This is a genomic window from Chitinimonas naiadis (assembly GCF_054780835.1).
Genome location: NZ_BAAGVO010000006.1, coordinates 170499 through 226859, shown reverse-complemented (window position 1 = coordinate 226859; position 56361 = coordinate 170499). Strand labels below are relative to the sequence as shown.

Genomic DNA, 56361 nt, shown 5'->3' with positions numbered 1-56361 from the left:
ACTGCCTGCGTAGACCGCACGTTTCATTGTGGGGCATTCCTGTACCTGGGGCCGCCCATTCTAGTGCACTGCACCCAACAAAGCATGCCCTGTCGCAGCGGCCTGAATGCTGCACTGCATTTCACCACTTTTCCCCGACAGAACAGCAGCTTGCCAATGGCATGGGCAAATCAGCAACACCCCGACTGCATTAGATCACGGTTATATTGAAAGGCCGATTTTGGCAAGGCACACTCGGTCCATTAGCAGCAGACACAATAAACAGAAATATTCAGGGAGTTGCAAATGCAAGGGATCAAGAGGGGCCTACTACTGGGATTCTGCCTGCTGGCCACCTGGGCGCAGGCAGCCATCGTGATTGGCCAGACAGCACCGCTGACCGGTGTGGCCAGCGAATACGGCCGCAACATGACGCAAGGCGCACAAGCCTATTTTAACTGGTTGAACAAACAAGGCGGCATCAACGGTGAGCAGGTCAAGTACGTGCTGTACGACGACGGCTTCGAATTTGGCCGGGCACTCAGCAACTCCAAGAAACTGATCAACGAAGACAACGCGCTGGCCCTGATGGGCTACTTCAGCGCCGATGCCGCGGCTTCCGTCATCAGCCGCCGGTGGCTCGACGGTGGCGGCATACCCCTGGTGGGCGTCACCAGCAGCTCCAATACCGTCCGCGAGCCCGGCTCGCGCTTCCTGTTCAATACCCGCGCCAGCCAGCGCGAGGAAGTCAGCAAGCTGCTGGCCCAGATGAAGCGCCTCGGCATTACCCGCATCGGCGTGTTCTACCAGGACGATGTCTTTGGTCAGGACGGCCTGCGCGCCGCCCAGGACGAAGCCAAGTCGGCCGGCATCACCATCGCCGCCAGCGCAAGCTACCCGTCCAACACCGTCCGGGTTCAACCCGCGGCGCAAAAGCTGGCCGATGCCAACGTCTCCGCGGTCCTGATGGTATCGATCACCAAACCGTCTGGCGCCTTCATCAAGGAATTCCGCAAGCTCAACACCAGCGCCGGCCTGTACCACGTCTCCACCGTCGACTTCGACGAGCTGGTCAAGGACATCGGCCCCAACATGGTCCACGGCCTGGCGATCGCCCAGGTTTATCCCTACCCCTGGGACAGCCAGAACAAACTGATCAAGGAATTCCAGAGTGTCGTCAGCGGCTTTGCCTCGAGCCCGACCCCGCTGGGCTATGCCGCCCTGGAAGGCTTCATCACCGCCAAGCTCCTGTCCGACGCCATCAGCAAGGCTGGCGCCAACCCCAGTCGCGCCAAGCTGTATGAAATCCTGGAGAACATGGGCGAGGTGAACTACAGCGGCTTCCGCGTGGCGTACGGCCCAGGCCAGCGCGGCGGTTCGCACTTTGTCGAGCTGACCATCGTCAACCAGAAGGGCGAACTGTCCCGATAAGCACCCGCTGCATGGGTACCGAATCGCGCAGGGCAAAGAAAAAGCCGCTCAACCGAGCGGCTTTTTTACGTCCCGATCCGGCCTCCTGATCAGACGTTGATCTCTTCCACCCGGTGGCAGGCAACTTCACGACCGTCAACCGGACGCAGCACCGGCACTTCCTGCTTGCAACGCTCCACGGCATACGGGCAGCGCTTGTGGAAGGTACAACCACTCGGCGGGTTCAGCGGGCTGGGCAACTCGCCAGTGATCTTGATCTTGATGCGACGGTCCTCCTCGCGAATCGCCGGCGTCGCGCTCATCAAGGCCTGGGTATAAGGGTGCAGGGGCTTAGCATAGATGACCGACTTCTCGCCATACTCCACAGCCGCACCGAGGTACATCACCAGCAGGTCGTCCGCCACGTGCTCCACGACGCTGAGGTTGTGCGAGACAAACACATAGCCGGTCTCGAACTCATCCTGCAGATCCATGAACAGATTGAGAATCTGCGCCTGGATCGACACATCCAGCGCCGACACCGGCTCGTCCGCCACCACGATCTTCGGGTTCAGGATCATCGCGCGGGCGATGGCGATACGTTGCCGCTGGCCGCCGGAGAACATGTGCGGATAGCGCCGCACATGCTCGGGACGCAGACCCACCTTGGCGACGATGGCCTCGATCTTCTCGCGTCGCTCTGCACCGCTCAGCGTCGTATTGATATAGAGCGGTTCATCCAGCGTGGCGGTAATGGTCTTGCGCGGGTTCAGCGAGGCATAGGGGTTCTGAAACACCATCTGCACCTTGGAGCGCATCGCCTTGACCGTCGCGGCATCCGCCCGGGCCACATCCACGCCCTCGATGCTCAGCACACCGGAGGTGGCAGGTTCGATCATGGTCAGCTGACGCGCCAGGGTCGACTTGCCACAGCCCGACTCCCCGACGACCGCCAAGGTCTGCTTGGGCCGCAGCGAGAACGAAACACCGTTCAGCGCCTTCACCACCGCATGACCTTTGAGGAAGCCCTTGCTGACCTCGTAATAGCGGGTCAGGTCTTTTGCGACCAGCAATTCATTAGCCATGAGTCGGGCTTCCTTCGGCATTCAAGGGGGTAAAGCAACGCACGCCATCAAGCAGGGCCGGGCGCTCGGCAAGGCACTTGTCCTGGGCGTAGCGGCAGCGTGGCGACAACAGGCAACCACGCGGCCGGTCGTAGTGGCCCGGCACGATACCCGGCAGCGCGGACAGGCGGCTCGCGCCCTTGCTGTGCTCGGGAATCGCGGCCAGCAAGGCCTGCGTATAGGGATGGCGCGGCGCGCGGAAAAGGTCCGCCACCGGCGACTGCTCGACCACCTGGCCGGCATACATCACGCAGATGCGCTTGGCCATCTCGGCAATCACGGCCAGGTCATGGGTGATCATGATCAGGCCCATGTTGTGCTCCTGCTGCAGGCGGGCCAGCAGGTCCATGATCTGGGCCTGGATGGTGACATCGAGCGCGGTGGTCGGCTCGTCAGCAATCAGCAGCTTGGGATTGCATGCGATCGCCACGGCGATCATAACGCGCTGGTTCATGCCGCCCGACAACTGGTGCGGGTAGGCATTCAACCGGTTCTTCGCATCCGGAATCTCGACCAGCTCCAGCAGCTCCAGTGCGCGCTTCTCCAGCGCAGCACCTCGCAGCCCCAGATGGACCTTGAGCGACTCCTTGATCTGGAACCCGACGGTATAGGACGGATTCAGGCTGGTCAGCGCATCCTGGAAGATCATCGAGATGTCTTTGCCGACGATCTTGCGGCGCTGGCTGGGCGACAGCTTCAAGAGATCATGGCCATCGAACACCAGTTCATCGGCGGTCACCCGGCCGGGTGCATCGATCAAGCCCATCAGCGCCATCATGGTCACCGACTTGCCCGAGCCGGATTCTCCAACGATGCCGACCAGCTCGCCACGGTCGATCTCGAAATCAAGACCGTCGACCGCCGGGAAAGGATGGGCTTGCGAACCGAACTCGACGCGCAGGTTGCGGATTTTCAAAAGACTCATGACCGCTCCTTAGGCTGCACGCTTGAGTTTGGGGTCCAGCGCATCGCGCAGGCCGTCACCCATCAGGTTGATGGACAGCACGGTGATCAGGATGGTCAGGCCCGGCATGGTCACCACCCAGGGTGCACGCTCGATATAGTCACGGGCGGCCGACAGCATCGTGCCCCATTCGGCGGTGGGCGGTTGCACCCCCAGGCCGAGGAAGCCCAGCGCAGCCACTTCGAGAATCGCAGAAGAAAAACCCAGCGTCGCATTCACGATCAGCGGCGCCATGCAGTTCGGCAGCACCGTCAGGAACATCAGGCGCAGCGTACTGGCGCCGGCAACACGGCTGGCGGTGACATATTCCTTGTTGATCTCCGCCATGGCGGCGGCACGGGTAAGGCGGGTGTAGCTAGGCAGGGTGCCGATGGCGATGGCGATCATGGTATTGATCAGGCCGGGGCCAAGGATGGTGATGATGCAGATCGCCAGCAGGATGCCGGGCAAGGCCAGCATGATGTCCATCAGACGCATGATCACCGGGCTAAGGTGCTTCTGGAAGAAAGCCGCCAGCAAACCCAGCACCACGCCGGGGATGAAGGACATCAGCACCGACATGAAGGCGATGAACAGCGAGATCCGCGCGCCATGGATCAGGCGCGAGAGGATGTCGCGCCCCAACTCGTCGGTCCCGAACACATAGGTGGACATGCCGCCTTCACTCCAGGAGGGCGGCGTCAGCATATGGTCGCGGTACTGCTCGATCGGATCGTGCGGCGCAATCCAGCCGGCAAACAAGGCGCAGAAGACGGTGATCAGGAAGATCACCAGCGCCACGGTGGCACCCTTGTTGTGCGAGAAGCTCTGCCAGAACTCCTTCAGCGGCGAGGGATAGCTGGGAACGGTTTCGATGACTTGGGTCTGGGTCGTCATACTGGCCTCATTTCGCCGAACGGATACGTGGGTTGACCACGCCGTACAGCAGGTCAACGAGCAGGTTGACCACGATGAAAATGGTGGCCGAGATAAGGATGCCCGCCTGCACTACCGGGTAGTCACGACGCGAGATCGAATCGACGATCCACTTGCCGATACCCGGCCAGGAATAGATGGTCTCGGTCAGCACAGCACCGCCGAGCAGAGCGCCAACCTGCAGGCCGATCACCGTGATCACCGGGATCAGCGCATTGCGCAGCGCATGCACCACCACCACGCGGGTCGGCGCCAGGCCCTTGGCACGGGCGGTACGGATATAGTCCTCGCGAAGCACTTCAAGCATGGAAGACCGTGTCATCCGGGCAATCACCGCCAAGGGGATGGTCCCCAGTACGATCGCCGGCAGGATCAGGTGCATGGCGGCCGACTTGAAGGCCCCCTCCTCGCCCGACAGCCAGCTGTCGATCAACAGGAAACCGGTCTTCTGGGCAATGTCGAACTCGATGTCGATCCGGCCAGAAACCGGCGTCCACCCGAGCTTGACAGAGAAGAACATGATCAGGATCAGGCCCCACCAGAAAATAGGCATGGAGAAGCCCGTCATGGCCGCCCCCATCACCGAGTGATCGAATACCGACCCTCGCTTGAGACCGGCAATCATGCCGGCAGGCAGGCCGAACAGCACTGCGAACAGCAAGGCGCAGAGCGCCAGTTCGATGGTGGCGGGGAACAGTGTCAGGAATTCCTTGGTGACCGGCTCGCGGGTCACCAGGGAAATGCCCAGATCGCCATGGGCCAGATCATTCAGGTAGCGGAAATACTGGATGTGCAGCGGCTGGTCGAGCCCTAGCCGATGCATGGCTGCAGCATGCATGACCGGGTCCAGCTTACGCTCCCCGACCATGACTTCGATCGGGTCGCCAGGGATAAGGCGGATCAGGGCGAAAGCGACCAGTGTGATACCGATGAAGGTCGGAATGACCGTCGCCAGTTTCCTCAGAAAGAAGGAAAACATGTACTTACCTCCGGGCGGTCATGTAAAGACCATGATCGGGGGGTGGAAAAGCGCGCGATGTTACGCGCGTGTCAGTTGAGCGGCAATCGCCAGTCACGGCGCCGGCATTTTCGCTGTGGTATGCAACACAGCAAGCTGATATACCCATCCTGCCGCAGTTGGCGGCACCGCTACCACCAGATGGGCTCCGGTCTGAGCGACACGCCAAAACGCTGCTCGACGTCAGCCTGTACCGCCCGCATCAAGGCGGCCACATCGTTCGCATTCGCCTCGCCATGGTTCACCAGCACCAGTGCCTGCTTTTCATACATGCCCACAGGCCCGAGCTGACGCCCTTTCCAGCCCGCTTGCTCTATCATCCAGCCGGCCGCCAGCTTGGCGCTGCCATCCGCCTGGGGATAGACCGGCAAGCCCGGATGGGCTAGGCGAAGTTGCGCCGCCTGCTCGGCACTTACAATGGGATTGTGAAAGAAGCTGCCGGCATTGCCGATCACCGCCGGGTCGGGCAGCTTGCTGCGGCGCGTCGCCATCACAGCCTCGGCTACCGCCTGCGGCGTCAAGGCCTGGCCATCAAGACGGCTGTGCAGATCGCCATAGTCGAGCCGGGGTTGCCACTGTTTGGGTAGCCGGAACAGCACCTCGGTAATCAGCCAGCGGTCCGCCTCACCTCGCTTGAACACACTGTCCCGATACGCAAAGGCGCATTGTTCAGGCGTAAACACGCACAGCGAACCATCCTCCAGGCTGAGCGCCGACAAGGCATGGAAGTGATCCTTCAGCTCCACGCCGTAGGCGCCGATATTCTGGATCGGCGCAGCACCGACGGTGCCAGGTATCAACGACAGGTTTTCCAGCCCGGGCCAGCCCTGCGCCAGCGTCCATTGCACGAACTCATGCCAGTTCTCGCCCGCCGCCGCGGCCACATACCAGGCGGCTTCATCCTCGCCAAGCAGGGCGCGACCCTGCAGTTCGACCTTGATCACGGTACCGGCGACCTGCCCGGACGGCACCAGGTTGCTGCCGCCCCCCAGGATGCGCAATGGACGGGGCGCCGCCGCAAGGATGGCGGGCAGTTGATCTACCGACGCCAGCCGACACAAATGCTCGGCACGGGCGGCAAGGGCCAGAGTGTGCATGGCGGTCAGATCGACCGATGCCGTACAGTAAGCGGGAAGCGTGGACATGATGGCAATGGAGAAATGGCGCACGCATTATACCTAGCGGACTTCTCGCCCGATCAGTAATCACGGACGACCGGAGCGGATCATTCATGCACAATTCAGTTGTCAGGCTCTAAGGTGACACTACCGTCCGAGCGGCCGCCGGTTTGCATGTAAGATTTCCGGCACTATGATCGACCAAGGCAGGCGGCATATCCGCTAACCTTATCTCTTATCAAGGAGTTGCAGACATGGACAAGAAACAAGCGCTGATCACGGGTGCACTGACCGGCCTGATCGCCATGGGTCTCTCGACCGGCGCACTGGCCGACGACAAGGCCAGCAAGGAAAAATGCTACGGCGTCGCTAAGGCCGGCAAGAACGACTGTGCCGCCGCCAATGGCAGCCATAGCTGCGCCGGCCAGACCAAGACCGACAATGACCCCAATGACTGGAAGTATGTCGCCAAGGGTACCTGCGAGAAGCTGGGTGGCAGCACCAAGGGCGGTGAAAAGAAGTAAGGCCAGCCGCTGACTGCTGGCTGACTCGGGCGGCATAGGCCGCCCGTTTTAATTTGAGCACGAGTGCCATGAGCCCTACCCTACCTGCAGCAGCCGGTCTCGGCCTGCGCCTGCCCCACATCCGGGATGTCATCGAGCGACGACCCGATATCGCCTGGTTTGAAGTGCATCCCGAGAACTATTTTGGCGGCGGTGCCAACCTGGCCGCCCTCAGGGCCGTGCGGGATCACTATCCCTTGAGCCTGCATGGTGTCGGCATGGGGCTGGGTTCCGCTGCGCCGCTGGACCCGGTGCATCTGGCTGCGTTCCGACGCTTGATCGACATGCTGGCGCCAGCAAGCGTATCCGAACACCTGTGCTGGAACCGTACGCCCGAGGCGTGCTTCAACGACCTGCTCCCCTTGCCCTATAGCGAGGCTGCGCTCAACCACATGGCGGATCGGGTCAGCGAAGCGCAGGATGCACTGGGCAGAGAGCTGTTGATCGAAAACCTGTCGTCCTATATCACCTTTGCCGACGACGCCATACCGGAAGGCGAATTCCTGGCCGAACTGGTCAGGCGCACCGGCTGCGGCCTGCTGCTCGATCTCAACAACCTGCACGTCAATGAGCACAATCTCGGACGTGATCCCCACGCGGCCCTGGCCGCCCTGCCCGCGGCCGCCATCGGCGAGATCCATATTGCCGGCTACGAGGAACGGGACGATGGCCTGTGGTTGGATACGCATGGCACAGCCGTGCGCCAGCCGGTCTGGGACTTGCTCGACAGTGCCTTGCAGCGATACGGCCCGCGGCCGATATTGCTGGAACGCGACAATAACCTGCCCGCGCTGGATGAACTGATGAACGAGCTCGATCAGGCAAAGGCCGCCTTGGCCAAAGTGGGGCAAGCATGAGCCTGGACAAGCAACAGCGCCGTTTTGTCCGCGCCCTGCAAGACCCGCAGGAGGCCGCGCAACTGTTTGGTGACCATGCCGCCGGTGCCAGCGCCTACGCCAACAACACCCTGTTCAACCGGGCCGACGCGCTGGCCGAGGCCTATCCCATCGTCCGGCAACTGGTGGGCGACGCCTTTTTTGGCGGCATGGCGCGCGCCTATGCCCGCGTCACCCCGTCCCGATCCGGCAACCTGAACCTGTACGGGGATGGCTACGCCACGTTCATGGAGGGATTTGCGCCGGCCGCCGAACTACCCTACCTGCCCGACTGCGCCCGGCTGGATTGGTTATGCCACTGCGCCTACTACGCCGAAGACCAGGACAGCTTCTCCTTTGAGGCACTGGCTGCCGTTCCGTCCGAGCGGCAGGCCGGCCTGCGGCTGCAGCTGGCCGGCACCGTGGGACTGTTGCGCTCACGCTGGCCGGTCGCCAGCCTGTGGCGCGCGCATCAGCCTATCGAGCTCGACGCCGGCAATGCCTTCCCCTCGCCGGACCAGGGCGGTGAACTGGCCCTGGCATGGCGCGATGGCCGCAACCGGGTTCAGGTCAGGCGGCTACCTGCTGCCGAACACGCCTTCCTGACAGCCTGCCAATTGGGCCTGCCGCTGGCCGAGGCGCTAGAACGTGCGCTGGATGAAGACATGGAATTTGAATTCAGTCTGTCATTACAGCGCTGGGTAAGCGACCAAGTGATCGTCGACTTCAACCTGGATGCACCATCATGAACGCTGCCCTGAACAAAACCATCAAGCTGGGACGCTGCGCCATCCCCCTGCTCGAACAGTGGTTCGCCCCGCTGGCCGATCTGGTGGCCCGGCTCTACGTCGCCAAGGTCTTCTTCAGTTCCGGCCTGACCAAGATCGACGATTGGGACATTACCGTCTCGCTGTTCACCGACGAATACCACGTTCCCCTGCTTCCTCCCGAACTGGCCGCCGTCCTGGGTGCTGGCGGCGAGCTGGTCTTCCCGGTACTGCTGGCGCTCGGCCTTGCCGGCCGGCTCGGCGCACTGGGCCTGACCGGCGTCAACATCATGGCGGTCGTGTCCTACTGGCACGTACTCGGCACGCCCGAGCAGGCCGCCGCGCTGACCCATCACCTGAACTGGGGTCTCCTGCTGGCGCTGCTGCTGGCGCACGGGCCCGGCAAGCTTTCGCTGGACTACTGGATCAAACGCCGCTGGCTCCACCAGGCCGCCTGATAAAAACAAAGCCACCTCGCGGTGGCTATTGGCCCGGCCCGTATTTGGGTGCCAGCGGTACAACCCGTTCGCGGTTGCCCATGTTCCAGCGGGCGCAATACCACTTGGTCTGCTGATTGGTGGTACCCACCAGTACCGACAGGGTATCGCTGACATAGCGCACACCGTCAGCCGTCTGGATCGGCTTGAACACCAGCTTGAACCGGTCCTCCAGCGTCTTCTTGACCGACTCCACCGGCTGAGTGAGCAAGGCACCGACCATCAGTGCCCGGCTGTCATCGATATTGGTAAAGACCTCGATACTCGCCGCACCACCCAGCTGCGCACCCTGCGAACTCCACCAGCGGGCCTCGCCCCAGTCACGAATACTGGCCTGCAGATTCCGGTTGAAATAGTCCTGCCAGAATTCGTTGCTCCACTCGGACCGGCACAGCAGCGCCGCCTCAACCTTGTCGTTGAAATCCGTCGGCAAGGCCTGGGCAGGCAAGGCCAGCAAGGCCAACCCTGTCGCCAGACCAGCCAGCCAGCGGCCCTTAGCCGCTGTTGCGCAGCCCGGCGGCAATGCCGTTGATCGTAAGGTGGATCGCATACAGTACATCCTCGCTCTCATCCCCCTCGCGGAAACGCTTGATCAGGTCCACCTGCAGATGGTTGAGGGGGTCGAGATAGGGTAGCCGATTCTTCAGGCTGCGAGCCAGCAGCGGGTTATCACCCAGCAGGCTGGTGTGGCCGGTGATCGCCAGCACCGCATCCACCGCCCGGCGCCATTCTGTCTTGATACGGCCAAAGATACGCAGGGCGATCTCCGGGTCCTTGACCAGGGTGGCATAGCGACTGGCGATCTGGATATCGCTCTTGGCCAGCACCATTTCCATATTGCTGATGGTGGCGCGGAAGAATGGCCAATCCTGGTACAGCGCGGCCAGCTCTTCGATGGCCGCCTCGCCCTTTTCCTTACGATACTGCTCGATCGCGGTACCAAAGCCATACCAGCCCGGCAGCATCAATCGGCTCTGCGCCCAGGAGAACACCCAGGGAATGGCGCGCAGGTCGCCGATATGGTTGGTCGCCTTGCGGGCCGAAGGACGGCTGCCGATATTGAGCTTGGCAATTTCCGAGATCGGCGTCGCCTCGCGGAAATAGGTGATGAATTCCGGCGTGGCGTAGACCAGGTCACGGTACTCGCGATAGGCAAAGCCGGACAGCTTCTCCATCAGGTCCAGCCGCTCCGCCGTATCGGCCTCCAGCGCCTTGGCGGCGGGGAAGCTGGCGCTGAGGGTAGCGGCCAGCAGGGTCTCCAGATTGCGACGGCCCACCTCGGCATCGGCATACTTGGCCGCGATGATCTCGCCCTGCTCGGTGATACGGATCTGCCCCGCCACGGAGCCCGCCGGCTGGGCCAGGATCGCCTCGTAGCTCGGTCCACCGCCGCGGCCTACCGAACCGCCACGACCATGGAACAGGCGCATCTGCACGTCAGCAGCCTTGAATACCTCGACCAGCTTGACCTCGGCCTTGTACAGCTCCCAGTTGGACGTCAGATAGCCACCATCCTTGTTGCTGTCGGAATAGCCCAGCATGATCTCCTGGACCCCCTGGCGCTCCGCCACCAGTTGCATCCACTGCGGCAGTGCAAACAGGGCGCGAACGATGGCATCGCTGCCACGCAGGTCGGGGATGGTCTCGAACAGCGGGATGATGTTGACGGCCGCACGCGGGACGGGCGACAGCGCGATCAGGCCCACTTCCTTCAGCAGCACCGCCACCTCCAGCAGGTCCGACACGCTCTGGGCATTGGAGATGATGTAGTTCGGCAGTGCCGCCGCACCATACTTGGCATGTATCTGCGCGGCAGTCTGCGCAATCGCCAACTCCTTGGTCGTGTCCTCGCTATAGCTGATATACGGCGTCACCAGCAGCCGCGAGCTGGCCAGTTCGCGCAGCAGCACCTTCTGCCGCGCCACTTCATCCAGCGCCAGGTAGTCCTCCAGCCCGGCGCCGGCAAACAGCTCCGCCACCACCTTTTCATGGGTACCGCTGTGCTGGCGCATATCGAGCGGCGCCAGGTGAAAACCGAATACCTCCACGGCGCGGATCAGGCGACGCAGGCGACCGCTCGCCAGCAAGGCCGAGCCATGATTGCGCAGCGAGGTGGCGATGGTCCGCAGATCGGCGACCAGTTCGCTGGAATAGGCATAGGGTACGGCCCCGGCGTCGGACAGGATGCCGCCACGGAACTTGCCCAGCAGGTGGGCCGTCGCCAGGATGCGCTGACGGATAGCGGCCATCGCCTGACGGTAGGGTTCCTCCGCCCGGCTGACCGGCTGGTCAGGCGAGCCGGCGGCGATCTGGCGTACGGCCTCGCTGACGTCGACCAGCCGAGAGGACAGGCTCAGCTCACCTTCCAGCTTGGTCGCCTCTTCAAAGTAGAAATCGAATGCCACCGCAGCCTGGCGGGCTACCGCGTGCAGGGTCACATCCGGCGTGACGAAGGGATTGCCGTCACGGTCGCCACCAATCCAGCAGCCGACGTGCATGAAGGTGGGCAATTCGACCGGCTCCCCCATCAGGGCACTCAAGCGGTCTTCCAGCTCGATATAGATGCGCGGCAACTGCTTGAGGAAGGTCGAGCGGAAGTAGCTCAGGCCATTCTCGATCTCGTCCTTGACCGACAACTTGAACGCACGGATCTCCCGGGTCTGCCACAGCGTCAGCACCACCCGCTTCAGCGCGATGTCGTTTTCCTCCAGCTCTTCCGGCGTCAGCGCCTGGCGGTCCCGCATGGTCAGCGTCCGTGCGATCGTGTGTTCGCAATCGAGTTGGGTCTTGCGCTGCACTTCAGTCGGGTGGGCCGTCAGTACCGGCGCGATCAGCGTCGCCGCCACCAGGTTCTTGATCGCTTCGGCCGAGATACCGCGCCCGGTCAACTCCTCCAGCGAATGGGCCAGGCTGCCGCGCTGCGGCTTGCTGCCCTGCATGCGGTGATAGCGACGACGACGGTTGTGGTGCAGGTCCTCGGCAATATTCGAAAGATGCGAGAAATAGCTGAAAGCCCTTGCCAGTGCGACCGTATTGTCATGGCTCAGGTTGGCCAGCGTCGCCGCCAGCTCATCCGCGGCGCCGGTATCGGCCTCCCAGACAAAGCGCACGGCCAGCTCGCGGATCGCCTCGATCTGCTTGAGCGTGTCCTCGCCGGTCTCAGTGCGGATCGTGTCGGCCAGCAACTGGGCGAGCAGGTCCAGGTCCTGCTCCAGCGGCAGATCCTTGGCGGCGGCATTGTCATAGAGGGCCATGGCTTGATTCTCGTATCGGGAAAAATGTGCAGTGCGACACCGAGGGTAGCGAACGCTTTGCTCGTAGGGAAATGTAGTATAACTACACAATAGCGGTTTTCCCGCAGCACCGACTTCCTTGCAACAAACCACAAGAAAAAACCGCGCTTGCGCGCGGCTTTCTCCGATCAGGCGATGGCTCAGAAACTGCCGACCACTTTCACGCTGCCGTCCACCGCTCCCTTGTCGATATAGCCGATCCCGGCTGGATTGCCGGCGACAAACTTCTTCACATCACCGCTGCCACCCACCTCCTTCGGTGCTGTGCCCTTGCCGGTGAACTGCATCTTGGCCCAGTGCGCCTTCACCCCGGCCGAGTCCTTCTTCAGCACCTTGCTGTTGAATTCCTCGCGGGTCGGGCCATCGTTCTGATCAACCGGTGTCGCCGCCCCGCCACTAGGGAAGGAGTTAGCCTTGCCGAGGAACAGGTTGGCGATCTGCTCCGGTGACAGGCTGTCGACCCCTGCCTTGGGGTTCACCACGACGGCGATATCCGCTGCCTGCACCGCCCCCATCAAGGAGGCGGCCACTACGAGACTGGATAGTTTCATGGCTGCCTCCCTAGAAGATGAAGTCCACAGCCAGGCTGTAGACATTGACGGACTTCCCGGCGAAGCCAGGTGCCTGATGGGCGAAGAAGTTATCCTTGCCCACCTCGGTCTTCACCCGGTCGAACTGGCCCTTGATATCCATGTTCTTGTACGCATTCCAGCGCAATCCCACACTGGCCGCCTTCTGGTCTGCGCCTGCCTGACCACTGATCGCGGCGGCCCTCAGACCGACCAATTGCGGCGTAGGGGCGAACAGGGATTCCGCTACGCTTCTATGCTTGGTCTTCACCTTGGCGTAGCTGAGATAGGGCGTGAAGTCGCCAAAGCGATAGCCACCGGTCGCATACCAGCCATCGGTATCCTCAACAAAACCCTTGGTACGGCGTTGGGTGAACTCGCTTTGCAACAACAGCTTGCCATCGTCCCAGATGGCACCAACACCAGTGAAACTGGCATCCTTGCCTACACTCTCCAGCTCTCCGGCCGCCGCAGCCCACCCCGGCAAGGGCACGGAGCGCATGGCGGCAAACAAGGCTCGGGTGTCGTTATTCTCCAGTGTCAGTTTGGATTTCAGGTAGCCCGCTCGCAGCAACAGCGAACCGACCTCATACGACACATTCATGCCATACAGATTCTTGCCTTTGCCTTTGGTGTCACCCGCCAGATCGAACTTAGACTGCCCAACATAAGGCTGGAAGGTCAGCGTATTGTCACCGGTAGGTATGCGCCAGATCACATCGGCGCCATCCAACGTGGAAAACGGCACCTGTCCATAGACTTCGGTCGGGGGGCGTACCCATACGTTGGCATAACCGACCTTGCGGAAATCCGAGATCAGGAAGGCTGGCAGGCCCACTCGCCCCGCCCGGACCGACAATGCAGGCGTGATGTCATACTTCGCGAATACCCACTCAGGCTCAGGCCGGTAACGGTTCTGGTCATCCTGCTCGACGAGCAACTGGGCTGTCAGCGAGAAGCTCGGACTAAGCTTGCCGCTAACCTGCAGCCCAAGCTTGGTATCCACATCGAACGACGCCGACTTGTCCGCACCACTGGGCGGCCGGGCGCTGATCCGGTATTGCCCGTCATTCGTATTGGTCTGCACCACACCCACGGTGCCGAAGCCGGAGAAACTGATAGGGGAGTCGTCGGCCCAGGCACCAAGGGAGAGTGCCGCCAGGGTGGCGAAAGAGAGGGGTTTGAGTATTGGCACGTTCACGCTCCGATGATTGATAGGAGTCGGTGCTTATTCGCCCTGCCCCGCCAGTGCACCTTTCTTGGCGGAGCTCGGGCAACGTGCTTGCGCGCTCAATGCAGCATCAGCGCCAGTACCACCAGTAACGCCGCCAACAGGCCGGCGATGGTTGCGAGCCACTCGTTGCGCTGCTTCTGTGTCTCGAGCATTTGCTCCGTTGCCTTTACCAGCTTAGCCTGCCTTTCCGGGTCAGCAAGGCTGGCAAGCGCACGCGGCAAGGCCGGCAAGGCTTCCGCCCAGTAAGGCGCCTCCTGCTTGATCTGCCGCAGCAGGGCCCGCCAGCCTATCTGCTCATTCATCCAGCGCTGCAGAAAGGGTTTGGCGGTGTCCCAGAGGTCCAGCTCAGGGTCGAGCTGGCGGCCGAGCCCCTCGATATTCAATAGGGTTTTTTGCAACAGAACCAGCTGTGGCTGGATTTCGACATTGAAGCGGCGCGAGGTCTCGAACAGTCGCAGCAGGATCTGCCCCAGCGATATCTCGGCCAGCGGCTTGTCGAATATCGGCTCGCACACGGCGCGGATGGCCGACTCCAGCTCCTCCAGCCGCGTGTTCTCCGGCACCCAGCCGGATTCGATATGCGCGCTCGCCACCCGCTTGTAGTCACGATTGAAAAAAGCCAGGAAATTGATCGCGAGGTAGCGCTTGTCATAGTCGGACAAGCTGCCGACGATGCCGAAGTCGAGTGCGATATAACGGTTGTCCGCGGCGACGAAGATGTTGCCCGGATGCATGTCGGCATGGAAAAAACCATCCCGGAACACCTGGGTAAAGAAGATCTCCACCCCAAAACGGCTCAATTTCTTCAGATCGATGCCGCTCTGTACCAACCTGTCGATCTGGGAGATGGGTATCCCGTCCATCCACTCCAGCACCATGACCTCGCGGCTGGTGTAGTCCCAGAATACCTCCGGCACGATCAGCTTGTCGGAATCGAGAAAATTGCGCCGCAGCTGGCTGGCGTTGGCCGCCTCGCGATGCAGGTCGAGCTCATCGTGCAGATACCGGTCGAATTCGGCCACCACTTCGCGCGGCTTGAGCCGCTTGCCGTCGGAAAACAGCTTCTCCACCAGCCAGGCCATGACCTTGAGCAGGGCCAGGTCCGACTCGATCACCGGCAGGATGCCCGGCCGCAGCACCTTGACGGCGACGCGCCGGCCATTGGGCAGCTCGGCATAGTGCACCTGGGCGACCGAGGCCGAGGCGACCGGCTTGGGATCGAAACGCTTGAACAGCTGGTTGGGATGCTTGCCCAGGGCCTGTTCGATCACCGCCTCGGCCAGTTGGCTGTCAAACGGCTTCACCCTGTCCTGCAAGCGCGCCAGCTCGTCCGCAAGGTCCAGCGGGATCAGGTCGCGCCGGGTCGACAGCACCTGGCCGAACTTGATGAAGATCGGCCCGAGCCGCTCCAGCGCACGCCGCAGTCGCACGGCGCGGGGCGTATCGAAACGCCGCCAGAACAACACAGTCCGCAGCAGGGTTTCGAGCCCCTTGACCCGCTCATGACCGAGGATGAACTCATCGAGGCCATAGGCATAGACAACACGGATGATCTTGAAAAGACGTAGCAGGAACATGAGGCCAGTCGAATCGACGCGAAAGCGCGATTATCCCGCGAAAGCAATGATTACGCGCTTGTTCTGCTTACCCTCGCTACGAATCTTCTGCACGACCAACGGACCGATCTCGGCGGTATTGCGGACATGGGTCCCGCCACAGGGCTGCAGATCGGTACCGGCAACCTCGATCAGCCGTACCGAACCACTCCCGCGCGGCGGCACAACCGACATGGTCTTGACGAGGCCGGGATTGGCATCCAGCACGGCATCACTGACCCAACAGGCGCTGACGGCATGACCCGCCAGCACCAGGGCATTGATGCCCGCCTCGATGCGATCCTTGTCGAGGGCCTCCATCTCGACCGCGAAATCGAGCCGGGCCTTGTCGTCCGACACCTGCCCGCCGGTCACCGGCGCCGCCACGACGGCGCACAGGAGATGCAGGGCAGTGTGATAGCGCATATGCGCATAGCGGCGCGCCCAGTCGAGCTGCAACGTCACGCGTTCCCCGACTGCCGGCAGCGCATTCCCCGCCTCGACCAGGTGCAGCACCTGGTCCGGCCCGTCACCCTTGCGGGTATCCAGTATCGATAGCTGACGGCCATCCGCCAGCAGCAGGGTCGCGCGATCACCCGGCTGTCCGCCACCCATGGGGTAGCACACTGTCCGGTCCAGCTCGATGCTGGCCTCCCCGACCCCGGTTACCATCGCCTCGCATTGCTGCAGATAGGCATCATCGCGAAAAAGCAGTTCGGTCATCATGGCTTCCGTTCAAGCACTGTCCAACAGACTATCCAGCAAAAAGGGCGGCTTCGCGGCCGCCCTTCAGATTACAGCAGGACGCGCTCGATACCGCCATTGCGCGCCGTCTCCACATAGTCCGGCATCCAGTTCTCGCCCAGGACATGCTTGGCGATCTCGACCACGATGTAGTCGGCCTCGGTACCCGAGTCCTCGTTGTAGCGACTCAGGCCCTGCAGGCAGCTCGGGCAGGAGGTCAGGATCTTGACCTTATCCTCGCTACCGGCCCGCAAGGCATCCGCCCCCTTGCGCATCTCCTCTTCCTTGCGGAAGCGCACCTGGGTGGAGACATCCGGCCGGGTCGCGGCCAGCGTCCCGCTTTCGCCGCAGCAACGCTCGTTCAGGTCGACCTGCTGGCCCATCAGCTCATTGGCCAGCTTGATCGGCGACATGGTCTTGATCGGCGTGTGGCAGGGATCGTGGTACATGTAGCGAGTACCTTCCACGCCCTGCAGCTTGACGCCCTTCTCCAGCAGGTACTCATGGATATCCAGCAGGCGGCAGCCCGGGAATATCTGCTCGAACTGGTATTTCTGCAGCTGATCCATGCAGGTACCGCACGACACGATCACGGTCTTGATATCAAGGTAGTTGAGCGTATTGGCCAGGCGATGGAACAGCACCCGGTTCTCGGTCGTGATCTGCTCGCCCTTGTCCGCAAAGCCGGACGAGGTTTGCGGATAGCCGCAGCACAGGTAGCCCGGCGGCAGGACCGTCGTGGTACCAACATGCCACAGCATAGCCTGGGTCGCGAGACCGACCTGCGAGAACAGGCGCTCCGAACCGCAACCGGGGAAATAGAACACCGCCTCGCTGTCCTCCGCCGACAGCTTGGGGTTGCGGATCACCGGAATAACCTCGGCGTCTTCCACATCCAGCAGCGCCCGCGCGGTCTTCTTCGGCAGATTGCCCGGCATCTTCTTGTTGATGAAATGGATGATCTGGGTCTTCACCGTCGGCTTGCCCACCGTCGCCGGTGGTGCCGCCGTCTGCGCCTTGGCCGCCACCTTCAGCACATCGTGCCCCAGGCGCTGCAGCTTGTAGCCCACGCCCATCATGCCCGCCCGCAGGGTCTTGATCGTGGCCGGGTCCTTGGCGGTCAGGAAAGCCATGGCCGCCGCCGTACCCGGGTTGAACTTGCGATTGCCGGTCTTGCGCAGGAAGTTGCGCATGGCGATGGTCACGTCGCCGAAGTCGATCTTCACCGGGCAAGGGTTCACACACTTGTGGCAGACGGTGCAGTGATCAGCCACGTCGCCCAGTTCCTCGAAGTGCTTGAAGCTCACGCCACGGCGCGTCTGCTCCTCATACAGGAAGGCCTCGGTCAACAAACCCACGCCGAGGATCTTGTTACGCGGCGAGTAAAGCAGGTTGGCACGCGGCACGTGGGTGGCGCAGACCGGCTTGCACTTGCCGCAACGCAGGCAGTCCTTGACCATGTCCGAAATCTGGCCGAGATCGGACTGCTCCAGAATCAGCGATTCCGCCCCTAGAAGGCCGAAGGATGGCGTATAGGCATTACGCAGGTCCGCACCGGCCAGCAGCTTGCCCTTGTTGAAGCGCCCATGCGGGTCGATCCGTTGCTTATAGGCCCGGAAGGGACCAATTTCGTCCTCGGTCAGGAACTCCAGCTTAGTGATGCCGATGCCGTGCTCACCCGAGATCACGCCATTCAGATGGCGCGCCAGCACCATGATGCGGGCCACCGCCTTGTGCGCGGCCTGCAGCATCTCGTAATCATCCGAGTTGACCGGCAGGTTGGTATGTACATTGCCGTCGCCGGCATGCATGTGCAACGCCACGAACACACGGCCATGCAGGGTCTTCTTGTGGATCGCGCGGATGGCATCGCGGATGGGCGCATCCCGTTCGCCAGAAAATAAGGCGTCCAGCTCGCCCAGCAGTTCGCGCTTCCAGGAAATGCGCAGGGCAAAGTCACGCATGGCGTGGAACACGCTCTGCGGCGGATCGATATCGGTCGCCGGTTCCAGCGGCGCATCCGGATAATGGGCCGTGTACTGCTCGAACGCGTCGTCGAGGTGATGCAGTATCCAGGACCAGCGCGCCCGGATCGCCCGAACCACGGCCAAGGCCGCTTCGCGTCGGTCACCGATCAGCTCTTCATGGCTGACGGCGGTATCGCCGGCGTCCACGATCAGCTTGCCCTGGCTGAAGAAGGTGTCGAGCCGATCCAGCAATTGCAGCTTGTTCTGGGTGCTGAGCTCGATATTGATACGTTCGATGCCGTCCGAGTAGTCACCCAGGCGCGGCAACGGAATCACCACATCCTCGTTGATCTTGAAGGCATTGGTATGGCGGGCGATGGCGGCGGTCTTGCTGCGGTCCAGCCAGAACTTCTTACGCGCCTCGGGGCTGACTGCGATGAAACCCTCGCCATGGCGAGCATTGGCGAAACGAACCACCTGCGAAGCCGCTTCACCTACGGCGTTTTCATCATCCGAAACGATATCGGCCAGCAGCACCATCTTGGGCCGCCCCTTGGACTTGGCCTTGGTGGCATAGCCCACGGCGCGCACATAGCGCCAGTCCAAATGCTCCAGTCCTGCCAGGATGGCGTGCGGATGGGCGTCGAGGTAGTCCTTGATCTCGACAATGGCCGGCGTCGCCTGCGCCACCGTCCCGAAAAACTCCAGGCAGACCGTGCGCACATGCTTGGGCATGCGATGCAGGATAAAGCGCGCCGAGGTGATGATGCCGTCGGTGCCTTCCTTCTGCACGCCGGGCAAGCCGGCCAGGAACTTGTCGGTCACATCCTTGCCCAGTCCGACCTTGCGGAACTGCGGACCAGGGATATCCAGCGTCTGCTCCGAGATCAGCGTCTTGCCATCGGGCTGCAGACGGCGCAGCTTGAAGGTTGCCATTTCGGCATCGTGGATCTTGCTGCGATTGTGGTTGATGCGCTCGACAAACAGCCAGTTGCCGTCCGGATCGACCATTTTCCAGCTCGCCAGGTTGTCCAGTGCCGTTCCCCACAGCACGGCCTTCTTGCCTCCGGCATTCATGGCCACATTGCCGCCAATGCAACTGGCTTCCGCCGAGGTCGGGTCGACCGCAAAGACCAGGCCCTGCTCCTCGGCAGCCTCCATGACCCGCTTGGTCACGACACCGGCCCCGCAGTTGATGGTCGCGACCTTGCCTTCCACACCCGGTAGGTCCAGGTATTCCACACCGTTGTGACGGTCCAGCTTTTCGGTATTGATCACGGCCGACATCGGCGTCAGCGGCACGGCACCGCCGGTATAACCGGTACCACCACCGCGCGGGATGATGGTCAGGTCGAGCTCGATACAGGCCTTCACCAGGCCCGCCATCTCATCCTCATGGTCCGGATTGAGTACCACAAAGGGGTACTCCACCCGCCAGTCGGTCGCATCCGTCACATGGCTGACGCGAGCCAGGCCGTCAAAACAGATATTGTCCTTGCGGGTAATGCCCGCAAGGCGCTTGTAGACCTTGCGGCGCAGCTCAGCCGTCTCGGGAAAGAAACGCTCGAACGCATCCACGGCAGCGGCGGCCTTGGCCAGCAGCTCACCCACCTGGGGATTGTCGCCCCGTCGCTCCTCCACAGCCCGTAGCCTATGGCGCATGGCTTCGGTCAGCGCGGTCAGGCGCTTGGGGTTGTCAAGCAGGTCATCCTGCAGATAGGGGTTGCGCTGTACGACCCAGATATCACCCAGCACCTCGAACAGCATGCGTGCGGAACGGCCGGTCTTGCGTTCTCCGCGCAAGGTATCCAGCACTTCCCAGCTCGACTCGCCCAAAAGACGAATCACGATTTCACGGTCCGAAAACGAGGTGTAGTTATAGGGGATTTCGCGCAGGCGGGGGGCGTCGGCGGCCATCAGGAGGAACCATTTCGGCGGGGATCGGGGGGACTTATTCTAGCCGAAATGTTGCGCCGCATCGAACACTACAGCGAGCGGCCGTTGCGGCAAACGGACAGCAAAACCTTATGAAAAACAGGGTTTTACGGAATTCACATTGACGTAAACGTCAGTCACACACCTGCTTGGGCATGGTCTTGCACATGGGGCTGGGATCACCCGGCGGGCAGACCTCGTTGCGTCGGAGAAAACGGGTCAGCTGCCGGCTCACGCCCTTGCCCTGGACATAGAAGCCAAAGCCATCGGTCAAGGACCAACTGATGCCACCACCGGTGGATTCACTACCCGAACCGCGGAAGCAGGCTCCGCTATTGCTGCTGGCAGCGATCGCCTGCTGCTCCATCGAACGCACCAATTGTTCGTTGGCCAGTTCCTCGGGATCGCTGCGATAGCTGGTCAGCGGCCGGCCGCTGACCATGGGCTCGACCGCCGTCCGGAAGATGGGGGAAACCACCATGGCCGGCACCCGCTCCAGGGTATCGCCATGGTCATCGATGCTCAGATTGAGTGGCTGGCTGGGCTGATAGGCATTCGGCCGCACCCGCTCATCCGGTCCGGCAAGTGCCCCGACACTTGCAAACATACTCATCAGACAGTAACAGACACAACGCATTGCAACCGCACCTGAAGCCTTGGTGAGCGAGACTATAGGACGGTCGTCCTGCTTTGCCAACAGCCCGGCACGACAGGACGACCGCAGGCAAGCCCTCACCCAAGGAACAAGCCGTAGGCAGGGTTCTTGCGCTCATCGGTATAGCGATAGCCCAGTTCGGCCAGGAAGCGCTGGAAAGCGGCCTCATCCTGCGGCGGCACCTCCATACCGACCAGCACCCGACCAAAGTCGGCACCGTGATTGCGGTAATGGAACAGGCTGATATTCCAGCCGCGCCCCATATGGGTCAGGAAATTGAGCAAGGCGCCCGGTCGCTCGGGGAACTCAAAGCGGTACACCAGCTCGTGTTCGATCTGCGGCGCCCGCCCACCGACCAGATGGCGAATATGCAGCTTGGCCATCTCATTGTCGGTGAGGTCCAGCGCCTTCAGGCCGTGGCCATTGAGCATCGCCACCAGCTCGGCCGCCTCTTCACGGGCATTGATCTTCAAACCGACAAAGATATGCGCCTCCCTGGGGTCGGCGGCACGGTAGTTGAATTCGGTCACCGAATGGCTGCCCAGCAGTTCGCAGAAGGTGCGGAAGCTTCCGGGCTGCTCTGGTATGGTCACCGCCAGCACCGCCTCGCGCGCTTCGCCAATCTCGGCGCGCTCGCTGACATGGCGCAAACGGTCAAAGTTCATATTGGCGCCGCTCGCAATCGCAATCAGGGTCTCGTCGCGCACACCCTCTCGCGCCGCCCAGGCCTTGAGCCCTGCCAGCGCCAGGGCACCGGAAGGCTCCAGGATGGAGCGTGTATCTTCGAACACATCCTTGATCGCCGCGCACATGGCATCGGTATCGACCAGGATGATCTCGTCCAGCACCTCGCGGCAGACGCGGAAGGTTTCCTCCCCCACCTGCTTCACCGCGACGCCATCGGCAAACAGGCCCACATGCTCCAGCGTGACCCGCTCGCCGGCCTCGATCGAACGCTTCATGGCATCCGCGTCGACCGGCTCCACGCCTATCAGGCGAATTTCCGGGCGCAGCCGTTTGATATACGCCCCCACCCCGGCCGCCAGACCGCCGCCACCGATAGGCAGGAAAATGGCGCGGACGCCATCGGGGTGCTGGCGCAGGATCTCCATGCCCACCGTACCCTGCCCGGCAATCACGTCCGGATCATCAAACGGCGGCACATAGGCCTTGCCGCTCTCTTCGGCCAGGATCAAGGCGTGCTGGTAGGCCTCGCTGAAGGAATCGCCATGCAGCACCACCTGCGCACCGCGCCGTTCCACACCATCTATCTTGATCCGCGGCGTAGTCGCCGGCATCACGATGGTCGCTGCACAACCCAGCTTCTGCGCGCACAGGGCCACGCCCTGCGCATGGTTGCCGGCCGAGGCGGTGATCACGCCACGCGCCAGTTGTGCCGGGCTCAGGCGCGACATCTTGTTGTACGCGCCGCGCAGCTTGTAGCTGAACACCGGTTGCATGTCCTCGCGCTTGATCAGCACCCGATTGCCGATTCGCGCGGCCAGATTGGGCATGGGATCAAGCGGGGTCTCGATGGCGACATCGTAAACCCGGGCAGTCAGGATGCGTTCAAGGTAGTCAGGCACAGGCATGGCACGCTGCAACAAGTGGTTACGGGAACCCTCAAGCTAACAGGATTCAAGTCCAGCGGCGAGTTGCCGCACGCGTCAATCCCGCCGGCGGGATCAGGCCCCGCCGCCGCGCTTGCGGGTGGATGCCCAGGCGATCAGCCCCACGCCGGCGAGGATCACCAGGGTTCCGGCCAGCAGCGGCCAGGTCATGGCTTCCTGCAGCACCAGCCAACCCAGGCACAGCGCCACCACCGGATTGACATAGCTGGAACTGGTTGCCAGCGCCGGTCGGACATTGCGCAATAGCCAGACGAAGGCCGAGTAGGCGATCACCGATCCAAACAGCACCAGGTAGGCCAGCGCGGTCAGCGACGCCACGCCCGGCGCCTGATGCAGACGCTCGCCCATCAGCAAGGCCAGCGGCAGCGAAACCATGCCGCCCGCCAGCATCTGTACCGCCGCCGACATCATGCCGGACGGCAGGTCCAGCCTGGGGATCAGCACCGATGCAACGGCCCAGGATACGCACGCGGCCAACACCAGTAAGACCCCGGCAGGATGCCCGGCAAGGCTCGCATCGAGGTTCATGAGCAGGATGCCGCAAAGACCAAGGACAATGCCGCCCCACTCCATGAGTCGGGCGCGGGCACCCAGGAACTGGCTGATGACCACGGTCAACAAGGGCGTCACGGCCACGATCAGGGCAGTCGCCCCGGACGGCAGGGTCTGCACCGCCACGCAGGTCAGTCCATTGCCGATGGTCAGCATCAGCAGGCCGATCAACGCCGCGTTGACAACCTGGCGCCTGCTCGGCCAGGCCTCGCCGCGCCAGCGTATGGCAGCCAGCAGCAGGCTGCCGGCGATCAGGTAGCGGGTACCCGAGAGGATGTAGGGCGGGAAATCGTGCAAGGCGAACTTGATCGCAAGGTAGGTGGAACCCCACACCACCCAGGTGGCGAACAGGCACAGCGGAATCAACAAAGGATGACGTTCTGACATGCCGGCGAGCTTACCATTGCGCGGCGGCATGCTTTCGCTGCCGCCAGCTTATAAACTTGCGTCTATGCCCGATAACCGCCCCCTCATCTCGAACGACCTGTGGCGTTCCGCCAAGGTGTTCAACCTGTTTCGCGCCATCATCGCACTGGCCCTGGTCGTCACCAGCTGGTGGCTACAAGGCAAGCTGCTGCCGGACGTCTACGATCGCATGGCGCTCGACTGGCTGTCCGCCAGCTATCTGGCGCTGACCGTCTGCTACGCCTTCTGCCTGTACCAGCGCTGGCCGGCCTTCCGCTTGCTGCTCAGCATCCAGGTTGCGGGAGACATCGCCTTCATCGTGGCCATCATGCACATCGCCGGTGGGCTCAAGAGCGGCATCGGCCTGATGCTGCTGCCCTACCTCGCCGCAGCCGGCCTGGTCAGCCGGGGCCGTACCACCCTGTTCCATGCGGCCCTCGCCACCATCGCTCTGCTGCTACAGCAGGGGGTACAGATTCTGCAGGGCGAAGGAGGGCTCGCGGATTTCGTGCAGGCCGGCATGCTCTGCATCGCCTGCTTTGCCACCGCATGGCTGGCCTACCGGCTGGCCAGCTACGCGACCGAATCAGAAAAGCTGGCCGAACGTCGTGGTAGCGAACTCGCCAATATGGCGCAGATCAATCGCCTGGTGATCCAGGACGTCTCCGATGGCGTACTGGTACTGGATGAGAGCGGCATCGTCCGCCAGTACAACCAGCAAGCGGAACGCCTGCTCGGCCCCGGCATGATAGCGGGCAAGACCCTGCTGGCGGAGGCCAGCCCCACGCTGGAGCAGGCGCTGCACAACTGGCGGGCAGGCCATAGCATGATGCCTGTCGATGTGGACATTACCCGCCAGCGAGTCCGGCCCCGCTTCATGCCGGTAAAGGTCGGCAGCTCGGCCAGCGGCACCGTGATCTTCCTGGAGGATATCGAGCGCCTGGCCCGCGAGGCCCAGCAACTGAAACTGGCCGCTTTGGGCCGCTTGACCGCCAACATCGCACACGAGATACGCAACCCCCTTTCCGCCATCAGCCATGCCGCCCAGTTGCTGGCCGAAGAAGCCCAGGAACCCGCAGCCCTGCGTTTGACGCGCATCATGGTCGAGAACAGTCGCCGGCTCGACAATATGGTCCGCGCCATCCTGGACCTGAACCGGCGCGATCGGGCCGACCCCATCGACCTGCGGCTGCATGACTGGTTGAACAGCTTCGTCCAGGAGTTCCGGGAGGTGGAAGGTATCGCGGCCGAGGTCGGACTGGAGTGCCCGCAGGGAGCGGTGGCCCGCTTCGATGAGGGGCAACTGCATCAAGTGCTGTGGAACCTGTGTCGCAACGCCTGGCGCTACTGTAGCCACGCCGACCAGGCCCTCACCCTGGTGGTCGCGCGCCGTGGCGAAGCCTGGGCGCTGGAAGTGCGCGATGACGGCCCCGGCATTGCCGAGGAAGACATCGCCAAACTGTTCGAACCCTTCTTCACGACCGAGGCCAAGGGCACCGGCCTGGGACTTTATATTGCGCGAGAGATTTGCGCCGGCAATGACAGCGTGCTGGAATACGTATCTCGACGGAGCAGCAGTCGCTTGCAGGGCGCCTGTTTCCGCATTACTTTCCCCGCCCGGCCGGCCTGATCCACACTGTGGATAACTCAAGCTACCGGTGCTGCAGCAAGCTAATAATCAAGCCACGGCCACGAAGAGCCGATGGCCCGGGAGTGTTGCCTTGAGTCTGTCCTTCTCTACCGCCTTGCCAGGAGCCCACTCGTGAGCAAGCGCAATAACAAGACCCCCCGCATCCTGGTGGTCGACGACGAACCCGACCTGCGCGAACTGGTGGAACTCACCCTGCTCAAGATGGGTCTCGACGTGGAAATGGCCGACGGCGTTGCCGCCGCCCAGACCCGGCTGGATGCAGGCGGCATCGACCTGTGCCTGACCGACATGCGCATGGGCGATGGTTCGGGCCTCGACGTGGTTCGCCATATCGAAGCACGCGGCTACGACATTCCGGTCGCTGTCATCACCGCCTACGGCAGCCTCGACAATGCCGTAGAAGCGCTCAAGGCCGGGGCCTTCGACTATCTGGCCAAGCCCGTCTCGCTCGATCAGCTGCGTACGCTGGTGCGATCGGCGCTCGAACTCGACAAGCAGGTCCAGAGCAAGCCCGGCCCGGATACCGATCGTCCCTTTATCGGCGACTCCCCGGCCATCCAGCAGGCGTTGCAACTGATCGACCGGCTGGCCAAGAGCCAGGCACCGGTCTATCTGACCGGAGAATCCGGCAGTGGCAAGGAGCGCGCAGCACGGCTGATACACGCACAGTCCAGTCGCGCCGCCCAGCCCTTCGTACCGGTCAACTGCGGCGCCATTCCGGAAAACCTGATGGAAAGCGAGTTCTTCGGTACGCGCAAGGGCGCCTTCACCGGCGCCGACGCCGAACGGGACGGCTTCTTCCAGGCAGCCCACGGCGGCACCCTGTTTCTCGATGAAGTGGCCGATCTGCCGTTGAGCATGCAGGTAAAGCTGCTACGGGTGATCCAGGAAAAGCGGGTACGCAAGCTGGGTGACACCAAGGAGGTGCCAATCGACGTCCGCATCATCTGCGCCACCCATCAGAATCTCGCCAAGTGTGTCGAAGAGGGCCGTTTCCGCCAGGACCTCTACTACCGCCTGAACGTGATCGAACTACGCATGCCGGCGCTGCGGGACATGCGCGAGGACATCCCCGCCATCACCCATGGCGTACTGGCGCGGCTTGCCGCCCAGAACGGCATGACCGAGCCCAAGCTCGGCCCGGACGCCCTGCAGGCGCTCAGCATCTATGACTTCCCCGGCAATGTGCGGGAGCTGGAAAACATCCTGGAACGCGCGCTGGCCCTGTGCGACGGCAGGCAGATCCGCATCGAAGACCTGCAGCTCAGCCGCAGCGACGGCGACGAGACAATGCCGGCCGCCGTTGGCGAGAAGTACCCGCTGCAGGACTATCTGGACCAGGTCGAGAAGGAGGCCATCCTGGAAGCGTTGGACAAGACCCGCTTCAATCGCACCCAGGCCGCCAAGATACTCGGTGTCACTTTCCGCTCGCTACGCTATCGCATGGAGCGATTAGGCATATCTTAGCAAGATGAAAAAAGCCCCCGATGCACGGGGGCTTTTTAATGGCCGTACGACCCCGCTTCATACACCGTAGCGCCGCATGGCCTCCACGGCCAGGCCGGCGCCGATACTGCCGAACAGATCCCCTTCGACCGCACGCGCCTTGGGCAGCAGGGCCGCAATGCGCTCGCGCAGCATCGGGATGCCGCTCGACCCACCGGTAAAGAAGATCGTGTCGATATGTCCCGCCGTGACGCCGGCATCGCTGAGCAAGCCGGCTACCGTCCGCTCGACGTCATCCACCAGCACGCTGGTCGCCGCCTCGAAAGTCGCCCGGTCGATATCATGGGTGAGGCCTTGCCGGATACGATCCAACTGCAAAGTGGTGCGCTCGGCATCGGACAAGGCGATCTTGGCCTCTTCCACCCGCAGCGCCAGCCAGTGGCCTGCCCGCTGTTCGATCAGGCTCAACAGGCGATCCAGCTTGTCCTTCTCCGCCGCATCACGGTAGACCTCCTGCAACTCCATCCATATCTTGCGCGTGTAGGTGAAGTTGATGGTGTGCCAGGTTGCCAGGTTGAAATAGTAACTGGACGGCACCTCGGCATTGTTCTTGAGGCGGGTCCGGTAGCCCAGCAAGGGCATCAACCCCGACAGGCTCAGGTACTTGTCGAAGTCGGTGCCACCGATATGCACGCCCCCATTGGCCAGCAGGTCGTCACGGCGCTCCGCCAGCCCGGCACGCTCCGGCGACAGACGAACCAGCGAGAAGTCGGAAGTACCGCCGCCGATATCGGCGATCAGTACCAGCTCCTCGTGGCTGATGCTCTGCTCGTAATGGAAAGCCGCTGCGATGGGTTCGAACTGGAAGCTCACCTCCTTGAAGCCCACCATGCGTGCGGTCTCTTCCAGCGTGCGCTGGGCCTGGGCGTCGGCCTTTTCATCGTCGTCGACAAAATGCACCGGCCGGCCGAACACCGCCGTATCGAAACTCCGCCCCGCCGCCAGCTCAGCCCTAAGCTTCAGCTCGCCGATGAACTTGGCCAGCAACTCGCGAAACGGCAATGCCCGCCCCAGCACCTCGGTCTGGCTGTCGATCAGGCTGGAGCCGAGCAGACTCTTGAGCGAGCGCATCAACCGTCCTTCATAGCCGTCCAGGTATTCGGCCAGGCCCTGCCGGCCATAGGCCACGCTATCTTCCTCGGCGTTAAAGAACACCACCGAAGGCAGGGTCAGCTTGCCATCTTCCAGCGCCAGCAGGGTAGGCGCACCTGGCCGCAACCAGCCGGCAGTGGAATTGGAGGTACCGAAATCAATGCCACAGGCACGGGCAATGGAAGTAGAGTAGGACGACATTCGTGCCCTCCAGAGGCAAAAGGGCGCGCGATGCTACGCAAATCAGGAAAGAAAGTCCAGTTTCCCAAAATTATCATCGACTTAGAACGTCAAGAGGCGGGTTGCAACCCGCCCCCCACCGTGCATCAGGGCACGTCGCGCTTGAAGAAGTCGCGGTAATTCTCGATCAGCTCATCCGGCTCTCCGACCGACATCGCCAGATCGTGCAGCAAGCCGTCGGAGATGCGGTAGGACCAGCCATGGATGGTCACATTCTGGCCACGCGCCCAAGCATCCTGCACCACCGTGGTCTGGGCGGCGTTGACCACCTGCTCGACCACATTGAGTTCGCACAGCTTGTCGGCACGCATCTCGGTCGGGAATTTATCCAGCCAGCGACCGTGCACCCGCTTGATATCGTGAACGTGCCGCAGCCAGTTGTCCGCCAAGCCCACGCGCTGATCCTCCAACGCCGCCCGCACGCCGCCGCAACCATAATGACCGCAGACGATGATGTGCTTGACCTTCAGTACGTCGACCGCGAACTGGATGGTGGACAGGCAGTTGAGATCCGAATGGACAATCAGGTTGGCCACATTGCGATGCACGAAGACTTCGCCCGGCAGCAAACCGATCAGTTCGTTCGCTGGCACACGGCTATCGGCACACCCGATCCACATGTACTCAGGCGTCTGCTGCTTGGCCAATTGCTCGAAGAAGTCGGGTTGCTCGGCCTTGACCTCATCCGCCCAGCGACGGTTGTTGGAAAACAGATTATCCAGCGCAGCGCTCATAATTTTCCTCGGTGAAGCTCCGCACAACTAGGCAGAGCACAACAATTCAAGCCTCCGGCCCCGCCGACGACTTAGCGATCCGGCAACTGCAGGGCATAGTCGACCAGCGTCTCCAGCGAGACCAACTCCAATACGTCTTCGTGAGTGGATTCCAGCACCACCTTGGGGGCGCTACCTTGCAGCAAGGCTTCAATCCAGCGATTCGCGCACAGGCACCAGCGATCCCCGGGCTTGAGCCCTGGAAATTCAAATTCGGGGTGAGGCGTGACCAGGTCATTGCCCTGGGCCACGGAGAAATCGAGAAAATCCCGCGTCATGACCGCACACACCACATGTCGGCCGCGATCATCCGGGCTGGTATTGCAGCACCCGTCGCGAAAAAAGCCGGTCACCGGCCTGAAACTGCAGGCTTCCAGTGGCAGACCAAGTACATTCAGCGCATCGTCCATGGTGATCCTATGGGTTGGGCTGTTGCCATTATCACCGCGCGGGCGATCAGAAACAAAAAAGCCGCCCCTGACGGGACGGCTTTTTCTTGTGGGCTTGGGGTGGATGATGGGACTCGAACCCACGACGACAGGAATCACAATCCTGGACTCTACCAACTGAGCTACATCCACCGCCGTTGAACCTGCTGCCTCACTGGCACGAAACTATGGCGCGCCCGACAGGAATCGAACCTGTAACCTACGGCTTAGAAGGCCGTTGCTCTATCCAGTTGAGCTACGGGCACCGGGCCTCTGCGGTTTTTGATTCTACTAACTGCCGAGTATTACGTTTACTGATCTACTGCAAAATTCTTGGTCGGGGCGGTGGGATTCGAACTCACGACCACCTGGTCCCAAACCAGGTGCGCTACCAGGCTGCGCTACGCCCCGAAGAGGGCAGGATACTAAGGGGCACGCGCCCCCCCTGTCAAGCGATGCTTGGGCACTTTCGTAAATGATGAGAGAATTCAGCCCTTTGCAAAGCACCGGAGCCCGACAATGACTGCCCAGCTACTCGACGGAAAGAAGATTTCACAGGAACTGATCGCCGAGGTAAGGGCCGCGGTCGACGCCCGCGTCGCTGCTGGCAAGCGGGCACCCGCGCTCGCCGTGGTCCTGGTCGGCGATGATCCGGCTTCGCATGTCTATGTAGGTAACAAGAAGAAGCAATGCATCAATGCCGGCATCCGCTCGGTATCGTTCGACCTGCCGGCAGAAACGCCCGAGCAGGACTTGCTCGAGCTGGTTGCCCGTCTCAATGCCGATGCCGATATCGACGGCATCCTGGTGCAACTGCCCTTGCCGCGCCATATCGACGCCAACAAGGTGCTGGACCTGATCCACCCCGCCAAGGATGTCGACGGCTTCCATCCGGACAACGTCGGCCGCCTGGTCCTGAAGATGCCGCTGCTGCGCCCCTGCACGCCACGCGGCGTCATGACCCTGCTGGAAAAGACCGGCATGCCCATCCTGGGCCAGGATGCCGTCGTGATTGGTGCATCCAACAACGTCGGCCGCCCCATGGCGCTGGAACTGATGATGGCGCGTGCCACCGTGACCCTGTGTCATAGCCAGACCCGTGACCTGCCCGGCAAGGTGCGCAGCGCCGACATCGTCGTAGCCGCCATCGGCAAGGCACGGTTCGTACAGGGCGACTGGATCAAGCCCGGCGCCATCGTGATCGATATCGGCATGAACCGCCTGCCGGACGGCAAGCTGTGTGGTGACGTGGACTTCGACGCCGCCAGCGAACACGCCAGCTGGATCACGCCGGTGCCCGGCGGCGTCGGCCTGATGACGGTCGCCACCCTGATGCAGAACACCCTGGACGCCTGCAACAACCTGAATCCCTGACCCGAGAATCCGATGCTCTATCCCCTGCTGCGCCCCCTGCTGTTCGCCCTGGAACCGGAAACCGCCCATAAAGTCACCTTCACCGGACTGGAAGCCCTGCATGCGCTGGGCTTCGCCACCGTATTGGGCAGCCGCGAGGCCAACAAGCCGGTCGAGGTCATGGGCATGACCTTTCCCAATGCCGTAGGCCTGGGTGCTGGCCTCGATAAGAACGGGGAACATATCGACGCCCTGGCCGATCTGGGTTTTGGTTTCATCGAGATCGGCACCGTCACGCCACGCCCGCAACCCGGCAATCCGCAGCCACGCCTGTTCCGCCTGCCAGGTGCCGAGGGCATCATCAACCGCATGGGTTTCAACAACGGCGGCCTCGACAATTTGGTCAAGAACGTCGAAGCCTCGCAGTACCGCGGCATCCTTGGCATCAATATCGGCAAGAACTTCGACACGCCGATCGAACGCGCCAACGACGACTACCTGACCTGCTTTACCCGGGTGTACCCTTACGCCAGCTATGTCACGGTCAATATCTCCTCGCCCAATACCAAGAACCTGCGACAGCTACAGCAGAGCAGCGAACTGGAAAAGCTGCTGTCCGAACTCAAGGACGAGCAGGCCCGCCTGACCGTGCGGCATGGCCGCTACGTGCCCCTGGTACTGAAGATTGCGCCCGACCTCGAGAACGAGCAAATCATCGAGATCGCCCGCCTGCTGGTCGAATATCGCTTTGATGGCGTGATCGCCACCAACACCACGCTGGGCCGCTCCGGCGTCGAACACCTGCGCCATGGCAACGAAACCGGCGGCCTGTCCGGCACACCGGTCCGCGCCAAGTCCACTGCGGTAGTCCGCGCGCTGGCGGTCGCCCTCAAGGGCAAGGTGCCCATTATCGGTGTCGGCGGCATTCTGGAAGGCGCCCACGCGGCGGAGAAACTCGACGCGGGCGCGACGCTGGTCCAGGTCTACAGCGGCCTGATCTATCGTGGCCCCGGCCTCGTCGCGGACTGCATCCGCGCCACCAGCAATCGCAAGGGCTGAGCGTGGTCCGCCCACCGATTCCGCGTGCAGCGTATGTCGCCGAACAGGGCGGCATACGCATCCGCCCCTTCCGCACCGGTGATACGGCCGCCTTCTTTGCCGCGGTAAAGGAGTCAATCCCCACCCTGTCGCCATGGCTGTCATGGTGCCATGCCGCCTACAGCGAGACGGAAGCAGAGTTGTACGTCGCCGGCCGGGTCAGCGCCTGGCATGCCGCACAGGGGTCTTACAGCTTCGTGATCGAAGACACAGCGGACCAGACCCTGCTGGGCAGTGTCGGCCTGAGCGCCGTACAGGACCTGTTCCTGAACCAGGCCAACGTCGGTTACTGGATACGCAGCAGCGCGACTGGCCGCGGTGCCGTCACCCATGCCGTGCAACTGGTCAGCCGCTTTGCGTTCGAACAATTGGGGCTGACACGGCTCGAGATCGGAGCGCTGGTCGACAATGTCGCCAGCCGCCGCGTCGCCGAAAAAGCCGGCTACCAGTACGAAGCCCTGCTGCGTAACGGCCTGCTGTCGCGTGGTGAAGCCCGTGACTCGGTGCTGTACTCATTGATACCCGCAGACCTGATTACAGCATGATGTCTCTCGCCGATCGAATCGACACCCTCCTGCCGCAAACGCAATGCACGCAATGCGGCTACCCGGACTGCCGCGGCTACGCCGAGGCCATTGCCGACAACAGCGCGGGGATCGACCAGTGCCCGCCGGGTGGCGACGAAGGCATCGCCGCGCTGGCTGCCCTGACCGGTAGGCCGGTCATTCCGCTGAACCCCGTCCACGGCAGCCACAAGCCGTTCGCCCTGGCCCTGATCGACGAAGCCCACTGCATAGGCTGCACCCTGTGCATACAGGCCTGCCCGGTGGATGCCATCCTCGGTGCGGTCAAACAGATGCATACGGTCCTGACCGACGAGTGTACCGGCTGCGAACTCTGCATCGCCCCCTGCCCGGTCGACTGCATCAGCATGGTGCCGGCGGCACGCCCGGCCGAGCCAGGTCGACTGCAGCAACAGGCGGGCTACTGGCGCCTGCGGCACCAGCAACGACAACTGCGCCAGTCACGCGAGAAGCAGGAGCGCAGCGCGCGGCTCGCGGCCAAGGCCCTCGCCAAGCAGCAGGACCCGCACTTCGCCGACCCCGCCAAGCAGGCCAAGATCGCCGCCGCACTGGCCCGCAGCAGTCCAGCCCCCCTGGTCGATGACCCAGCCCAGTTGAAACGCGCCAAACTCGACAGCATTATGGCGAAGGCGGCCGCACGACTGGCCCAGCCGCCGGGCAAGAAACCGCACTGAGGAACGATCCATGAGCTTCGCCAAAATCGGCCTGTTTTTCGGCGCCATCGCGATGGTGCTGCTGTTACAGCACGGCCACTTCAATCTTGCGCTACTGCTGCTGGGCTTCGGCATGGCCTGGGGTGCCTGGCGCATCTGGCGGGTCATTGCCGAGTCGCGCGAGCGCGAAGCGCGACAATGGCGCAGCGACGAGACTCTGCAATTGCCGCGGCGGGACAAGCCGGCAGGCAAGTGAGCCCGGCCGATACCATGACGATCCATACCCGCCTGCATGACCGGCTGCGCTTTCGGACCTGGGTCAAGGTCATCACACCCGCCGGCGCCAACCTGCTTGGCAACATCGAAGACCTCTCCCCCGCCGGCCTGGGCATGGTGCATAACGCCCCACTCCCGGAAGACCAGGACTGCGACGTCTTTTTCATGCTGCCGCTGCGTGGTCGCGAGCACATCATCCAGGCGCGTGGCCGCATTGCCGCCTGCCGCCCGACCGGGCTCGACGGGCAGCACCATATCGGCCTCGCCTTCCAGGGCTTCGCCACCAACGCCACCGATGCGCTGGAACTGATCAACGCCTTCATCCTTCACAGCCAGGCCCAGCCCTGATTGCTCCCGGAACCGCATCTTGAACAAAGACAGCCGCCGCGAATTTTTCGAGCGCCTGCGGGCGCAGAACCCCGAACCTCGGACCGAACTGGAATACAGCACTCCGTTCGAGCTCCTGGTCTCCGTGGTCCTCTCCGCCCAGGCCACGGATGTCGGCGTCAACAAGGCCACCCGCAAGCTCTATCCGGTCGCCAATACGCCGGCAGCCATCCATGCCTTGGGGCAGGCGGGCCTGGAAAGCTATATTCAGACCATTGGTCTCTATCGCAGCAAGGCGCGCCATGTCATCGAGCTGTGCCGCATGCTGATGGAACTGCACGACGGCGAAGTGCCTCAAACCCGGGAAGCGCTGGAAGCGCTGCCCGGTGTCGGCCGCAAGACAGCCAACGTGGTACTGAACACCGCATTCGGCCAGCCGACCATGGCCGTGGACACGCATATCTTCCGCGTCGCCAACCGTACCGGGCTCGCGCCGGGCAAGGATGTCCGCGCGGTTGAGGACAAGCTGGTCAAGGTGATACCGAAGGAATTCATGCTCGACGCACATCACTGGCTGATATTGCATGGACGTTATGTCTGCAAGGCGCGCAAGCCGGATTGCGGCGTGTGCGTGGTGGAGGATCTTTGCGACTACAAGGCCAAGGCCCTATGAAGATGGACGCGGCAGGCTGGTTGGACGAAGCCCGGCGGATTCCCTCCCCCAACCAGGACCAGCGCCCTGCCGATACGGTCATCGACATGGTCGTCATCCATTCGATCAGCCTGCCTCCCGGCCAGTTCGGCGGCGATGGCGTGGAGCGGTTGTTCACCAATCGCTGCGACCCCACGGCGCATCCCTGCTATGAAGAGTTGCAGCATGTGCGCGTTTCCTCGCACTTCTTCATCCGCCGTGATGGCGAGCTGATCCAGTTCGTGCCCTGCCATGCCCGCGCCTGGCATGCCGGCGTATCGCACTGGCAGGATCGCCAGCGTTGCAATGATTTCTCTATCGGGATCGAACTGGAAGGTGGCGATGAGTGGGCCTACGAACCCGCCCAGTACGCCACCCTGGATGGCCTGCTGGCCAACCTGAACGCAAACTTTGCCATTCGTCACCTGGTCGGACATTGCCATATCGCACCGGAGCGCAAGACCGATCCCGGCCCCTTTTTCGACTGGCCCCGCTACGGGGGCCCGCCGGCACCATAATCGAGTAAAAGCTCACTGTGGCAAGAAGTGCACCATTGCGCAGCAGTTGGATATTGCAGCGCACCATCGCAGCGCAGCGGGTCTATAATCCGCCGCCACTCCCCACTGGTTTCCAGAAAGCGTTGTCATGAGCGCCCAGCAAGGCCAGCAAGACACCAAGAAGCTCGCCGCCACGACCCTCGCCGCACTGGGCGTGGTCTACGGCGACATCGGCACCAGCCCGCTCTACACCATCGCAGAGTGCTTCGATGCCAAGCACGGACTGATCGCCAACCCCGCCAACGTACTGGGCATCCTGTCGCTCATCACCTGGGCGCTGCTGATCGTCGTCTCCTTCAAGTACGTCTTCTTCATGCTGCGTGCCGACAACAACGGCGAAGGGGGCATCCTTGCCCTGATGGCGCTGGCACTGCGCAATACCAAGCGCCGCCGCGGCCAGTTCTCCATCTTCATCCTGCTGGGGGTGGCCGGTGCTGCACTGTTCTATGGCGACGGCGTCATCACCCCTGCGGTATCAGTGCTGTCAGCCGTGGAAGGCCTGAAGCTGATCGACCCACGTTTCGAGCACTGGGTGATTCCGCTGACCATGGTGATCATCATCGCGCTGTTCGCCGTACAGCGGCACGGCACCGGTGGTGTCGGCAAGTTCTTCGGCCCCATCATGGTGCTGTGGTTCGTGTCGCTTGGCGTGCTGGGCATCGGCGGCATCGTGCGCGACCCCTCGGTACTCAAGGCCCTATCGCCGACCTACGCCATCAGTTTCTTCCTGGCCCAGCCCAGCCTCGCCTTCCTGTCGCTCGGCGCCGTTGTACTGGCCGTCACCGGTGCGGAGGCAATCTACGCGGACATGGGCCACTTTGGCCGCAAGCCCATCCAGGTAGGCTGGTTCTCACTCGCACTGCCCGGCCTCCTGCTGAACTACTACGGCCAGGGTGCACTGATCCTGCACGACCCGAGCGCCGCCGCCCATCCTTTCTTCCTGCTCGCCCCCGCCTCACTGGTCCTGCCGCTGGTCATCCTGTCAGCCGCAGCCACCGTGATCGCCTCGCAGGCACTGATCTCCGGCGTGTTCTCGATCACCCGCCAGGCCATCCAGCTCGGCTACATGCCGCGCATGGATATCCACCATACCTCCGACAAGGAAATCGGCCAGATCTACATCCCCGGTGTGAACTGGGGCATGTGCGCGGCCGTGCTGGTACTGGTGCTGACCTTCAAGAGCTCGGGCAATCTCGCCGCAGCCTACGGCTTTGCCATCTGCGGCATCATGATCATGACCACGACGACCGCCTTCGTCGCCCTGAAGCAAAGCAGCAAGCCGGGCCGCACCCGCGCCATCCGCGCACTGCTGACCTTCTTCGTGCTGATCGATCTTGCCCTGCTGGCCGCCAACATCCCCAAGATCCCGGAAGGCGGCTGGTTCCCGATGATGGTCGGCCTGATCATGCTGGGCATGATGTTCACCTGGAAGCGTGGCCGCCGGCAGCTGTTCCATCGCATCCACGACGGCGAACTCCCGCTCGACCTGTTCGTACAGAGCATCGAGGCCAACCCGCCGCACCGCGTCGAAGGCTCCGCCATCTTCATGACCGGCAGCGTGGACAGCACTCCGCACGCCCTGCTGCACAACCTCAAGCACAACAAGGTGCTGCATGAGCAGGTGATCTTCCTGACCATCAGTTCGACCGACATCCCCAAGGTGGCCGACAAGGACAAGCTCAAGGTCACCCGCCTGTCACCGTCGTTCTGGCAGATCGTCGCCACCTACGGCTTCATTGAGGACCCATCCGTCCCCGAGATCCTCTTCTTGGCGGAGCGCGACCATGGCCTCGTCACCGAGGAAATGACGACCTCCTACTTCCTGTCGCGCGAGACCATCATTTGCGACCGCCAGCCGGCCCGCAAGTACGACATGCCCTGGCTGCAGCTCAAGGTGTTCACCTGGATGCAGCGCAATGCCCAGCGCCCGACCGACTTCTTCAAGATCCCGCCCAACCGCGTAGTCGAGATGGGGACGCAAGTCGAGATGTAAGCGTCCTCGCTGTCGGCATTTAAGCTAAGCATAAGACTGGAGCCGCACAATGCGGCTCCAGTCGTTTTTGCCAACACGCGCCCGACTCGCCGCCCAGCCGCCGAGAGGACACCATGTTCCAGCTCTCCCCCTTCCAGGCCAATGCCGCCGGCCGGCTCAGCACCCGTCCCAATCGCTGGGACTGGGCCGTACTGCCCATCCTGCTCGGCATCCTCGCTGCAGTCACCTTTGGCGCCATGCAGATGACGCGTCCCTTCGCGGTCGGCCAGTCGCTGCCCATCTCGCTGGACCCGCTCTACCTGCCTTACTACCTCTTGCGCACCATCCTGCGCATGTTCATCGCACTCGCCTTCTCGCTGCTGTTCAGCGTGCTGTTCGCCGCCATCGCCGCCAAGTACCGCGCCGCCGAGAAGGCCATGCTGCCCGCGCTGGACATCCTGCAGTCCGTGCCCATCCTGGGCTTCCAGGCCATCGCCATCGCCCCCTTCATCGCCCTGTTTCCCGGCAACCTGGTCGGGGTCGAATGCGCTGCGGTCTTTGCTTTGTTCAGCTCGCAGGCCTGGAACATGGCCTTCAGCCTCTACCAGTCCTTCCGCACCGTCCCGCCCGAGCTGGCCGAAGCCGCCCGCGTCTTCCGCCTGTCCGGCTGGCAACGCTTTTGGCGGCTCGAGCTCCCCTTCGCCATGCCGGCGCTGCTATGGAACATGATGATGTCTATGTCCGGCGGCTGGTTCTTCCTGGTCGCGGCCGAAGCCATCACAGTCGCCAACCAGGACATCAAGCTACCCGGCATCGGCTCCTATATCGCCGTCGCCATCGAGCAGCGCAACCTGGCCGCCATCGGCTGGGCCATCGGCGCCATGCTGGCCGGCATCCTGCTCTATGACCAGTTGTTCTTCCGCCCCCTGCTGGCCTGGGCCGACAAGTTCCGCTTCGAGGAATCACAGAGCGATACCGCCCAACAGTCCTGGCTGCTGGACTGGATGCGCCGCAGCAACTGGGTCCGCTCACTGACCGATCGGTTCTGGTTCCAGCTCAGCCGTGCGCTGGGCTGGTTCCGCCAGCACCACGACGGCACCTCCATCCGCGCGCGCCAGCGTCGGCTGGACCCGGTCTGGGCGCGCATCTGGGACGCGGTCCTGGCGGCCGGCGCACTGTTCGGCTTCTACCGCCTGTTCGTCTTCGTCCACAGCGAAGTCGGCTGGGGTGAGGTCGGCCATGTCTTCGGCCTGGGCTTCCTGACCCTGATTCGCGTCCTGCTGCTGATCCTGCTGGCCTCGCTGGTGTGGGTACCCATCGCGGTCTGGATCGGCCTGCGGCCGCGCTATTCGCAGCGTGTACAGGCCGTAGCGCAGTTCCTGGCCGCCTTCCCGGTGAACCTGCTGTTCCCGCTGGTGGTATTCGTGATGGTCACCCTGCAGCTCAACCCCAACTGGTGGCTCAGCCCCCTGATGGTGTTCGGCACCCAGTGGTACATCCTGTTCAATGTCGTGGCCGGCGCCTCCACCATACCGACCGAACTGCGGCTGGCCGCCGACAACCTCGGCCTGACCGGCTGGCTGAAATGGAAACGCTTCTACCTGCCAGCGGTCTTCCCCAGCTTCGTCACCGGCGCCGTCACCGCCAGCGGCGGCTCCTGGAACGCCAGCATCGTCTGTGAGTACGTCAGTTGGGGCGATACCAAGCTGGTCGCCAGCGGCCTCGGCAGCTACATCAAGCAGATGACCGACGCCGGCGACTTCCCGCGTATCGGCCTGGGCATCGGCGTGATGTGCATCTTCGTCATGTGCCTGAACCGGTTCTTCTGGCGCAAGCTGTACGTACTGGCCGAAGACCGCAGCAACGAGGAATGAGCGAACCGGCAGCGCCGCCCTCGCCGATGCAAGCAAACCTCGCCCAGGCGAGATACGAGATTTCCAGGAGGTTCCAGCACATGGACCAGCACGCATTGATCACCCTTGCCGACGTCCACAAATCCTTCCGCAGCACCGACGGTGTTGCCCGCAGTGTTCTGGCCAACGTCGACTTCACGCTGCACGAGGGCGAGATCGTTGCCCTCTTGGGCAAGTCCGGCTCCGGCAAGTCCACCCTGCTACGCATCATGGCCGGCCTGATTTCCGCCGATGGCGGCCAGGCCGCCTATCGCGGCCAGCCCATCTACGGTCCGGCAGCCGGCATCGCCATGGTATTCCAGTCCTTCGCCCTGTTTCCCTGGCTGACCGTACAGCAGAACGTGGAGCTGGGTCTGGAGGCCCAGGGCGTCGGCAAGGCCGAACGGGAGCGGCGCGCGGACGAGGTGCTGGAGCTGATCGGGCTGTCAGGCTTCGGCGGCGCCTTGCCGCGCGAGCTGTCCGGCGGCATGCGCCAGCGCGTCGGCATCGCCCGGGCCCTGGTGACCAACCCCGACGTGCTGCTGATGGACGAAGCCTTCTCGGCGCTGGATGTACTGACCGGCGAGACACTACGTAACGACATGCTCGAGCTGTGGGACGGCCGCAAGATTCCCACCAAGGGCATCCTCATCGTCTCGCACAATATCGAGGAAGCCGTAATGATGGCCGACCGCATCCTGATCATGGCAAGCGACCCGGGCCAGGTCCGCTGCCAGATCAAGATCGACCTGCCGCGCCCCCGCAATGTCGATTCCGCCGCCGTCCGTACGCTGATCGACGAGGTCTACGCCCTGATGACCATGCGGTCGGCCAAGCCGGTCAGTGCCGGCGTCTCGAGCGGCACCGTGCTGGACTACCGCCTGCCCTTGACCGACATCGGCCGCATGGAAGCCATCCTGGACCTGTTGGCCGACGCCCCCTTCAACGGTCGCGCCGACCTGCCGCAACTGGCCGAGGAAGCCGAACTGCCGGACGAGGAACTGTTCCCGGTCTACGAAGCACTTGGCCAACTGGCGCTGGCACAGGTGGAGAAAGGCGATATCGCGCTCACCCCGCTGGGGCAGCGCTATGTCGGCGCCGAACAGGCCTTGAAGCAGGAGATCTTCGGCCAGCAGCTGCTGAGCCATGCCCCCCTGGCCGCCCATATCCGCCGCAGCCTGGAGCAGGAACCGAGCGGCGCCCTGCCGGAAAAACGCTTCATCGAGCTCCTGCTGGAGTTCGTGGAAGCGGAGGAAGCCGAACAGATACTGAAGGTCGCCGTGGAATGGGGCCGCTACGGCGAAGCCTACGAGTACGACTATCACACCGGCCGCCTGCACCTGCCGGACGGCTCGGACAGTAGTGCGCCACCCGCCTGAACCACAGCATCATGCAAAACGGCCTCACCAGGAGGCCGTTTTGCATGGCAGTCGATCAAGCCGGCATCAGGCCAGCAAGGCAAGCAGCTTGTCGAAGGCCTCGTCGAACAGCTTCAGGCCGTCTACCTGCAACTGGGTCGCCGCGGCATCGATATCGATCCCCGCCGCCGCCAGCTTCGCCAGCACCGCCTCGGCTTCGGCCACGCCCTGCGTCAGGCGCGGAGCAGCGCTACCATGGTCGCGGAAGGCAGCCAGGGTCGCATCGGGCAAGGTATTGACGGTATCCGGGCCGATCAGCTCGTCCACATACATCGTGTCCGGGTAAGCCGCGTTCTTGGTGCCGGTGCTGGCCCACAGCAGACGCTGGATATTGGCGCCGGCGGCACGCAGGTCCCCGCATTCCTCACTGGCCCAGCGCGCCATCCAGCGCGCATAGGACACCCGCACCATGGCAATGGCGGCCTTGCCCTTGAGCGCCACCGCCTCGCCACCGATCGCATCGAGCTTGCCGTCCAGCAGGCTGTCGACGCGCGACAGGAACAGGCTGGCGACCGAGCGCACGTGGCGGACATCGCCACCCTGGGCAATACGCTGACGCAGGCCGGCGACGTAGGCATCGAACACCTGGTCGCAATGGCGGGCGCCGAACATCAAGGTCACGTTGACATTGATGCCGGCGGCGATCGCCGCGGTAAAGGCCGGCAGGCTCTCCACCGTGGCGGGAATCTTGATCATGGCATTGGGACGATCGATCGCCGCCCACAGGCGCTTGGCCGCGGCCTCAGTGCCTGCGGTATCACGGGCCAGGTAGGGCGACACTTCGAGGCTGACATAACCATCCAGGCCCTGCGACTCACGGTAGCTCACCGCGAACAGGTCGCATGCGCCCTGCACGTCCGGCACCGCCAGCGCCTCGAAGCGCTGTTCGGTCGTCAACGACTGCTGCTTCAGCTTCGCCAGGTCGTCGGCATAGCCGGCACCGGAGGAAATGGACTTCTGGAAGATGGCCGGATTGGAGGTGACCCCCGCCAGCCCGTCTTCAGCGATCAGTTTTTGCAGCGGACCGGCCAGCAGTTCGCGCGACAGATTGTCGAGCCACAGACGTTGGCCCAGGGATTTGGCTTGAAGCAAGGGATTCATGGCGGACTTCGCAAGGCTGAATAGGGGGAAGAACCATGTTAGGTGAGGTAGTTGGCCTAAGCAACTACATAACTTACGGCCAACTTACTTGCCCGGTATCGCCAGCTCCTGCGGTTCCAGCAAGCGATTTGCCGGGAAACGGATGGCAAAGCAGCTGCCACGCCCAAGCTCGCTGGTCACCTCCAGCTTGGCCTGGTGCCGTTGGGCGATGTGCTTGACGATGGCCAGCCCCAGGCCGGTTCCGCCGGTCGAGCGCGAACGGCCACGGTCCACCCGGTAGAAGCGCTCGGTCAGGCGAGGTATATGCTGCGCCTCGATACCCAGACCGGTATCCTGCACCACAAACACACCGCAGCCGTCCTCCACCCGCCACTTCAGCCGAATCTCGCCCCCCTCCGGGGTATAGCGGACGGCATTGCTGACCAGGTTGCCAAAGGCACTGTGCAACTCGTCGTAATTGCCACGCAGGCCGGACTGGCTGCTCAAGTCGACCTGTACCTTGTGCCGCCCCTTGGACAGCCCTTCGGCCTCGGCGGCCAGTACCTGCGCCAGGTTGGCCGCATCGACCCGGTCCTCGCGCGCCTCGACGCCATTCTCGAGCCGGGACAGCGTCAGCAGGTCCTCGACCAGACGCTGCATGCGGCCGGTCTGCTCATACATCATCTTGAGCTGCGACTCGCGGGTCGGAGCATCCATGTCCGGCAGGTCGATCAAGGTCTCCAGAAAACCCCCGACCACGGTCAGCGGCGTGCGCAGCTCATGCGATACATTGGCCACGAAGTCGCGGTGCACCGTCTGCACCCGCTCCAGCTGGGTAATATCCCGGGTCAGCAAGAGCTTGCGGGTACTGTCGAAAGGCACCAGCTGCACGCTGAGTATCGTGTCGCCACCGGCAAGATTGCGCAGTACCACCGGCTGGCTGTAGTCCTGGGTAGTCAGGTAATGCTGGAAGGCCGGCAGGCGTACCAGATAGGCAATGTGCTGCCCCAGGTCCTTCTTGCGATCCAGCCCCAGATGCTGCATGGAACGCGGGTTGCACCACTCGATACGGTCATTGGTATCGAGCACCACCACCCCTTCGGGCATCGCCTCGCCCGCCGCCACGAACCGGTCGAGCGCCGCAGACAGCTTGCGCTGGCTCTTGCCCTGCGCCCTGACCATGCGATATAGCCGGTCGTAGATCGCCTCCCAGCTACCAAAGCTGTGCGGTACGGTGCCCGGGGTAGGGTCGGCCAGCCAGCGGCCCAGACGATCGAGATTACGCAGATGGAAGGCCAGCAACCACAGCACGCAGGTCAGGAAGGCCGCCAGGGAGGCACTCCAGCCGAGAAAGGGTTGCAGCATGAGAGCAAGCAGGGCAAAGCCGACGAGCAGCGCGATAGTCCGCCACCAGAACATGAGGAGATCCGTTTGAAGTTAGCCGGCGAGGCGATGCCAGATGCTCGCCCAGCCGGATTGCGCCGCTGTTACAGCGCGGAGAGTCGGTAGCCCGTACCGCGAACGGTCTGGATCAAGGCATCGTGACCGGTGGCTTCCAGCGCGGAACGCAGGCGCCGGATATGCACATCCACCGTCCGCTCCTCGACGAACACATGGTCGCCCCAGACATGATCCAGCAACTGGGCTCGCGAATGTACACGCTCAGGGTGCGTCATGAAGAAATGTAGCAGACGGAACTCGGTTGGCCCGAGATCAATCCCTGAGCCATTGCCCGCAACGCGGTGCGTCGCCGGATCCAGCGACAGGCCCTTGACCTCGACCACATCGTCGGTCATCTGCGGCGCCCGGCGGCGCAGCACGGCCTTGATCCGCGCCTGCAACTCGCGCGGGCTGAACGGCTTGGTGATGTAGTCATCGGCGCCGGTCTCGAGGCCCATGATCTTGTCGGTCTCCTCCGAGCGTGCGGTCAGCATGATCACCGGCACCGAACGGGTGCGCTCATCACCGCGGATCTTCTTGGCAAACTCGATGCCGCTCATGCCCGGCAGCATCCAGTCCAGCAGGATCAGGTCCGGCAAGGCCGTCTTCACCAGGGACATGCCGGCCTCGGCCGAGTCGGCTCGCAGCACATGATGGCCGGCCTGTTGCAGGTTGAAAGCGATCAGCTCCTGGATGGCGGGTTCATCTTCGACTAACAGGATGTTGGCTGGCATGGTGGGGACTCTAGTCACTTTCGCTAAGAATTTGTTGCGAGCTTAAGTACTCAGCATGACCGAAATATTACAAGTTCCCCAACGCGACTGAATTGTTACCTACGCCATGGCTAACCGATGTATGCCGGCTCGCGGTATCATTGAACATTATCCAAGCCTCTCCCCTGTATGGCCGGCCTGCGTCCCGACTCCCCCATCCCGACCGAATTGACCCTGCATGCTGCCAGTCGCCTGCTGGAAGTCGCGTTCGACGACGGCGCACGCTATACCCTGCCGTGCGAATACCTGCGCGTATTCAGCCCCTCGGCCGAGGTCCGCGGACACGGCGGCCCCATGCAGACACTGGCCGGCAAGCGCCAGGTGAACATCGTCGCCATCGAACCGGTGGGCCACTACGCGGTCAAGCTGGTGTTCGACGATGGGCACAATAGTGGCCTGTACGGCTGGGACACCCTGTACGAGCTGGGCCGCGATCAGGCGGCAAACTGGAATGACTACCTGCAAAGGCTGGCCTCGCTGGGCCTGTCTCGAGACTCATGAGCGAAAACACCACCCATTTTGGCTACAAGACCGTCGCTGAATCGCAAAAGGCCCAGAAAGTGGCCGAGGTCTTTCATTCGGTCGCCAAGAAATACGATGTCATGAACGACCTGATGTCGGCCGGCCTGCATCGCGCCTGGAAAGTCTTCACCATCGCCCAGAGCGGCGTGCGCGAAGGCGGTAAGGTGCTCGATATCGCCGGCGGTACCGGCGACCTGTCGCTGGCTTTCCTCAAGCGCGTCGGCAAGAGCGGCCAGGTGTGGCTGACCGACATCAACAGCTCCATGCTGACTGTGGGCCGTGACCGCCTGCTGGACAAGGGCTTCCTCAACCCGGTCGCCCAGTGCGATGGCGAGAAGCTCCCCTTCCCCAGCAACTATTTCGACTGCGTGACCGTGGCCTTCGGCCTGCGCAACATGACCCACAAGGACGCCGCGCTGACCGAGATGCTGCGCGTGCTCAAGCCCGGCGGCCGCCTGCTGGTACTGGAGTTCTCCAAGGTCGCCAAGCCACTGGCACCGCTGTACGACCTGTACTCCTTCAAGCTGCTGCCCAAGATGGGCGAGCTGGTTGCCAACGATGCCGCCAGCTACCAGTACCTGGCCGAATCGATCCGCATGCACCCCGGCCAGGAAGAACTGGCGCAGATGATGCGCGACGTCGGCTTCAGCAAGGTCGACTATTTCAACCTGACGGCGGGTGTCGTCGCCCTGCACAAGGGCTACAAGCTCTGACCGGCGAGCGGGCAATGTGCGGAGCAGGTCAGTAACCGTTTTTCCCAAGCAGCAAACGCCGGGGCAATCATCCCGGCAAACACCTAGACTAAGTTGGTGGGCGGGCAAGTCCCGCAAGCAGTAAACGGCTGGAGGTGGAAACTTGGCCGATCAACATAATTTAGTTTATTGAAGTGTTTAAGGATTTTCTGCAATGAGCATAGGTTTGTTCATCGATGGCGCATACGCTTACAAGGCGTTTGGCCGCGAAAAAATCAACTACCTGGAACTGCGCAAACTGATCGAGGAAGAACTGGGCGATACGGTCGACGAAGGCTACTTCTTCAATGCCGACGACAACCAGGCCATGTCCTCGAAACTCCACAACGCCCTGTCCTTTCCCTACCCCAAGGGCCCCGGCCTGCGCGTAAAGAACTACTGGCTGCAAAAGAAGCAACTCTACTGGCCCAACCATCTGGGTGGCGGACCGGTGGTCCATCCCGAGCAGTCGCACATCAACTACGAGATCACCACCCAGAAAGCCGTGGACGTGGGCCTGGTCTATCACATGACCCGCTCCTTCCATAAGCGCAAGTGGACCAAGCTGGCCCTGTTCGCCGGCGACGGTGATTTCCACGAACCGGTACAGAACCTGGTCGAGTACGAAAACGTCGACCTCTACCTGATCGGTTCGCTCAACAGCATCGCCGATGTCCTGCGTCCCTACGCCCGCCGTATCATCGAAGTCGATACCGATCCGGTCAAAAGCAAGCTGCGCTTCGTCGATCGCTGGCGCGAAGGCAATGATCGCTTCGGCGACGAGCCCGCCGCCTGAGTCCCGACACACCATGCTGAGACTGGCCGTTCTCAACCATCTGCTGCAACAGCGCAACGACCTGCGCGCGGAACTGGTCACGCAGGCAGGCCGTACCGCCTGCCTGCGCGTGCCACCGCTGCGGCTGACGTTCCGCATCACACCGGAAGGCCTGCTGCAGGCCAGCGACGCGACCGAGGCCGACGCCAGCATCAGTATTCCGCCGTGGCTGCTACCCCGGCTGGCCATGCAGGATCCCGCGGCAGAGCGCGAACTGCAGATCCGCGGTGATACCCAACTTGCCGCCACCGTCGGCCGCGTACTGCAAGCCATGGACTGGGACGCCGAGGCCGACCTCGCCCGCCTGCTGGGCGACATACCGGCCCATCGCCTCGCCACGCTTGCCCGCGACTGGATTGGCGATCCCCGCCGCATTGCGCGCAACCTCGCGGAAGCCACGACGGAATACATCCAGGAAGAAGCACGCCTGCTCGTGCCTCGCCCCTCGGTTGAGCAATTCATCAACGAAGTGGACCGCCTGCGCGACGATGTCGCCCGGCTGGAAAAGCGAATCGCCAGGCAGACCCTTCAGCATGCGCAGGCAACCGTTCAGGACACTCCCCCGGCATAGCACTTGTCACCCGGGGGCGTCGGCCGCACAATGCCAATGTAATACACTCGGCAGCGGATACTTTCCCTAACAAGGCCGCACCTTTGCGCCGCTCTCCATGTCGGCGCAAAGCAGTCGCAGGGTGTTGAACCAATAGGGATCGGCCTTGTTACCATCATGACTACTTCCCCCTGCCCCCTGTGCAACAGCCACGGCGGCGAGCTGCTGTGGCAATCCGCCCTCTACCGCGTGGTATTGGTGGATGAGCCCGGCTATCCTGGCTTTTGCCGCGTCATCCTCAATCAGCACCATGCGGAAATGACCGAGCTTGCCCTTGAGGAACGCACGGCACTGATGAACGCCGTCTGGGCCGTGGAAGAAGTCTTGCGTCACGAGTTGCAGCCCGACAAGATCAATCTCGCCAGCCTGGGCAATGTGGTGCCACATCTGCACTGGCATATCATCCCGCGCTGGCGCGACGACCCGCACTTCCCCTCGCCGATCTGGGCACTCCCCGTCCGGGAACTGATCACCCGCGAGGTGGATTTGAACCGCCTGAAAGCTACGCTGGCATCCAAGTTATTGATGCTTGAATCCTTGAAATAGGCGCTGAGCATGCACGCACTGGAACTACCCCCGCTGGACCCCAGCCTGCCGATGGAATTTGCCGACGCACGCGGCTTCAAGGACTGGCTGAAACTGGTCCCGATGATCAATGTCCGGCAGGCCCATGGCGAGATACTCGATAGCCTCGCCCGGCTCAACGTCAGCCCGGTCCTGCCTATCGAGCGGCTCAAGATGCTGGAGCTGCTGCGCGAACCGGTCGCCATGCTGCAGGATGAAAACGCCAAGCGCTATTTCGGCAAACCGTTTCCGCTGGCACTGAGCGAGGACAATGTCTGGCAGGCCAATACGCAACTCTGGCTTGCCATGAGTGCGGGCTACCGGCATTGCTGGCAGGCCGCCATCAAGGGCGACATCATGGTCGCCGATCACAAGGCCCTGGTAGGCCAGCGCGCCCTGCGCTACGCCGCCCTGGCCATCCGCGAGCACCATCTGGCCTATCGTGCGGTCCCGACCGCGCGCTGGGCCGACCTGTATGCCCTGTACGAAGTCGCCCAGAACGCCGAGGTCGGCACCAAGATCGTCAAGGACAGCCTCAACAAGCAGACCGAGCTCTCCTCCTGCCAGGCCGCCTTCCTGCAAGCGCTACTACTGACTGCCGCCAACCCCAGTTCCATGCCGGTACGGCAGATACTCTGGACCGACAAGTTGCTGGACCGCTGGTCCAACCAGGCCAATATCCTCGGCAATGCCCCGCAGGAAACCGATCGCAGCCTGCTCGCATTGGACCTGGAACTGCCCGGCGAGCTGCGTCGGCACGATCCGCAAAGTGGCGGTGAAGGCTGGCGCTACCTGGATATCGACCCGATCGCCAAGAGCATCAAGAAACGCATCAAATACCTGCGCGCCGGCGAATCGCCTGCCCAGCTCGGCCTGGGTGAGGAATACGCTGCTGCCAGCGTCGAAAACCATCTGATCTCGCTCTACCAGGAATGGTGCGACACGCCGTTGGAACGCGGTATGCCACGCCGCGCCAGCAAAGACCAGGACGTCAACGCCCTACTCGGCCTCGGGCTCGTGGCGGCGCACTATGCGATCGGCGGGGAGCGCTTCAGCCAGCCGGCAGAACCGACCGAACTCCGCGGCCGCGCCATTGCCGACTTCCAGCTGTTCGGCGGACAGGCTCACCACCTGGCAGGCGGCAGTCAGCACAAGGACCAGGAGGCCGCGCCAGAGCTCGAAGAATGGCGGATCGAGAACGAAAGCGCCCTGGGCTTCCGGCTGGAACGCAACCAGCCGGGCAGCCGTTTCATGCACAGCCAACTGGTCGCGGTACGGCCGCGACCGGACCAGGCTTACATGATCGGCACGGTACGTTGGCTACTGGAAGGCGCGGAAGGCGAGATCGCCATCGGCGTCCGCATCTTGCCCGGCATCCCCCGTGCCATCGCCGTACGGGCTACCGGCCTCAACACCTTTTCCAACCGTTTCACCCAGGCCTTGCTGCTACCCAGCATGCCGGCCCTGCAAGCCCTGCAGAGCCTGCTGCTGCCACCCACCTGGTACAAGGCGGGTCGCATCATCGAGGTACATGGTGATGGTCAGGTCAAGAAGATCCGGCTGGATCAGCTACTGGAGCGCGGCCAGGACTTCGAACGCGTCGCGTTTCAGGGCGAACTGTAAGCCCCACGCCATCCTGCCGGTCTACTCAGTCCGGCAGGGATTCGCGCAGGGCCTCACGCGCAAACGGCAGGGTCAGCGGCCGGCCGGCCGCCAGTGCAGCCCGGTCCAGCTTGTCGAGTAGACGGGTCAACGCACCCAGGTCGCGGCTCTGGTGGATCACCAGCCAGCGGCAGACCGCCTCCTCCACCTCGCAACCGCGCGCTCGCGCCCGATGCCGGAGCAGCGCCGCTTTGTCCTCGTCGTCCGGCTCGCCGATTTCAAATACCAGACCCCAGCCCAGGCGGGTCGTCAGGTCCTCGCGCAGCGCCTGTCTGGCGGGCGGCAAGCGGCCAGCAGTCAGGATCGCCCGGCCCGCCTCGCGTTGTGCATTGATCAGACTGAACAGCGCAATCTGGCCTTCGGCATCCAGGCCGTCGACATGGTCGACCGCGAGCAGCTCGTAGCCATGCGCCAGTTCATCCAGCGGTGTCACTGCCGCGTCCCAGTAATGGGCGTACAGGCCCGCCACCATCGCACGCTGCGTCGCCGCCTTGAGCAGATGACTCTTGCCGGTACCGCTGGCACCCCAGAGATAGACGCAACCCTCGCTGCCAGCACCGTCTGCCAGCGCCTTCAGCGCCAGGAAAGCCTCCAGGTTGGGGCCGATCAGATAGTCATCGAAGCCACACGGTTCGGGTAGCTGCAGGTCGAGCGGGAGCTGCTTCATTTACGGTACAGGCTGCTTGCAAAATAACGGTTACGCATATGGCGCAGGCCCACCAGCAAGGTGGCCGCCAGGGGCAGTGCCAGTAGCACGCCCACAAAACCGAACAGTTGGCCGAATGCCAGCAAGGCAAAGATTACCGCCACCGGATGCAGGCCGATACGCTCCCCCACCAAGCGCGGCGTCACATAGAAGCCCTCCACCATCTGCCCCAGCAGGAACACCCCCCACACCGGCACGATGCCGGCGATGCCCTGAAACTGCAGCGCCGCCGTCAGGGTCGCCAGCAATACGCCGACAATCACCCCGAGATACGGCACGAACACCAGGATGCCCGCCACGATGCCGATCGGCAGGGCCGACTTCAAGCCGGTCATCCACAATCCGATGCTATAGAACAGCGACATGATCAACATGACCGAGATCTGGCCGCGCAGGAACTGCCCCAGCACCTCATCCACCTCGCCGACCAGTTGCCGCAAGGTGGCGTGCCAGCTGCGCGGGGTCAGCTCATCGACCTGGGCCAGCAGCACCGGCCAGTCACGCAGGAAATAGAACAGTACCAGCGGCAGCAGCACCAGGTTGGTGACAAAGCCCAGTACCGCCAGGCTGCCCGTCGTCAACGAGGGCAGCACGGCCTTCAGCGCCTGGCCCGCCTCGTCGCCATGCTCGGACAGCCAGCTCTTGACGTGATCGACATCCAGCGAGAGATCCACGCCCAAGCGTTGCGACAACCAGGGCGCAGCATGGTCCCGCAACCAGCCCAGCAGCTCCGGCAGGTAGCCGATCAATCCGCGCAACTGCTGCACGAACAGCGGCACGATCACCAGCACCAGTGCCACCACCAGCAGGACCACGCCCAGCAGCACCGCACAGGTCGCGGCCGCACGCGGCCAGCGCAAGGCGACGAGCTTGTCGACCAGGGGCTGCAGGATGTACGCCAGCACGGCAGCGGTGGCGAACGGGGCCAGAATCGGCGCCAGCAGATAGAGAATGACCAGCACGGACAGCCCCAGGCCGAAAGGCCAGTAACGTGTCCAGATGGGTTTGGTCGGGCGGGAGCGTCTCATTTCGGGTAAAATGTGTACGAATTCCGGTGCTTACGTTGTACCCATGGGAAAACCATGAGCGTCTGCGCCGCATTGTAACCGTACCGCCGGCGCCACCGCGCCGGTTTTCGTTAGCGAGCCATCATGAGCCAGAGCCTTTCCTACCGTGATGCCGGTGTCGATATCGACGCAGGCGACCAGTTGGTCGAGAACATCAAGCCCTTTGCCAAGCGCACCATGCGCCCGGAAGTCCTGAGCGGCATCGGTGGTTTCGGCGGTTTGGTCGAGATCAGCAAGAAGTACAAGGAGCCGGTGCTGGTCTCCGGCACTGATGGTGTCGGCACCAAGCTCAAGCTGGCATTCGAGTTGAACCGGCATGACACCGTCGGCATCGACCTCGTAGCCATGAGCGTCAACGACATCCTGGTACAAGGCGCCGAGCCGTTGTTCTTCCTCGACTACTTCGCCTGCGGCAAGCTGGACGTGACCAGCGCGACCGAAGTCATCAAGGGCATCGCCTCCGGTTGCGAGCAATCCGGCTGCGCCCTGATCGGTGGCGAAACGGCGGAAATGCCGGGCATGTACCCGATCGGCGAATACGACCTGGCCGGCTTTGCGGTCGGCGTGGTGGAAAAGAGCAAGATCATCACCGGCGACAGCATCGCCGCCGGTGACGTGGTCCTCGGGCTTGCCTCCAATGGCGCCCACTCCAATGGCTATTCGCTGATCCGCAAGATCCTGCACCTGACCGAAGCCGACTACACCGCCCCGTTCGATGGCGGCCGCTCGCTGGCCGACGTGGTGATGGCACCGACCCGCCTGTACGTGAAGCCCCTGCTCAAGCTGATGGCCGAACTGCCGGTCAAGGGCATGGCCCACATCACCGGCGGCGGCATCACCGAGAACGTACCGCGCGTACTGCCTGCCAACACCGTTGCGCAGATCGATGCCAAGAGCTGGGCATTGCCCAAGCTGTTCCAGTGGCTGCAGGCCCAGGGCAATGTCGAGACGCAGGAAATGTACCGTACCTTCAACTGCGGCATCGGCATGGTGGTCATCGTCGCCGCCGAGCACGCCGAGCAGGCCATCGCGTCCCTGAGTGCCGAAGGTGAAACCGTCTACCGCATCGGCGCCGTGCGCGAGCGCCAGGGCGACGAGCACCAGACCCAGGTCGCGTAAGCACCGCAAGGGGAGGGATGGGGCGAGGGCCAGAAAGCCCGAACCCAGTCCCTCCCCTTTTGTCTTTAGGAAACCGCCGGACAAATCCACTGTCGAGCCTGGTCGAGGCTCCTTCGCGGCGGCGAGGCCGGGGGGAGCGGGATAAACCAGCGAGGAGTCGTTGATATTCCGCCACCAGTTAGCGCCCGGCTGAGCGAAGTCGTCGCCACCATCAGGTGGCTTGCTACGTCGGCCTCTCCCTTGCGGGGAATGCCGGGCGGTGAGTTGAAGTTTCATGTTTCGGACATTTGTAGCGCCTCTTTAGAGAACCATGAAAAACATCGTCATCCTGATCTCCGGCCGTGGCTCGAACATGCAGGCCATCGTCGATGCCGCCATCCCGGGCGCCCGCATCGCCGCCGTGATCGCCAACCGACCGGACGCCGCAGGCCTCGCCTGGGCAGCCGAACGCGGCATCGCCACCGAGGCGCTGGATCACAAGCTATTCGACAGCCGCGAGGTTTTCGATACCGCGCTCGCTGCACGTATCGATACCTATGCGCCGGACCTGCTGGTCCTGGCCGGCTTCATGCGCATCCTGACCCCCGGCTTCACCGGGCACTACGCTGGGCGGATGTTCAACATCCATCCCTCGCTGCTGCCCGCCTTCCCCGGCATGCACACCCATCGGCGCGCGATCGAGGCCGGCTGCAAGCTGGCCGGCTGCACCGTGCATTTCGTCACCGCCGAACTGGATCACGGCCCCATCGTTCTCCAGGCAGCCGTTCCAGTCCTGGACGACGATACCGAGACGACCTTGTCGGCCAGGGTACTGGAGGCCGAACACCGTCTCTACCCGATCGCCGTGCGGGCCTTTGTCGAGGGTCGCTTGCAGATCGACGGCCTGCGCGTGCGCGGAGCCGACTGACCCCATGCGGGCCTGGCGATCACCGCTCTTCCTGTTTGCGGTCCTGCTGTCGCTGCTGCTGCATCTGGCGGCGACCCTGGGTGAACCGGTACTGCTGTGGCTGGAGAGCGATGATCTGGGCGCCACGCCGCTGATCAAACCCGCCAAGCGCAAGCTGCTGGGCCAGAATCTGGCCGAGGATGCGGACGGCCCCGCCGGGCTTGCAGGCGTGACCCCGGCAGACCAACTGACCGTCCGGCTCGGCAAGGCACGCCAGCCAGCCCAACCCGCTGCAGTCGCCACCGCCCGACCGGTGCCGACACCGCAACGCGAGACACCGCCGGCTGCCGCGCGCCCGACAGTGCCGGTCGGCACCATCACGCCGCCGCCCACGGTCGCAATCAATCCGCCGCCTGCCCCCACCGTCACCAGCACCGCGCCGCCAGCCTCCGAGGCCGGCAAGGCGGCGGAGGTCACGGCGGTCGCCAATGCCGAGGCCGCCAAGACCCCGCCAGCCACGCCGGAAACACCGGCCGCCAACAGCAAACCGGCGCGCCCCGGCCTCGACAGCAGCTTCCCACGCACCGTGGACATCAGTTACATCGTCAAGGGCCTGGTCCTGGCGGACCACCGCTGGCGGCTCGATGGCAAGCAGTACCGGATCAGCACCCAGGGCAGCCTGTTCGGCAAGGCCTTCGACATGCGTACCGAGGGCGAAGTCGGCCCCGCCGGCCTGCGGCCCAAGCGCTTCATCGAGTATCGCGATCAGAAGCCGCAACCCAAGTACGAGGTGGACTTCGACTGGGCCGGCAAGAAGGTCCTGGTCGGCGAACCCGGCCAGCAGAAGGAGTTCGCGCTCGACGAAGGCGCCCAGGACATCTTTTCCGCGGCCTACCAGTTCGCCCTGCAGGGCAACAAGCTACCGAGCTTCCATATGCAGATCGTGACCGGCCGCAACAGCTACCAGATCGATTTCGAACTCAAGGGCGAAGCGGAACTCACCCTGTCCGGCCAGAAGGTGAATACCCTGGTACTGGCCGGCGCCCATGACAAGCGACGCTTCGAGTTTTACCTGGCACCGGACTGGCACAACCTGCCGGTACGCATCCGCTATCAGGATGGCGACAACACGATCGACCTCGTCACCGTGCAACTGACGCTGGACGGCAAGACCGTACTCAAGCGAACCGAGCGGCTCAGCCGTGATCGTTGAGTTCAGTCCCGCTTCAGGCCATCGCCGTTAGGCTGGTCGCTAATATCAATCCGGGAGTACCTATCATGTCGCTCACTCGCCTACTACCCTTTACATTAATCGCCCTGGCGCTGCAGGCCGCCCAGGCTGCGGGCCTGCCGGTACGCGCGCGCATCGTCTACCAGGCCAGCTTCGCTGGTTTGCCGGTCGGCGAAGCCACCCAGCAATGGGTGATCGACAAACAGCACTACCGGCTGGAAACCGAGGTGTCGCCCATCTTCGGCGCCAAGATCCGCTACCTGAGCAACGGTGAGCTGACCGACAACGGCCTCAAGCCGGCCGACTACGCCGAATTTCGTGGCAAGGGAGAGACGCCACGGCAACAGGCCCGGTTCGACTGGGCGGCAAAGCAGGTCAGCTATGGCGCCCCCGATAGCCCGCAGAGCGGTAAGCTGGAAGCCGGCGCCCAGGACTACAACACCCTGCCCTTCCAGTTGGCTTGGCTGGGCAAGAAAACCACCACGAGCATGCAGATCGTGACGGGTCGCAAGATCAAGCAGGACCGCCTGGCCCAGGCGGAGGCCGGCAGCATGATGCTGATGGGCAAGAACACCCCCACCCGCATCTGGCGCACGCAGGATGCCGAGGACGGCACCGAGATCTGGCTGGCGCCCGATTTCGGCGGCCTGCCGGTGAAGATCGTACGTCATGACGACAAGGGCGAGCAGCTGCTTGTCGCCAAGACCATTGAATATCAACAGGAATAATAGACAGAAGCCCCATGCCACCACTCAATCAGGACCAATTCCACGCCGCACTGGAGGCCCTCCGGGCCGCACTGTCGTTCGGCGCGCCGGCCGACGCCGTGCTCTCGCGCTATTTCCGCGAGAACCCCAAGCTAGGCAGCCAGAACCGCCACTTCATTGCCGAGGCGGTCTTCGGCGTCTTGCGGCAGAAATTCATGCTGGACCGCATCTGCGCACCGGACACCAACCCGCGCCGCATGCTGCTGGCCTGGCTGGCACGCGGTGGCCGCAACCTGCGCGAGTTTGAGCCCATCGTCTCGCGTGAGGATGAACGACAGTTCCTCTCCACCGTAAAGGCCTTCAAGCTCGACAGCCTGACCCTGGCCGAGCAGGCCGAGCTGCCAGAATGGGTAGCAGAAGAGCTGCAAGCCAGCGGCATGGACAATGACGCCATCCTGGCACTGGGACGCGGCCTGTCCCAACCCGCGCCGCTGGATCTGCGGGTCAATACCCAGAAGATGAAGCGCGAAGCGGTCCAGACTGAACTCGCCGCCCTCGGCTACGAGTACACCACCACACCGTATTCACCGTTCGGCATCCGCCTGGCGGGCAAACCGGCCATCAACCGCCACACCCTGTTCACCGAAGGCGCGATCGAAGTCCAGGACGAAGGCAGCCAGCTGCTGGGCCTGCTGGTCAATCCCAAGCGCGGCGAGATGGTCGCTGACTTCTGTGCCGGCGCCGGCGGCAAGACCCTGCTGCTGGGTATGCTGATGGCCTCCAGTGGTCGCCTGTACGCTTTTGACGTATCCGAGAAGCGCCTGGCCAACCTCAAGCCCCGCCTGGCCCGCTCCGGCCTGTCCAACGTGCAGCCGCAGCGGATCGAGAGCGAAAACGACACGCGCGTCAAACGGCTGGCCGGCAAGATGGACCGCGTGCTGGTGGATGCCCCCTGTTCCGGCATGGGCACCTTGCGCCGCAATCCCGACCTGAAGTTCCGCCAGAGCGCACAGAGTGTCGATGAACTGAATGTGAAGCAGACCGCCATCCTGGCCTCTGCCGCCCGCCTGGTGAAGGTCGGTGGCCGCCTGGTCTACGCCACCTGCAGCATTCTGCCGCGCGAAAACCAGCAGATCGTCGAGGCCTTCCTCGCCAGCCACCCCAACTTTGCCTTGGTCCCTGCCAACAGCGTGCTGGCCGACCAGCGGGTCGAGCTGGATACAGGCGACTACCTGCAGCTGTTGCCGCAGGTGCACGGTACCGATGGCTTCTTCGCCGCGGTGCTGACGCGTATCGCCTGATCGCTGGCCACCAAAAACAAAAAGGCGCGTCAACGACGCGCCTTTTTGCTGCCTACCTGCGCTTCAGTGCGCGGCAGAACGGGACCAGAGATTCAGTACCAGCACCCCCGCCACGATCAAGCCCATCCCCAACAGGGCCGGCATATCCAGCCGCTGGCCGAACCACAGCCAGCCTATGGCGGTAATCAACACCACCCCGACACCCGACCACACGGCGTAAGCGATGCCGACCGGCATGCTGCGCAAGGTCAGGGACAGAAAGTAGAACGCCACGCTGTAACCCAGCACGACCACCACCGAAGGCCAGGGCTTGGAGAAACCCTCCGATAGTTTCAGGGCGGACGTGGCAATGACCTCGGCCACGATCGCCAGCGCCAGGAACAACCACTGCATGGCGTAACTTACTTCACGACCCGCAGATGGCTACGACCACCGGCCGGAGGAGTAGGCGGCTTGTCATCGTCGTCGCGCGCCTCATCGGCTTCCTGCGCCACCGGCGCATCGGAAGTCTTGACCTCGACCAGCTCCGGTGCGGTAGAAACAGGTCGCAACGGCACCACCGAATCGGCGTCCTCGTCATTGGTCTCGCTGAAGTCGGGCTCCCAGGCCATGCCCTCGCCGGTTTCACGGGCGAACAGGGACACTACCGCACCGATCGGCACGACAATCTCACGCGATACGCCGTTGAAACGGGCCGAGAAGTGGACGAAATCATCCCCCAGCTGCAGATTGCGGGTCGCGTTGTAGCTGACGTTCAACGTGATTTCGCCGTTCTTCACGAACTCCATGGGCACCTGCAGCTTGTC

The 56361-nt window shown here is 63.0% G+C and carries 55 protein-coding genes and 3 tRNA genes (2 of these 58 running past the window's edge); 29 read left to right on the top strand and 29 right to left on the bottom strand.

All coding sequences use genetic code 11. The features are described from left to right. Positions 1-27 carry the 5' end (the start) of a pantetheine-phosphate adenylyltransferase gene (gene coaD / locus ACYVHK_RS20340; protein ID WP_460535902.1) on the bottom strand. The gene continues 468 nt to the left of window position 1, outside the view, so 27 of the gene's 495 nt are visible here — the first part of the coding sequence; it begins with the start codon at positions 25-27; its stop codon lies beyond the left edge, outside the window. Positions 28-285: 258 nt separating this feature from the next. Here coaD and ACYVHK_RS20335 point away from each other — a divergent pair, with 258 nt between their 5' ends. Next, positions 286-1410, top strand: coding sequence for an ABC transporter substrate-binding protein (locus tag ACYVHK_RS20335; RefSeq protein ID WP_460535900.1), 1125 nt, complete (start codon positions 286-288; stop codon positions 1408-1410). Between the two features lie 89 nt (positions 1411-1499). Here ACYVHK_RS20335 and ACYVHK_RS20330 read toward each other — a convergent pair whose 3' ends face one another. From ACYVHK_RS20330 to murB, 5 genes are all read right to left on the bottom strand, one after another. Next, positions 1500-2474: a peptide ABC transporter ATP-binding protein gene (locus tag ACYVHK_RS20330; RefSeq protein ID WP_460535898.1), complete on the bottom strand. Its 975-nt coding sequence runs from the start codon at positions 2472-2474 to the stop codon at positions 1500-1502. Continuing rightward, entirely contained in the window at positions 2467-3438 is a 972-nt protein-coding gene (locus tag ACYVHK_RS20325) for an ABC transporter ATP-binding protein (RefSeq protein ID WP_460535896.1), read from the bottom strand. The genes ACYVHK_RS20330 and ACYVHK_RS20325 overlap by 8 nt, the downstream gene beginning before the upstream one ends. Before the next feature lie 9 nt (positions 3439-3447). After that, positions 3448-4353: an ABC transporter permease family protein gene (locus ACYVHK_RS20320; protein ID WP_460535894.1), complete on the bottom strand. Its 906-nt coding sequence runs from the start codon at positions 4351-4353 to the stop codon at positions 3448-3450. Between the two features lie 7 nt (positions 4354-4360). Next, positions 4361-5371: an ABC transporter permease gene (locus tag ACYVHK_RS20315; protein ID WP_460535892.1), complete on the bottom strand. Its 1011-nt coding sequence runs from the start codon at positions 5369-5371 to the stop codon at positions 4361-4363. 170 nt (positions 5372-5541) lie between these two features. Then, the gene (murB, locus tag ACYVHK_RS20310; protein ID WP_460535890.1) at positions 5542-6555 is read right to left on the bottom strand and encodes a UDP-N-acetylmuramate dehydrogenase; all 1014 of its coding nucleotides are present in this window, start codon (positions 6553-6555) and stop codon (positions 5542-5544) included. Positions 6556-6782: 227 nt separating this feature from the next. Between murB and ACYVHK_RS20305 the strand changes: the two genes are divergently transcribed. From ACYVHK_RS20305 to ACYVHK_RS20290, 4 genes are all read left to right on the top strand, one after another. Continuing rightward, the gene (locus ACYVHK_RS20305; RefSeq protein ID WP_460535888.1) at positions 6783-7052 is read left to right on the top strand and encodes a BufA1 family periplasmic bufferin-type metallophore; all 270 of its coding nucleotides are present in this window, start codon (positions 6783-6785) and stop codon (positions 7050-7052) included. Positions 7053-7120: 68 nt separating this feature from the next. Then, a complete protein-coding gene (gene bufB / locus ACYVHK_RS20300) occupies positions 7121-7948 on the top strand; it encodes an MbnB/TglH/ChrH family RiPP precursor modification enzyme (RefSeq protein WP_460535887.1) in 828 nt (275 codons plus the stop codon). Next, a complete protein-coding gene (locus tag ACYVHK_RS20295; RefSeq protein ID WP_460535885.1) occupies positions 7945-8715 on the top strand; it encodes an HvfC/BufC family peptide modification chaperone in 771 nt (256 codons plus the stop codon). Before bufB ends, ACYVHK_RS20295 begins: the two co-directional genes overlap by 4 nt. Next, positions 8712-9191, top strand: a complete 480-nt coding sequence (locus tag ACYVHK_RS20290) for a DoxX family protein (protein ID WP_460535882.1) — start codon at positions 8712-8714, stop codon at positions 9189-9191. Before ACYVHK_RS20295 ends, ACYVHK_RS20290 begins: the two co-directional genes overlap by 4 nt. 25 nt (positions 9192-9216) lie before the next feature. Here ACYVHK_RS20290 and ACYVHK_RS20285 read toward each other — a convergent pair whose 3' ends face one another. The 10 genes from ACYVHK_RS20285 to yedA all read right to left on the bottom strand — a co-directional run bounded on the left by ACYVHK_RS20285 (position 9217) and on the right by yedA (position 23822). Beyond that, the gene (locus ACYVHK_RS20285; protein ID WP_460535880.1) at positions 9217-9780 is read right to left on the bottom strand and encodes a hypothetical protein; all 564 of its coding nucleotides are present in this window, start codon (positions 9778-9780) and stop codon (positions 9217-9219) included. Then, positions 9725-12484, bottom strand: coding sequence for a phosphoenolpyruvate carboxylase (ppc, locus tag ACYVHK_RS20280; protein WP_460535878.1), 2760 nt, complete (start codon positions 12482-12484; stop codon positions 9725-9727). Before ppc ends, ACYVHK_RS20285 begins: the two co-directional genes overlap by 56 nt. Positions 12485-12663: 179 nt before the next feature. Continuing rightward, on the bottom strand, positions 12664-13074 hold the full coding sequence (locus ACYVHK_RS20275) for a type 2 periplasmic-binding domain-containing protein (protein ID WP_460535875.1): 411 nt from the start codon (positions 13072-13074) through the stop codon (positions 12664-12666). 10 nt (positions 13075-13084) lie between these two features. Next, a complete protein-coding gene (locus ACYVHK_RS20270) occupies positions 13085-14287 on the bottom strand; it encodes a porin (RefSeq protein WP_460535873.1) in 1203 nt (400 codons plus the stop codon). Between the two features lie 95 nt (positions 14288-14382). Further along, positions 14383-15903, bottom strand: a complete 1521-nt coding sequence (ubiB, locus tag ACYVHK_RS20265) for a ubiquinone biosynthesis protein UbiB (RefSeq protein ID WP_460535871.1) — start codon at positions 15901-15903, stop codon at positions 14383-14385. Positions 15904-15933: 30 nt separating this feature from the next. Further along, the gene (locus tag ACYVHK_RS20260; RefSeq protein WP_460535869.1) at positions 15934-16644 is read right to left on the bottom strand and encodes an alanyl-tRNA editing protein; all 711 of its coding nucleotides are present in this window, start codon (positions 16642-16644) and stop codon (positions 15934-15936) included. Positions 16645-16715: 71 nt separating this feature from the next. Continuing rightward, positions 16716-20549 carry a DUF3683 domain-containing protein gene (locus tag ACYVHK_RS20255; protein ID WP_460535867.1) on the bottom strand — a complete coding sequence of 1278 codons (3834 nt, stop codon included), beginning with the start codon at positions 20547-20549 and terminating at the stop codon, positions 16716-16718. Positions 20550-20700: 151 nt separating this feature from the next. Continuing rightward, a complete protein-coding gene (locus ACYVHK_RS20250) occupies positions 20701-21180 on the bottom strand; it encodes a hypothetical protein (protein ID WP_460535865.1) in 480 nt (159 codons plus the stop codon). Between the two features lie 119 nt (positions 21181-21299). Further along, on the bottom strand, positions 21300-22826 hold the full coding sequence (gene ilvA, locus ACYVHK_RS20245; protein ID WP_460535955.1) for a threonine ammonia-lyase, biosynthetic: 1527 nt from the start codon (positions 22824-22826) through the stop codon (positions 21300-21302). Positions 22827-22907: 81 nt separating this feature from the next. Continuing rightward, positions 22908-23822, bottom strand: coding sequence for a drug/metabolite exporter YedA (gene yedA / locus ACYVHK_RS20240; protein ID WP_460535863.1), 915 nt, complete (start codon positions 23820-23822; stop codon positions 22908-22910). A 34-nt stretch (positions 23823-23856) separates the two neighbouring features. Between yedA and ACYVHK_RS20235 the strand changes: the two genes are divergently transcribed. Further along, complete coding sequence (locus tag ACYVHK_RS20235) at positions 23857-25440, top strand: two-component system sensor histidine kinase NtrB (RefSeq protein ID WP_460535861.1); 1584 nt, start codon at positions 23857-23859, stop codon at positions 25438-25440. A gap of 132 nt (positions 25441-25572) precedes the next feature. Then, on the top strand, positions 25573-26928 hold the full coding sequence (locus ACYVHK_RS20230; protein WP_460535858.1) for a sigma-54-dependent transcriptional regulator: 1356 nt from the start codon (positions 25573-25575) through the stop codon (positions 26926-26928). A gap of 57 nt (positions 26929-26985) precedes the next feature. Here the strand turns inward: ACYVHK_RS20230 and ACYVHK_RS20225 are convergent, their stop codons facing one another. The 6 genes from ACYVHK_RS20225 to ACYVHK_RS20200 form a co-directional block, all read right to left on the bottom strand. Then, positions 26986-28260: an Hsp70 family protein gene (locus tag ACYVHK_RS20225; protein ID WP_460535855.1), complete on the bottom strand. Its 1275-nt coding sequence runs from the start codon at positions 28258-28260 to the stop codon at positions 26986-26988. A gap of 125 nt (positions 28261-28385) precedes the next feature. After that, positions 28386-29033 carry a carbonic anhydrase gene (can, locus tag ACYVHK_RS20220; protein ID WP_460535853.1) on the bottom strand — a complete coding sequence of 216 codons (648 nt, stop codon included), beginning with the start codon at positions 29031-29033 and terminating at the stop codon, positions 28386-28388. 71 nt (positions 29034-29104) lie between these two features. After that, positions 29105-29482 carry a DUF2237 family protein gene (locus tag ACYVHK_RS20215; protein WP_460535851.1) on the bottom strand — a complete coding sequence of 126 codons (378 nt, stop codon included), beginning with the start codon at positions 29480-29482 and terminating at the stop codon, positions 29105-29107. A 95-nt stretch (positions 29483-29577) separates the two neighbouring features. Further along, a tRNA-His gene (locus tag ACYVHK_RS20210) sits at positions 29578-29653 on the bottom strand. Positions 29654-29689: 36 nt separating this feature from the next. Then, positions 29690-29766, bottom strand: a tRNA-Arg gene (locus ACYVHK_RS20205). Between the two features lie 68 nt (positions 29767-29834). Next, positions 29835-29911, bottom strand: a tRNA-Pro gene (locus tag ACYVHK_RS20200). Between the two features lie 108 nt (positions 29912-30019). Between ACYVHK_RS20200 and folD the strand changes: the two genes are divergently transcribed. The 11 genes from folD (at position 30020) to ACYVHK_RS20145 (ending at position 40282) form a co-directional block, all read left to right on the top strand. Continuing rightward, on the top strand, positions 30020-30874 hold the full coding sequence (gene folD, locus ACYVHK_RS20195; protein WP_460535849.1) for a bifunctional 5,10-methylenetetrahydrofolate dehydrogenase/5,10-methenyltetrahydrofolate cyclohydrolase: 855 nt from the start codon (positions 30020-30022) through the stop codon (positions 30872-30874). A 12-nt stretch (positions 30875-30886) separates the two neighbouring features. Continuing rightward, entirely contained in the window at positions 30887-31912 is a 1026-nt protein-coding gene (locus ACYVHK_RS20190) for a dihydroorotate dehydrogenase (RefSeq protein WP_460535847.1), read from the top strand. A gap of 2 nt (positions 31913-31914) precedes the next feature. Further along, positions 31915-32496: a GNAT family N-acetyltransferase gene (locus tag ACYVHK_RS20185; protein ID WP_460535845.1), complete on the top strand. Its 582-nt coding sequence runs from the start codon at positions 31915-31917 to the stop codon at positions 32494-32496. Next, positions 32493-33209, top strand: coding sequence for an electron transport complex subunit RsxB (gene rsxB / locus ACYVHK_RS20180; protein ID WP_460535843.1), 717 nt, complete (start codon positions 32493-32495; stop codon positions 33207-33209). The genes ACYVHK_RS20185 and rsxB overlap by 4 nt, the downstream gene beginning before the upstream one ends. A gap of 10 nt (positions 33210-33219) precedes the next feature. Continuing rightward, positions 33220-33444 (top strand): hypothetical protein, encoded by a 225-nt coding sequence (locus ACYVHK_RS20175; protein ID WP_460535841.1) that lies wholly within the window; start codon positions 33220-33222, stop codon positions 33442-33444. Between the two features lie 14 nt (positions 33445-33458). Then, a complete protein-coding gene (locus ACYVHK_RS20170; RefSeq protein WP_460535839.1) occupies positions 33459-33812 on the top strand; it encodes a PilZ domain-containing protein in 354 nt (117 codons plus the stop codon). A 19-nt stretch (positions 33813-33831) separates the two neighbouring features. Continuing rightward, positions 33832-34464: an endonuclease III domain-containing protein gene (gene nth / locus ACYVHK_RS20165; RefSeq protein ID WP_460535837.1), complete on the top strand. Its 633-nt coding sequence runs from the start codon at positions 33832-33834 to the stop codon at positions 34462-34464. After that, positions 34461-35000 carry an N-acetylmuramoyl-L-alanine amidase gene (gene ampD, locus ACYVHK_RS20160; protein ID WP_460535835.1) on the top strand — a complete coding sequence of 180 codons (540 nt, stop codon included), beginning with the start codon at positions 34461-34463 and terminating at the stop codon, positions 34998-35000. Before nth ends, ampD begins: the two co-directional genes overlap by 4 nt. 127 nt (positions 35001-35127) lie before the next feature. Further along, positions 35128-37032: a potassium transporter Kup gene (locus ACYVHK_RS20155; protein WP_460535833.1), complete on the top strand. Its 1905-nt coding sequence runs from the start codon at positions 35128-35130 to the stop codon at positions 37030-37032. A gap of 113 nt (positions 37033-37145) precedes the next feature. After that, the gene (locus tag ACYVHK_RS20150) at positions 37146-38885 is read left to right on the top strand and encodes an ABC transporter permease (protein WP_460535831.1); all 1740 of its coding nucleotides are present in this window, start codon (positions 37146-37148) and stop codon (positions 38883-38885) included. Positions 38886-38965: 80 nt separating this feature from the next. Beyond that, positions 38966-40282, top strand: coding sequence for an ABC transporter ATP-binding protein (locus ACYVHK_RS20145; RefSeq protein WP_460535829.1), 1317 nt, complete (start codon positions 38966-38968; stop codon positions 40280-40282). A 66-nt stretch (positions 40283-40348) separates the two neighbouring features. On the opposite strand, the gene tal is transcribed toward ACYVHK_RS20145, so the two are convergent. The 3 genes from tal to phoB all read right to left on the bottom strand — a co-directional run bounded on the left by tal (position 40349) and on the right by phoB (position 43575). Continuing rightward, complete coding sequence (gene tal, locus ACYVHK_RS20140; protein WP_460535826.1) at positions 40349-41422, bottom strand: transaldolase; 1074 nt, start codon at positions 41420-41422, stop codon at positions 40349-40351. A gap of 84 nt (positions 41423-41506) precedes the next feature. Continuing rightward, a complete protein-coding gene (gene phoR / locus ACYVHK_RS20135; RefSeq protein ID WP_460535824.1) occupies positions 41507-42820 on the bottom strand; it encodes a phosphate regulon sensor histidine kinase PhoR in 1314 nt (437 codons plus the stop codon). Positions 42821-42888: 68 nt separating this feature from the next. After that, positions 42889-43575: a response regulator transcription factor PhoB gene (phoB, locus tag ACYVHK_RS20130; protein ID WP_460535821.1), complete on the bottom strand. Its 687-nt coding sequence runs from the start codon at positions 43573-43575 to the stop codon at positions 42889-42891. A gap of 168 nt (positions 43576-43743) precedes the next feature. Between phoB and ACYVHK_RS20125 the strand changes: the two genes are divergently transcribed. From ACYVHK_RS20125 to ACYVHK_RS20100, 6 genes are all read left to right on the top strand, one after another. Then, entirely contained in the window at positions 43744-44115 is a 372-nt protein-coding gene (locus tag ACYVHK_RS20125; RefSeq protein ID WP_460535819.1) for a gamma-butyrobetaine hydroxylase family protein, read from the top strand. Further along, positions 44112-44849, top strand: coding sequence for a class I SAM-dependent methyltransferase (gene ubiE / locus ACYVHK_RS20120; RefSeq protein WP_460535817.1), 738 nt, complete (start codon positions 44112-44114; stop codon positions 44847-44849). The genes ACYVHK_RS20125 and ubiE overlap by 4 nt, the downstream gene beginning before the upstream one ends. A 193-nt stretch (positions 44850-45042) precedes the next feature. Then, complete coding sequence (locus ACYVHK_RS20115; protein ID WP_460535815.1) at positions 45043-45663, top strand: NYN domain-containing protein; 621 nt, start codon at positions 45043-45045, stop codon at positions 45661-45663. Positions 45664-45676: 13 nt separating this feature from the next. After that, on the top strand, positions 45677-46273 hold the full coding sequence (locus ACYVHK_RS20110; protein ID WP_460535813.1) for a ubiquinone biosynthesis accessory factor UbiJ: 597 nt from the start codon (positions 45677-45679) through the stop codon (positions 46271-46273). A 156-nt stretch (positions 46274-46429) separates the two neighbouring features. Continuing rightward, a complete protein-coding gene (locus ACYVHK_RS20105; RefSeq protein ID WP_460535811.1) occupies positions 46430-46858 on the top strand; it encodes an HIT family protein in 429 nt (142 codons plus the stop codon). A 9-nt stretch (positions 46859-46867) separates the two neighbouring features. After that, positions 46868-48499, top strand: a complete 1632-nt coding sequence (locus ACYVHK_RS20100; RefSeq protein ID WP_460535809.1) for a hypothetical protein — start codon at positions 46868-46870, stop codon at positions 48497-48499. 25 nt (positions 48500-48524) lie between these two features. Here ACYVHK_RS20100 and hda read toward each other — a convergent pair whose 3' ends face one another. After that, positions 48525-49205 carry a DnaA/Hda family protein gene (hda, locus tag ACYVHK_RS20095; RefSeq protein WP_460535807.1) on the bottom strand — a complete coding sequence of 227 codons (681 nt, stop codon included), beginning with the start codon at positions 49203-49205 and terminating at the stop codon, positions 48525-48527. Further along, positions 49202-50272 carry an AI-2E family transporter gene (locus tag ACYVHK_RS20090; protein WP_460535805.1) on the bottom strand — a complete coding sequence of 357 codons (1071 nt, stop codon included), beginning with the start codon at positions 50270-50272 and terminating at the stop codon, positions 49202-49204. Before ACYVHK_RS20090 ends, hda begins: the two co-directional genes overlap by 4 nt. A 123-nt stretch (positions 50273-50395) precedes the next feature. On the opposite strand from ACYVHK_RS20090, the gene purM reads away from it, so the two are divergent. The 5 genes from purM (at position 50396) to ACYVHK_RS20065 (ending at position 55555) form a co-directional block, all read left to right on the top strand. Continuing rightward, positions 50396-51430: a phosphoribosylformylglycinamidine cyclo-ligase gene (gene purM, locus ACYVHK_RS20085; protein WP_460535803.1), complete on the top strand. Its 1035-nt coding sequence runs from the start codon at positions 50396-50398 to the stop codon at positions 51428-51430. Between the two features lie 310 nt (positions 51431-51740). Continuing rightward, positions 51741-52337 carry a phosphoribosylglycinamide formyltransferase gene (gene purN / locus ACYVHK_RS20080; protein WP_460535801.1) on the top strand — a complete coding sequence of 199 codons (597 nt, stop codon included), beginning with the start codon at positions 51741-51743 and terminating at the stop codon, positions 52335-52337. Between the two features lie 4 nt (positions 52338-52341). Then, on the top strand, positions 52342-53529 hold the full coding sequence (locus tag ACYVHK_RS20075; protein ID WP_460535799.1) for a DUF3108 domain-containing protein: 1188 nt from the start codon (positions 52342-52344) through the stop codon (positions 53527-53529). A 65-nt stretch (positions 53530-53594) separates the two neighbouring features. Next, positions 53595-54275: a DUF3108 domain-containing protein gene (locus tag ACYVHK_RS20070; RefSeq protein WP_460535797.1), complete on the top strand. Its 681-nt coding sequence runs from the start codon at positions 53595-53597 to the stop codon at positions 54273-54275. Positions 54276-54289: 14 nt separating this feature from the next. Further along, positions 54290-55555 carry an RsmB/NOP family class I SAM-dependent RNA methyltransferase gene (locus ACYVHK_RS20065; RefSeq protein ID WP_460535795.1) on the top strand — a complete coding sequence of 422 codons (1266 nt, stop codon included), beginning with the start codon at positions 54290-54292 and terminating at the stop codon, positions 55553-55555. Positions 55556-55618: 63 nt separating this feature from the next. Here ACYVHK_RS20065 and ACYVHK_RS20060 read toward each other — a convergent pair whose 3' ends face one another. Beyond that, entirely contained in the window at positions 55619-55948 is a 330-nt protein-coding gene (locus ACYVHK_RS20060; RefSeq protein ID WP_460535793.1) for a DMT family transporter, read from the bottom strand. Positions 55949-55956: 8 nt separating this feature from the next. Then, on the bottom strand, positions 55957-56361 hold the 3' portion of the coding sequence (locus tag ACYVHK_RS20055) for a stringent starvation protein B (protein ID WP_460535791.1). It continues 96 nt past the right edge of the window; the window shows 405 of its 501 coding nt (coding positions 97-501); its start codon lies beyond the right edge, outside the window; the stop codon is at positions 55957-55959.

Excerpts from the sequence above, each read along its gene's own strand:
- ACYVHK_RS20335 (WP_460535900.1), top strand. The coding sequence starts at position 286 with ATGCAAGGGATCAAGAGGGGCCTACTACTGGGATTCTGCCTGCTGGCC.
- ACYVHK_RS20330 (WP_460535898.1), bottom strand. The coding sequence starts at position 2,474 with ATGGCTAATGAATTGCTGGTCGCAAAAGACCTGACCCGCTATTACGAG.
- ACYVHK_RS20325 (WP_460535896.1), bottom strand. The coding sequence starts at position 3,438 with ATGAGTCTTTTGAAAATCCGCAACCTGCGCGTCGAGTTCGGTTCGCAA.
- ACYVHK_RS20320 (WP_460535894.1), bottom strand. The coding sequence starts at position 4,353 with ATGACGACCCAGACCCAAGTCATCGAAACCGTTCCCAGCTATCCCTCG.
- ACYVHK_RS20315 (WP_460535892.1), bottom strand. The coding sequence starts at position 5,371 with ATGTTTTCCTTCTTTCTGAGGAAACTGGCGACGGTCATTCCGACCTTC.
- murB (WP_460535890.1), bottom strand. The coding sequence starts at position 6,555 with ATGTCCACGCTTCCCGCTTACTGTACGGCATCGGTCGATCTGACCGCC.
- ACYVHK_RS20305 (WP_460535888.1), top strand. The coding sequence starts at position 6,783 with ATGGACAAGAAACAAGCGCTGATCACGGGTGCACTGACCGGCCTGATC.
- bufB (WP_460535887.1), top strand. The coding sequence starts at position 7,121 with ATGAGCCCTACCCTACCTGCAGCAGCCGGTCTCGGCCTGCGCCTGCCC.
- ACYVHK_RS20295 (WP_460535885.1), top strand. The coding sequence starts at position 7,945 with ATGAGCCTGGACAAGCAACAGCGCCGTTTTGTCCGCGCCCTGCAAGAC.
- ACYVHK_RS20290 (WP_460535882.1), top strand. The coding sequence starts at position 8,712 with ATGAACGCTGCCCTGAACAAAACCATCAAGCTGGGACGCTGCGCCATC.
- ACYVHK_RS20285 (WP_460535880.1), bottom strand. The coding sequence starts at position 9,780 with ATGCGATCCACCTTACGATCAACGGCATTGCCGCCGGGCTGCGCAACA.
- ppc (WP_460535878.1), bottom strand. The coding sequence starts at position 12,484 with ATGGCCCTCTATGACAATGCCGCCGCCAAGGATCTGCCGCTGGAGCAG.
- ACYVHK_RS20275 (WP_460535875.1), bottom strand. The coding sequence starts at position 13,074 with ATGAAACTATCCAGTCTCGTAGTGGCCGCCTCCTTGATGGGGGCGGTG.
- ubiB (WP_460535871.1), bottom strand. The coding sequence starts at position 15,903 with ATGTTCCTGCTACGTCTTTTCAAGATCATCCGTGTTGTCTATGCCTAT.
- ACYVHK_RS20260 (WP_460535869.1), bottom strand. The coding sequence starts at position 16,644 with ATGACCGAACTGCTTTTTCGCGATGATGCCTATCTGCAGCAATGCGAG.
- ACYVHK_RS20255 (WP_460535867.1), bottom strand. The coding sequence starts at position 20,549 with ATGGCCGCCGACGCCCCCCGCCTGCGCGAAATCCCCTATAACTACACC.
- ACYVHK_RS20250 (WP_460535865.1), bottom strand. The coding sequence starts at position 21,180 with ATGAGTATGTTTGCAAGTGTCGGGGCACTTGCCGGACCGGATGAGCGG.
- yedA (WP_460535863.1), bottom strand. The coding sequence starts at position 23,822 with ATGCCGCCGCGCAATGGTAAGCTCGCCGGCATGTCAGAACGTCATCCT.
- ACYVHK_RS20235 (WP_460535861.1), top strand. The coding sequence starts at position 23,857 with ATGCCCGATAACCGCCCCCTCATCTCGAACGACCTGTGGCGTTCCGCC.
- ACYVHK_RS20225 (WP_460535855.1), bottom strand. The coding sequence starts at position 28,260 with ATGTCGTCCTACTCTACTTCCATTGCCCGTGCCTGTGGCATTGATTTC.
- can (WP_460535853.1), bottom strand. The coding sequence starts at position 29,033 with ATGAGCGCTGCGCTGGATAATCTGTTTTCCAACAACCGTCGCTGGGCG.
- ACYVHK_RS20215 (WP_460535851.1), bottom strand. The coding sequence starts at position 29,482 with ATGGACGATGCGCTGAATGTACTTGGTCTGCCACTGGAAGCCTGCAGT.
- folD (WP_460535849.1), top strand. The coding sequence starts at position 30,020 with ATGACTGCCCAGCTACTCGACGGAAAGAAGATTTCACAGGAACTGATC.
- ACYVHK_RS20190 (WP_460535847.1), top strand. The coding sequence starts at position 30,887 with ATGCTCTATCCCCTGCTGCGCCCCCTGCTGTTCGCCCTGGAACCGGAA.
- rsxB (WP_460535843.1), top strand. The coding sequence starts at position 32,493 with ATGATGTCTCTCGCCGATCGAATCGACACCCTCCTGCCGCAAACGCAA.
- ACYVHK_RS20175 (WP_460535841.1), top strand. The coding sequence starts at position 33,220 with ATGAGCTTCGCCAAAATCGGCCTGTTTTTCGGCGCCATCGCGATGGTG.
- ACYVHK_RS20170 (WP_460535839.1), top strand. The coding sequence starts at position 33,459 with ATGACGATCCATACCCGCCTGCATGACCGGCTGCGCTTTCGGACCTGG.
- ampD (WP_460535835.1), top strand. The coding sequence starts at position 34,461 with ATGAAGATGGACGCGGCAGGCTGGTTGGACGAAGCCCGGCGGATTCCC.
- ACYVHK_RS20155 (WP_460535833.1), top strand. The coding sequence starts at position 35,128 with ATGAGCGCCCAGCAAGGCCAGCAAGACACCAAGAAGCTCGCCGCCACG.
- ACYVHK_RS20150 (WP_460535831.1), top strand. The coding sequence starts at position 37,146 with ATGTTCCAGCTCTCCCCCTTCCAGGCCAATGCCGCCGGCCGGCTCAGC.
- ACYVHK_RS20145 (WP_460535829.1), top strand. The coding sequence starts at position 38,966 with ATGGACCAGCACGCATTGATCACCCTTGCCGACGTCCACAAATCCTTC.
- tal (WP_460535826.1), bottom strand. The coding sequence starts at position 41,422 with ATGAATCCCTTGCTTCAAGCCAAATCCCTGGGCCAACGTCTGTGGCTC.
- phoR (WP_460535824.1), bottom strand. The coding sequence starts at position 42,820 with ATGTTCTGGTGGCGGACTATCGCGCTGCTCGTCGGCTTTGCCCTGCTT.
- phoB (WP_460535821.1), bottom strand. The coding sequence starts at position 43,575 with ATGCCAGCCAACATCCTGTTAGTCGAAGATGAACCCGCCATCCAGGAG.
- ACYVHK_RS20125 (WP_460535819.1), top strand. The coding sequence starts at position 43,744 with ATGGCCGGCCTGCGTCCCGACTCCCCCATCCCGACCGAATTGACCCTG.
- ubiE (WP_460535817.1), top strand. The coding sequence starts at position 44,112 with ATGAGCGAAAACACCACCCATTTTGGCTACAAGACCGTCGCTGAATCG.
- ACYVHK_RS20115 (WP_460535815.1), top strand. The coding sequence starts at position 45,043 with ATGAGCATAGGTTTGTTCATCGATGGCGCATACGCTTACAAGGCGTTT.
- ACYVHK_RS20110 (WP_460535813.1), top strand. The coding sequence starts at position 45,677 with ATGCTGAGACTGGCCGTTCTCAACCATCTGCTGCAACAGCGCAACGAC.
- ACYVHK_RS20105 (WP_460535811.1), top strand. The coding sequence starts at position 46,430 with ATGACTACTTCCCCCTGCCCCCTGTGCAACAGCCACGGCGGCGAGCTG.
- ACYVHK_RS20100 (WP_460535809.1), top strand. The coding sequence starts at position 46,868 with ATGCACGCACTGGAACTACCCCCGCTGGACCCCAGCCTGCCGATGGAA.
- hda (WP_460535807.1), bottom strand. The coding sequence starts at position 49,205 with ATGAAGCAGCTCCCGCTCGACCTGCAGCTACCCGAACCGTGTGGCTTC.
- ACYVHK_RS20090 (WP_460535805.1), bottom strand. The coding sequence starts at position 50,272 with ATGAGACGCTCCCGCCCGACCAAACCCATCTGGACACGTTACTGGCCT.
- purM (WP_460535803.1), top strand. The coding sequence starts at position 50,396 with ATGAGCCAGAGCCTTTCCTACCGTGATGCCGGTGTCGATATCGACGCA.
- purN (WP_460535801.1), top strand. The coding sequence starts at position 51,741 with ATGAAAAACATCGTCATCCTGATCTCCGGCCGTGGCTCGAACATGCAG.
- ACYVHK_RS20075 (WP_460535799.1), top strand. The coding sequence starts at position 52,342 with ATGCGGGCCTGGCGATCACCGCTCTTCCTGTTTGCGGTCCTGCTGTCG.
- ACYVHK_RS20070 (WP_460535797.1), top strand. The coding sequence starts at position 53,595 with ATGTCGCTCACTCGCCTACTACCCTTTACATTAATCGCCCTGGCGCTG.
- ACYVHK_RS20065 (WP_460535795.1), top strand. The coding sequence starts at position 54,290 with ATGCCACCACTCAATCAGGACCAATTCCACGCCGCACTGGAGGCCCTC.
- ACYVHK_RS20060 (WP_460535793.1), bottom strand. The coding sequence starts at position 55,948 with ATGCAGTGGTTGTTCCTGGCGCTGGCGATCGTGGCCGAGGTCATTGCC.